This window comes from Hallella mizrahii (genome assembly GCF_009695775.1).
Classification (GTDB): domain Bacteria; phylum Bacteroidota; class Bacteroidia; order Bacteroidales; family Bacteroidaceae; genus Prevotella; species Prevotella mizrahii.
In genome coordinates, this window is sequence record NZ_VUNG01000001.1 from 115,344 (window position 1) to 173,014 (window position 57,671).

A 57,671-nucleotide genomic window follows, 5' to 3' on the forward strand; every position below is an offset into this window, starting at 1 on the left:
TTCATTTCTATTTGTCTTCTTTCGGTTTCAACGAGTCTTGTGCGGCACGCAGTGCGTCAAGTCTTTCCAATACTGGCTTGTTGTCAATGACGCAGACATCACGCAACTTGCCAAAGTCAGTCGACAATTCCACTTGCAGACGGTAGGAAATACCGTCTGGAGAGTTGTAGACATGGAGTATCTTTCCTACGGCAATGCCTGGGGGAAAGACAGAGGAATAGCCACTTGTCTCTACCCATTCATACAGTCGGAAGCGTGCATGGCGCGGCACGTCCTCAACGTAGGCCAACTTGCTGTTGCCTCCATACCAACGCAGATAGCCAAAATAGCCACGCCCTCTGATCTGGCAACTGATGTTTGACTCGGTATTCAACGCCGGGATGACGACGGAATAGTGGGGCGACACTAAATAGACAATACCCACCACACCTGTTCCACAGGCTACGCCCATGTCCTTCTTTACACCGTCGAGACTACCTTTGTCAATGGTAATAAGATTATCGTGGCGGTCGATGGAGTTGCTCACGACTTGAGCAGGGATGAGGTGATAGCCTTTTAATATGTCAAGCTGATTGCGACGTACCCAATTGGAGTCTTTGGTAGCATCGGTAAGCTGCTTTGACAAGGTCTTCACCTGCTGCTCGAGATAGAGGTTGCGCTGGGTGAGCTCTTGGTTGGCTTTGGACATGGAGAGGAAAGACTCTACGTCAGCTTCCCAACTGAGCAGCTTTCCCGCTGCTGCGTTTGCCGTAGAAAACCATACGCTGCCTTGATAGCTGTTGTATTGAAACAACAGTATCAGGCTGAACACTTCCAGAATTAAAAAGACAAACCAGTGATTATGTTTGGCAAGAAATTCTACTAAGTTGCGCATGGATAACTTTTATCTCATCAAGAATGAGAATCTGTTGACGTTCTTAAGGGCAATACCTGCACCTTTGGCCACACTGTGCAGTGGGTCGTCGGCAATATGGAATGGAATGTTGATCTTGTCTTGCAGACGCTTGTCAAGACCGCGCAGCAAAGCACCACCGCCTGTGAGATAGATGCCGTTCTTGACGATGTCGGCATAGAGCTCCGGTGGAGTGGACTCCAAAGCAGAGAGCACTGCATTCTCGATCTTGGCCACCGTCTTGTCAAGACAGTGTGCGATTTCCTGGTAGCAGACGGGAACTTCCATCGGCAGGGCGGTGATACGATTTGGCCCGTGCACGATATAGTCCTCGGGAGCCTCGTCGCCTAAGTCGGTCAGCGCAGAGCCTACATGGATCTTGATACGTTCTGCCATGCGCTCGGAAACCTTTACGTTGTGCTGGCGACTCATGTACTCCTGGATATCGGCCGTAAGGTCGTCACCAGCAATACGGATGGAGTTGTTGCTCACAATGCCGCCGAGAGAGATCACGGCGATCTCGGTAGAGCCACCGCCTATGTCGACAATCATGTTGCCTTCCGGTGCTTCCACGTCGATACCAATGCCGATAGCGGCTGCCATTGGCTCGAAGATCAGGTAGACATCACGTCCGTCGGCATGCTCAGCAGAGTCGCGGACAGCACGAAGCTCCACTTCTGTGGAACCGGAAGGTACGCCGATGACCATGCGCAAAGACGGCGAGAACAGACGGGAGCCTGTGTGTACCATCTTGATCAAGCCACGCATCATCTGCTCGCAAGCTGTGAAGTCAGCGATCACACCGTCACGGAGTGGGCGGATCGTGCGTATGTTGTCGTGTGTTTTTTCGTACATCATCTTAGCCTTCTCACCGACGGCGATCATCTTGTCAGTGCGACGGTCAAGAGCCACTACCGATGGCTCGTCAACAACAATCTTATCATCACTGATGATAATGGTGTTGGCGGTGCCAAGATCCATGGCGATTTCCTGAATGAATGAAAAGAATCCCATTTCTTATTTATTGATTCTTGAATGATTATTTCTTTGCAAACCAGTTATGAATAGCCGTGTCGTAATGGCTGCTCACACCGAAAGCATGCTCTGCAAACATCTTGCGGTCTTCGATATCTGTCTTTGCGCCTTTCTTGTTGAGGATGTCAAGAAGCAACGGATATTCTGCTTTACTGGGCACAATGACCACATCTTTGAAGTTCTTTGCACCGGCACGGATAAGAGAGATGCCGCCGATGTCGATCTTCTCGATGATGTCCTGCTCGGAAGCTCCACTGGCGACAGTCTGCTCAAAAGGATAGAGATCCACAATGACCAGGTCGATGGCAGGTATATCGTATTCCTTCATCTGCTCCTGATCTCCGGTATTATCGCGACGTGCAAGGATGCCACCAAAGATCTTCGGGTGCAATGTCTTGACGCGACCGCCCAAGATAGACGGATATGTAGTCACGTCTTCCACCTTCTGGCATGGATAGCCCAAGCCTTCGATGAACTTTTGAGTACCACCTGTGCTAAGGAATTTCACCCCTTGCTCATGAAGTTTAGCAAGGATATCCTCCAGTCCATCCTTATGGAAAACGGAGATAAGCGCAGTCTTAATTTCTTTTGTTTCAGCCATATTATTCCGTACGTTAAAATATTGGATGTGCAAAGTTACTAATTTTTGAGTAAATCATATGCCTTTTAACGAGAAATTACAATTAGAAAACGTTAAAAGGCTGATGATAGCAAAAGCAAAGTTGGGAGATTTGCCTTGCTCAAGGGGCTGCGACAAATCTCCCGACCGATATGATAATGATAGTCAGATGTATGTCATCTTCATGGCAGAGGATAGCTTTACGCCATCTTTACCTATGCTTTAAAACGTGATCGATCTTTGTCTTGAGGGCCAGATCTATGCGTTCTTAGCGCGTCCGAGCACATCCTTCCATCTTGCGTAAGCGTCGAGATACTCAGATTCATGCTTTTCATCCGGCTCGATGACGGCCAGTTTCTTGAGCGACGCGAATGCCTCCTCCCCGCTCTTATATAAACCGCAGCCGATGCCGGCACCTTTCGCTGCGCCCATACTGCCGTCGGTTTCATAGAGTTCGATGGTTGCGCCACTGGTGGAGGCGAGTGTGTCGCGGAACATTGGGTTGAGGAACATATTGGCGCGCCCGGCGTGGATCTTGTTGATTTTCATGCCCATCTGCCGCATGATCTCCATACCATAGCAGAATGAGAAGACAATACCTTCCTGTGCGGCACGCATGAGATGGGCACGAGTGTGGGTATTGAAGTTCAATCCATGGACAGAGCAACCGATCTCTTTGTTCTCCAAGACACGCTCGGCACCATTGCCGAAAGGAATGATAGAGAGGCCGTCGCTGCCGATGGGCACAGTGTCTGCCATGGCGTTCATGTCCTGATAGCTCATTCCCTCCGGAGCAATATTGCGTCGTACCCATGCATTGAGAATGCCGGTACCATTGATGCAAAGCAAGACGCCGAGGCGAGTCTGCTCTGGTGTATAGTTGACGTGGGCGAAAGTGTTCACTCTTGATTTCTTGTCGTAGCCGATTTCTCCCAATACGCCATAGACGACGCCGGAGGTTCCTGCGGTAGAAGCAATCTCGCCAGGCTGAAGAACATTGAGGCTCAGCGCGTTGTTGGGCTGATCGCCACCACGATAGCTGATTGGCGTGCCGGCCTTCAGACCAAGTTCTTTCGCTGCCGATTCACAGACTTGACTCTGTACGGCAAAGGTCGGGACAATGTCAGGCAGGATGTCGTGAGGGAAGCCAAAGTAATCCATCAGCTTCTCGGAAGGTTTCTTCTCCACGAAGTCCCAAAGGATACCCTCACTCAGTCCGCCGATAGTGGTGTTTGGCTCGCCGCTGAGACGCATGGCGATATAGTCTCCTGGCAACATGATCTTATAGATATGGTCAAAGACTTCCGGTTCGTTTTCCTTCACCCACGCCAGTTTGGCTGCCGTGAAGTTGCCGGGAGAGTTGAGCAGATGCTGGAGGCAGTAATCATTTCCAAGGTCGTTGAAGGCACGTTCTCCATAGGGAACGGCACGGGAGTCGCACCAGATGATGGCATCGCGCAAGGGTTTGAGTTCTTTGTCCACGACCACGAGGCCATGCATCTGATAAGAGATACCGATAGCTTTGATGTCTTCTCCTTTTGCACCTGTCTCAGCCATGATCTTCTGTAAAGCCAGTTTGGCATTGTCCCACCACATCTGTGGGTTTTGTTCTGCCCATCCCGGCTTGACAGCCTTGATAGGAGCTTCGTGTTCAGGGAAGAAGGCTGTGGCAGCCATTGCTCCTGTCTCAGCGTCGACAAGTGATGCTTTCACGCTGCTGGAGCCTACGTCGAATCCTAAAAGATATTGTTTGCTCATGATTCAGGTTGGTTATTAGAGACCGAAGGGTACTTCGGTTTCGTGTTTTTGAGTCGTTTTATATTTGCAAAGGTAATATTTTCGAATCATTTACAAATGTTTTTTTGTCCTTTTAACTTTATAGCAAGAGCAAATGAAACGAATGATGAAGAATTTGATACAATAGCCTATTCCTATTTCTATTTTTACTTATAAAATTTGCAGATGTGGTGGAAATAGCGTACATTTGCACTAACATATACACATTATATTATAATATGAAGGAATTTGTTATTTCTGAGGTAAAGGCTGAGACTGCTGTCTTGGTGGGACTTATCACCCCCCAGCAGGATGAGGCAAAGACCAAGGAATATCTCGACGAACTGGAATTTCTCGCCGACACAGCCGGTGCTGTCACCGTGAAGCGCTTTACGCAGCGTGTGGGTGGACCGAGTGCTGTCAGCTATGTAGGAAAGGGTAAACTCGAGGAAATCAAGCAATATATCCACGAAGAGGAAGAGAACGACCGTGAGATCGGTATGGTCATCTTTGATGATGAGCTCAGTGCCAAGCAGATACGCAATATAGAAAACGAACTGCACGTGAAGATTCTCGACCGTACGTCGTTGATTCTCGACATTTTCGCCATGCGCGCGCAGACCGCCAACGCAAAGACGCAGGTGGAGCTGGCACAATATCGTTATATGCTGCCACGTCTGCAGCGACTGTGGACTCACTTGGAACGTCAGGGCGGTGGCTCCGGTTCCGGTGGTGGAAAAGGCTCAGTGGGACTGCGTGGACCGGGTGAGACCCAGCTCGAGATGGACCGCCGAATTATCCTCAACCGTATGAGCTTGCTGAAAAAGCGGTTGGAAGAGATCGACAAACAAAAGACCACACAGCGCAAAAACCGTGGACGGCTCATCCGTGTGGCTCTTGTGGGCTACACCAACGTCGGTAAGTCTACGATCATGAATTTGTTGGCCAAGAGTGAGGTCTTTGCTGAGAACAAGCTCTTCGCCACTCTCGACACCACTGTGCGAAAAGTTGTCATCGGCAACCTGCCGTTTCTGCTGGCCGACACCGTAGGGTTTATCCGCAAGCTGCCTACCGATTTGGTAGATTCCTTTAAGTCTACGCTCGACGAGGTGCGTGAAGCAGACCTGCTGGTTCACGTCGTTGACATCTCTCATCCCGACTTTGAGGAGCAGATAGAAGTGGTCAACCAGACGCTCAAGGAACTGGGATGCTCAGACAAGCCCACGATCATCGTGTTTAACAAGATCGACAATTACCACTGGGTAGAAAAAGATCCTGATGACCTTACCCCACCGACAAAGGAAAACCGCACACTCGACGATCTGAAGAAGACGTGGATGGCACGCTTAGGTGACGATTGTCTGTTTATCTCAGCACGTGAGAAGCAAAACATCGACGAGATGCGCAACGTGCTTTATAAGCGTGTGCGTGAGCTGCATGTGCAGAAATATCCTTATAACGACTTTCTCTATCCTGAGATGAGTGACGATTGATGGCATGTGTATCAGTCGTAGAATGGAAGGAAGAAGGATGGAAGATGAATCAACATTAAACGATCAACGAACATGAGAACACTGTCAGATACAGAGATCACGATCCTTGAAGACCAAGGCTGCTGGGCTGAAGACTGGAGCAACATACAGGTCGACGAAGACTTCCAGCCTACGTTTCTGCGCCGTGTGATGTTCTATGGCAAGATTACGTTAGGCGTCTTCGAGACCAGCATCGAAGTGTCGAAGGATTTCTATAAACATACGGGCATCTTCAATGCCACATTGCGCAATGTCGCTATCGGCGACAACTGTCTGATAGAGAATGTAGGAAACTACATCAACAACTACACCATTGGCGATGGCTGCTACATCTCTAATATCAGTACTCTCGAAACAACCGAGGGTGCCACTTATGGCGAAGGCAATCTCATCTCCGTGCTCAACGAGGTCGGCGAGGGTAATGTGCTGCTCTTTGACCGCCTCAATAGTCAGGCAGCTGCCTTCATGGTGAAGCATGCCCACGACAAAGAACTGAAGGACAGCCTGCGGCGGATGATACGCGAATACATCAGAGTGACATTGCCCGACCATGGTATTTTAGGCAATCGTGTGAAGATCATTAACACCAAGGAGATCACCAATACCATTATCGGTGACGACTGTGAGGTTAACGGTGCCTCCCGGCTGAGCGACTGTACGATTATCTCCACGCCACAGGCCAACGTATATATTGGTACAGGCGTCATCTGTGAGAACTCCATCATCAACTATGGCTCCAGCATTATCAACTCTGTGAAGATGCAGGACTGCTTTGTTGGTGAGGCTTGTCAGCTGAGCAATGGCTTCACGGCTTCGGCAAGCGTATTTTTTGCCAACTGCTATATGAGCAACGGCGAGGCCTGCGCAGCCTTCTGTGGTCCTTTTACCGCCAGCCACCATAAGAGCAGCCTGCTCATCGGCGCACAGTTTAGTTTCTACAATGCCGGTTCGGCTACCAACTTCTCCAACCATGCTTACAAGATGGGACCGATGCACTGGGGTATTTTGGAACGTGGCACAAAGACAGCGAGTGGCGCTTATCTGCTCATGCCTGCTACCATTGGTGCCTTCAGCGTCTGCTTTGGCAAGCTCATGCATCATCCCGATACACGCAACCTTCCCTTCTCCTACCTCATTGCTTACGGCGACACGATGTATCTCTCGCCCGGCCGCAACATCACCACAGTAGGACTCTATCGCGACATCCGCAAGTGGCCCAAGCGCGACATGCGCCCTGCCGGCGCTCAGCTGAGCATTGTCAACTTCGACTGGCTCTCGCCGTTCACCGTGCAGGAAATCGTCAAAGGCAAAAAGATTCTTGAAGACCTGCGCCACGCTTCCGGTGAGGATGTGTCGAGCTATAACTTCCATGAATATGTCATCAAAAGCACCTCTCTGCAAAAAGGAATCAAATACTATGATGTAGCACTGCGCATCTATATGGGTGCCGTCATCAAGCGGAGACTCAAGGTAGACCCCACCCTCTCTGCCCCGACGACCGACACAGGGCTTGGTGACTGGGTCGACTTGTCGGGACTGCTGTTACCAGAATCGGAGGAACAGCGGCTTGCCGACGATATCAAGCAAGGCGTATTGGACACTGTGGACAAGGTCAACGAGCGTTTCCACGACATTCACACTCACTATCGCGACTATCAGTGGGTCTGGACCTACCGTTTGATACTCGACTATTACGGACTTGCCACCTTGACCTTAGAGGACGCGGCACGCATCCACGACGACTATGTTCAAGCCCGGCGTGCTTGGATCAATGAAATAAGAAAAGACGCCGAGAAAGAGTTCCGTATGGGTGACGTCGAGCAGTGTGTGCTTGACAACTTCTTGAGCAGTCTCGACAAAGAGACCGACTTTGAAGAACAGTAGCCTAATCGCCGTTTTCAAGATCTCCGGCAAAAGAGAAAACTAATCAGAATAATCAATATTTTGAGTAAAACAAATACTATGATGAATTGTAAAACTATCATGCTCTCGGCTCTCTCGCTGCTTGCCACAGCCACGTGGGCACAGAGCTATCACTACGAGACCGTGAAGGGCGATCCGATGCAGACACGCATCTATACGCTCCCCAACGGTCTAAAAGTGTACACCAGCGTGAACAAGGAAAAGCCACGGCTGCAGACCTACATCGCCGTGCGCACCGGTTCACGCAACGATCCGAAGGAGACTACCGGCCTGGCTCACTATCTCGAGCATCTGATGTTTAAGGGCACGACCCACTTCGGCACATCAAATCTCGCTGCCGAGCAGCCACTTCTCGACTCCATCGAGAACCGGTTTGAGCAATACCGCCACATTACCGATCCCGTAGCACGGAAGCGTTGGTACGAGAAAATTGATTCGCTCTCGCAACTCGCTGCCAAGTACAACATCCCCAACGAGTACGATAAAATGATGGCATCCATCGGTTCTGAGGGCAGCAACGCTTACACGAGCAACGATGTCACCTGTTATCAGGAGGACATCCCCAACAACGAGATCGATACCTGGGCAAAGATTCAGGCAGACCGCTTCCAAAACATGGTCATCCGTGGCTTCCACACGGAGCTGGAAGCTGTGTATGAAGAATACAACATTGGCCTTTCCAGCGACGGCAACAAGGAGTGGACAGCACTCGGAAAGAAGCTCTACCCTACTCATCCTTATGGTACACAGACTACCATCGGTACGCAGGAGCACCTGAAAAATCCGAGTATCGTCAACATCAAAAACTATTTCCATCGCTACTACGTGCCCAACAACGTAGCTATCTGCCTGGCAGGTGACTTCGATCCCAACAAGGCCGTGGCCACCATCGACAAGTATTTCGGCTCCTGGAAACCAAGCACGACGCTTTCACGACCCGAGTATGCGCCTGTCGCAGACCTGAAGCAGCACGTCGACACCACTGTTGTCGGACAGGAAGCTGAGAACGTGATACTCGGCTGGAAGTTTGACAAAGCCGCTTCTGACCAGTCCGACACGCTGAGCTTCATCTCTGATCTCCTTTCCAACGGCAAGGCCGGACTCATGGATGTCGACCTCAACCAACCGATGAAGGTGATGAGTGCCGGTACCGGCGTGGAAGGCTTGGCCGACTACACCACGTTCATCGCTGAGGGAGAGCCCAAGCAGGGACAGAAGCTCGAAGAGGTGCGTGACCTCATGCTTGCCGAGATAGAGAAACTCAAACGTGGAGAGTTTGACGAGAACCTGATGAAGGCTGTCCTTGCCAACAAGAAACTTAACATGCTGCGCGGCCTGAGCAGTAACCGCAACCGCACCGAGATGATGAAGGATGCCTTCATCAATGGCGAGAGCTGGCAGCATGTCGTGGGGCAGCTCGACCGTATGTCGAAGATCACCAAAGAGCAGATCGTGGACTTCGCCCGCCGTCACTTCCTCGACAACTATGTCTGTGTCTACAAGCGTCTCGGCAACGACACGACGATCCACAAGATTGAGAAGCCGCACATCACGCCGATACCCACGAACAACGACAAGCATAGTGACTTCCTCACCGCCGTTGTCAATAGCAAGCCGGAGCCTATCCAGCCACAGTTCATCGACTTCAACAAGGATCTCGCTAAGGGTAAGATGAAGAACGGTGCCGAGGTACTCTACAAGCAGAACGCCACTGACGACCTCTTCGACCTCTCGCTCGTCTTCCCTGTAGGCCGTGAGAACAGCAAGCAGTTGCAGGTTGCGGCTGACTATCTCGACTATGTCGGCACTGCCACCCGCTCGGCCAATGACATCAAGAAAGCCTTCTATCAGTTAGCTTGCGACTACAGCGTGAGTGTCAGCGATGACGAGACACGTGTGTCGCTGAGCGGACTCAACGAGAACATGCCCGCTGCACTGAAGCTCATGGGTGACTATATCAACCATGCCAAAGCCGATGCGGAGAGCTACAACAAGTTTGTCGGTCTGACGCTGAAGTCCCGCAACGATGCCAAGGGCAACCAGCGTGTCTGCTTCTCGGCCCTGAGACAGTATGGCGAATATGGCCCTTACAACGGCTTCCGCAACAAGATGAGTGCTGATGAACTCCATAAGGCCAATCCTCAGCAACTGCTCGCTCAACTGAAAAATCTGGGTAAGTACACCTTATTATATTATGGTGCCACACCGATGAAGCAGTTGGAGGCTACCGTGGCAAAGAGCTATCCTTGCACGATGAAGACCACTTTGCCTGCAGCCCGCCGCTATACGCGCACGACTACAACGCAGAACGAGGTGTGGATAGCACCTTATGACGCGAAGAACATCTACATGACGCAGTATCTCAACGAGAACAAGCAGTGGACACCCGAGCAGGCTCCTGTCAATGCGCTCTTCGGCGAGTACTTCGGCGGAGGCATGAATGCCATCGTCTTCCAGGAGTTGCGTGAAGCCCGCGGACTGGCTTACAGTGCCGGTGCATGGCTGACCACACCGGACCGCAAGGGCGACCCGGAGTGCTTCAACACCTATATCATCACACAGAACGACAAGATGACGGACTGCATCAAGGAGTTCAACCAGTTGCTCAACAACATGCCGGAACGTCAAGCTGGCCTCGACCTTGCCAAGCAAAGCCTGATGAAGAGCATCGCCACGGCCCGAACCACCAAGTTCTCTGTGCTCAATGCTTATCTTACCGCACGCAAACGTGGCCTCAACTACGACATCAACCGTGTCATCTACGACAAGTTGCCGTCGCTGACCATGGCAGACCTGGTGAAGTTCGCCAAGGAGAACATCTCCGGCAAACCCTATCGCTACATCATCCTCGGCGATGAGAAAGAGCTCGACATGAACACACTGCAGAAGATAGGACCGGTAAAGCGATTAACCAAAGAAGAAATATTCGGATTCTAAATAATGTATAATGTATAGTGTATAAATAGAAATGAATAAATAAATGCTTGGGGGGTAGATAAGCCTTTCGCTGTTTGCATAAGGCTTTTCCCCCCATTGAAATGTGGCGTAAGTTCTATAGCCTTATCAATATAAAAGTAGAGATCTTATGACAGAATATAATGCCATATTGGAGAAAAGTAAACGATTTGCAGTGCGAATAGTGAAGCTTTACCGGTATTTGGATAAGACGAAGGTTCCAAGAGCGCTCTCTGATCAGATCTTAAGAAGTGGTACGAGTATAGGCGCGAATGCGGCAGAAGCTCATTTGGCACCGTCATCTACAGATTTCTACTGTAAGTTGGGGATATCTTTGAAGGAAGCAAAGGAAACAGAATATTGGTTGTACGTCTTGCATGGAGCCGATTTTATTGACGGCCGATCATACGAGAGTATCAATGATGACTGCGTGGAGATTCTCAAAATTCTTACGGCTATTCTTAAGAACCGACCAAATCGCACAGGCAAGGGTTAGTAGCTTGTTCACCGCAAATCATTTATTTATTATTTATACACTATACTTTATACATTATACATTATCCATTATACATTGCTCATTATACATTATACATTATACATTAACATCTATAGATTATGGCAAAACCAGTAGATTTCAAGTACGCTCCCATGTTTCAGATGGGTGAGGACGATACCGAGTATCGCCTGCTCACCAAAGAGGGAGTGAGTACATCAACTTTTGAGGGCAAAGAGATTCTGAAGGTCACACCCGAGGCTCTGACCCTGTTGGCCCAGCAGGCCTTCCACGACGTGGAGTTCTGCCTGCGTCGCAAACACAACGAGCAAGTAGCTGCCATCCTCAGCGATCCTGAGGCTTCTGATAACGACCGCTATGTGGCTCTGACGCTTCTGCGCAATGCCGAGACAGCAGCCAAGGGCGTTCTGCCTTTCTGCCAGGATACCGGTACAGCGATCATCCACGGCGAGAAGGGACAGCAGGTTTGGGCCGACTTCGATGAGGAAGAGGCACTGTCACGCGGTGTGTACAACACGTATACTCAGGACAATCTGCGCTACTCTCAGAATGCGCCCCTGACCATGTACGACGAGGTGAACACCAAGTGCAACCTGCCCGCACAGATCGACATCGAGGCTACCAAGGGTGCTGAGTACCGCTTTGTGATGGTTGCCAAAGGCGGTGGCTCTGCCAACAAGACCTATTTCTACCCGATGACCAAGGCTACGATTCAGAACGAGGGCACACTGCTGCCGTTCCTCGTGGAGAAGATGAAGAGTCTCGGCACAGCCGCTTGTCCTCCTTACCACATCTGTTTCGTCATCGGCGGCACATCGGCTGAGAAGAACCTGCTGACCGTGAAGCTCGGCTCTATCCACTATCTCGACAACCTGCCAACGACGGGCGACGAGACCGGCCGCGCCTTCCGCGACCTCGACCTCGAGGCCAAGCTGCTCGAAGAAGCTCATAAGATTGGCTTCGGCGCACAGTTCGGTGGTAAGTACTTCGCCCACGACGTGCGTGTGATCCGTCTGCCCCGTCACGGTGCCAGCTGCCCGATCGGTCTCGGCGTGAGCTGCTCTGCCGACCGCAACATCAAGGCAAAGATCAACAAGGACGGTATCTGGTTGGAGAAGATGGACACCAATCCTGGCAACCTCATTCCTGCTGAATTGCAGCAGCCGGGCGACAATGGCGGCATTGCCATCAACCTCGACGAGGGCATGGACAAGGCGCGTGCCATTCTGACAAAGTATCCTGTCTCTACCCGTGTAAGCCTCACCGGCACCATCATCGTGGCTCGCGACATCGCTCACGCCAAGCTGAAAGCCCGTCTCGACAAGGGCGAGGAGCTGCCCGAGTACTTCAAGAACCATCCTGTACTCTACGCTGGTCCAGCCAAGACTCCGGAAGGCTATCCTTGCGGTTCCATGGGTCCGACAACGTCCAACCGTATGGATCCGTATGTCGACGAGTTCCAGGCTCACGGTGGTTCCATGATCATGATTGGCAAGGGCAACCGCACGCAGGTCGTCACCGACGCCTGCAAGAAACACGGTGGCTTCTATCTGGGCACCATCGGCGGCGTGGCTGCTGTGCTGTCTCAGGATGCCATCAAGAGCATCGAGTGCGTGGAGTATCCTGAACTCGGCATGGAGGCTATCTGGAAGATCACTGTCAAGGACTTCCCCGCCTTCATTCTCGTGGATGACAAGGGCCACGACTTCTTCAAGGAGTTGAAACCCTGGACTTGCGGTGCTTGCAAATAACAGAATCTAAGCTGTTAAAAATAATAAGTCCGGAAGTGGCAATTGCTGCTTCCGGACTTTTTTCGTTGTTAATGATCACAAACTTAGTGTTCCAGCTTTTTTAATGATGTCTTGTCTATTTCACCTTTGCGCTGAGCGGCAGTCGGCTGGTGAGCGCTGATGTTGAGGCAGTGGGACGCAGGCGCAGGTCAAAGGTCGTCGACTTCTCGCCGGAGTATGACATCCAGCGGAGCGTCAGTTTCACCTTGTCGCCGTGGACTCTCTTCAGCTCATTGAGGTTGAAAGCGATGAGCGCGTCACCCCAAGTGCCGTAGGTGTCGCCTTTGGCATCCTGACGAAGTACCAGATCGAAGGGATCGTCGGGGTTGGTACCTGTGACCAAATTGATGTAGTGCACCCGGCCACTGTTGCCCCAGCGCGTGCGGAAACGGAGTGTCAGATAGCCATCCTCAGCTACGGTCACCCAGTCTCTGACGATTTCTATCGGGTCGTTGCCATAGGTCTTATCGTCGTCGTTGCCTGTCGTGACTACCGGCAGTTTTGTGCGGATGCTGTCGATCCAAACGATGTTCACGCGGTTGTCGGCGTTCGTTGTGGAGTTGGCTTTATAGCAGTTGATGAGCGCACGCACCTCTTTGTTGCCAAAGGGCGATTGCTGCATGTTGGCCGGCGTGAGCGTCGTGGAGTCGTCCAGCTGCATGGTGAACGAGCCGTCGGCGGCCGGACGCACAGTCACGAGGGCGTTGGGGAGGTAGCTGGGATAATAATAGTTGTCATCGTCGTCGTTGCATGATTGGAGAGTGACGAGCCCGGCCAACAGTCCAAGGGCCAGGATTGCTTTCTTGAAATAGTGTTTCATGATCGTTTTCCTTTCTTGATATTCACTCGTAAAATAAAGGGAGAAAGGAAAACTTGCTTGCGTTTTACATTTTTTTGCTACCTTTGCAATTCATCAACAACAGCTATTCATCAAAGCGAACCGCATTATGGGAAAAGTCATAGACAGGGAGAAGCGTACGATTGCGTTTATGATCCGGCTCTATTGCCGTCATCGTCTTCATCAGCAGGAGCCTTCCGAGGAATACCGTGCGCTGACCGACTATTGTCAGCACCGCTTGGATCATTGCCGATGGCAGGACGAGAAGCCGGCGTGCAAGCGTTGTCCCTGTCACTGCTATGCGCCCGAGCAGCGTGAGCGCGTGCGGCAGATCATGCGGTGGACGGGTCCTCGTATGATTCTCTATGCGCCGTTGGAGGTGCTCCGCCATCTGCTCAACAAAGGATAAACGCAGTACAGAGGTTTACTTGGCGTCGTAGGTGCGGTAGACCATGTAGTCGCCGTCGGCCCGAAAGCTGACCTCACTGCCAGTGCATTCGTTGAGCGTGCCCTGCCACCATTCTTTGTAGGCATAGCTCTGCCAGCGCAGTCCGGTGCTTTCCAGCTTTGTGCAGGAGAAGTTGAAGATGCTCATCTGCTGACGCATAAAGGTGCTGAACACCATATTGCCGTTGGCGGGCGTGAACCAACCGTAGTCGGTGTACATCTCCGGCAGGATGGCGAAGTCGCGCAGGTAGCGCATCATCAGTGCGATGTTGCCGAGAGTGTGGTCCTCGCGCTTGCCGGTGGCCCCCAGATAAGCCAGCCGTGGCTGTTGCTTCTCACCGTTTTCCTTTGTTGATGCTTTTATCAGACCGATGGCAAAGCGTGTTGCCTTGGTCAGGTCGTTGTCCTCCTGTTCGCTGACTGCATGGAAGATGTCGGCATACTGCGCCTTGAGTCCGGCTGGCAGGCTGTCGCCGTCGCCCACACCAAAGAGTTTTCCTTCCGCTCTCAGTCTTTCTATTTCTTGTGGCTGGTGCTTGAAGAGTGTGAGCAGCGCGCCGTCGCAGCAGATTAGCCGCTGTGCCTGATGCAGAATACCCAATGGTATTTGATGAGTAGGAAAATCGCCGTCGGCAAGGATGACGGCAGAGAAATCATTCATGTTAGATCCTTTTCGTTGACATGCTTAATTACAACTTATAGCAGCTTTCTTCCATTTGAAGTATCCGGCCACGGCGATGGCGACATAGAGAGCGTAGAGGCCGGCGGTGAAGGGCAGCCCTTTGTAGACATAGAGGGCGGAGAGCTCAGCGTCGATGACAATCCACAGCAACCACTGCTCCACGTATTTGCGGGCGAGCCACCACAGTCCGATGAAGCTCAGCGCGTTGCCGAAAGAGTCGAGCACGGGCACGGTGGAGTTGGTGAAGCGGATGAGAATCCAGTAGACCAGTGCCCAGGCAGCGAGAAAGAGCAGCATAGAGGGAATAAGCAGACTGCGCTTGACGTGCGTGATGGGCATGTCGCCCTCGTGCGCTTGTCCGCGTTTCTTGCCCAACTTCCATACGAGCAGACCGTAGACGGCAGCTAAGGCGTAGTAGACCTGCATGCCGAAGTCGGCATAGAGTCCGGCGTCGAAATACACAAACATATAGACCACCGGCATGATGATGCCGGTGATCCATAGCCATATCGAGGCCTTGTACTCCTGATAGATATATACAAGGCCGATGATCGTTCCAAATAAATCCAGCATTAGAAGTTGATGCTCAGATGTGCCATCCAGTTAAACGGAGCCGAGGGCGCGAAGCCTGCCTCATAGAGGTCGTTGGTGCAGTAAGCCTCGACATTGCCTTTGCTGTCCTTGCGGAACGAGGGAGCTGCCCAGCCGTTGTTGTCATACTTGGCGTTGAAGATGTTGTAGAGCGTCACGCCGAGGGTGATATCCTTCAGTCCGAAGCAGGGCAGGGCAAAGTGATAGCTCAGGTTCACGTTGGTATTGAAGTGTGCTTTGAGGAACATATCCACGTTCCGGTCGAAGCTGCCGTCCTTATTGTAGTTCTTATAACTGTCGAAGTCGGTGTTGGTCAGATACTGTTTGCCGATGTACTGGCTCTGGATGCCGGCGTTGAAACCTTTATAATTGAACGTGAAGATGTTGTTGAAGATGAAGTCGGGCGAGAAGGCAGTGTGGGTGTCACCGAGGCTGACTGCCGATCCGTCTTTGAGTGTCACCGTCCAGTCCTTGCAGATGTTGCGTGAGAGCGTGGCGTTGGCATCCCAGCGGAACCAGTCGACAGGCTTCCAGGCAGCCTCCAGCTCCACGCCTTCGCGATAAGATTTACCGCTGTTATCGTTGCTGGCTTTCATCTCACCAATCTCATCGAGCTCACCGGTGAGCACATACTGATGGTTGTAGTACATGTAGTAGAGGTTCACGCCGGCGGAGAATGCGGGACTCTCGTAGCGGTAGCCCAACTCCCAGTCCTGGAGCTTCTCGGCCTTCAGATGGTTGACGTAGTTGTTCTGATAGTCGTTGCGTGTGGGCTCCTTATGGCTGATGGCGTAGCTGGCATAGAGGCGGTTGTGGCTGTCGAGCTGATAGTTGATACCAAACTTCGGGTTGAAGAAGTCGAAGTCGTCGTGTGCCCAGTAGCCCTTCGTACGGTCCTCGTCGATGTAATAGTCGCGGGGATCCTGCATGCGGTAGCCCACGTGGCGATACTGCAAGTCTATGTAAGCGTTGAGACCGGGGAGGAAGGTCCACGACTCTTTCGTATAGAGATTGAAGTCGGACTTCCATGCGCGGTTGCGGTAATATTCGTATCCGGGATAGAACGTGTTGACCTTGTCCTTTGTCCACAGCACCTCACCCCAGTGGTCGCCGATATATTTGTTCCATCCGCCGCCGAGGGTAGCCTTATAGTTCGACTTGTTGTCGTAGTTGATACTTGCCACCACGCCGTAGAGGTTATTCTCCATGAGCTTCTTACGGGTCAGGTCGCTCTTGAACTTTGTGTCGGACAGTCCGTAGTCCCGGTAGTCCTTGTTCGACTTGTACTCGTTGTAGTAGCCATAGCCGTAGGTGTAGTGCAGTGTGACGTTTGAAGACCAGTTCTGTCCATACAGCTGGTTCCAGATGGCCTGATAGTTCATCTGATGATAGTTGTCGGTCTGATCCTTATAATAATGTACATTCCCCTTGTCGTCGTAGTACTCGCCGCAGGAGTTGTAGCGTCTGCCGTAGAGGCTCTGCTCATATTTCGAGGCATAGTTCCACGCGTGGTAGGTCTGTTCGGTACCGTTGAAGGTCAGCAACTTCACCATGGTGTTGTCGGAGAAATAGCCGCCCTGGAGGAAATAGGAGTTGAGTTTTGTCGAGGCACGGTCGAGATAACCTTTCGATCCGATGTTCGACAGTCGTCCCTGCAATCCCCAGTGGTCATGGAGCAGACCGGTGCCGAAGCGCAGCGTCTCCTTGTGGCTATAATACGAACCGGCACTGGCATCGAGGCCGATATAAGGCTGCGTGCCAATATTTTCCGTCTGCATATTCAGCGTAGCACCGAAGGCACCTGCACCATTTGTCGAAGTACCGGCACCGCGCTGCAGCTGCATGCTCTGTACCGAAGAGGCGAGATCGCCCATGTTGACGAAATAGACCTGCGAGCTCTCCGCGTCGTTGACGGGCACGCCGTTGGCAGTGATGTTGATACGGCTCGGATCAATGCCACGCACGCGGATGGAGGTGTAGCCAATACCGTTGCCGGCATCGGATGTCGTGGTGACGGAGGGCGTCAGTGAGAGGATATACGGGATATCCTGCCCGAAGTTCACTTGTTTGATTTGTTTCTGAGTGAGCGTAGAGAAGGCCATAGGTGTCTTCTTGCCGGCGCGGGTGGAAGTCACCTGTACGCCTTGAAGCTCATACGTGCGGATGGAGTCTACCGGCTCGTTGTCGGCAGCCCAAGAAGCAGTGGCGGCACAAGACAGTGCGACCATCATCAATAAGTGTTTATCCATGACTGTTTAAAAAATAAATTAGATGTTTTCTTTTTACCATAAGCACAATATCTATTAAAGAGGTGAAAAGAAAATCTCGTCCCTGCGTCGGCATTGTCCGTATCAGGTTCAACGGGTATGATCTCAGCGAGGGCAAACGCCCAGGCACCCCAATAATGTGTTGTGTGTGTGACAGCTTTGACTGCTTGACACACTGCAAAGTTACAAAGAAATCCGATAACGAGGAAGCTTTTGCAAAAAAATGTTGCAAGAACGTTAAGAGTCCTACTTTTTGATGACCGCATCGATTGTTGAATAAACTGACATTTTAGAGGCCTTATTTTGCCGTTCTTTGCTAGCAAAAGGTCTCTTGCCCGATTTCGTGCAATTTTTGAGCATTTTCTTAAATCGCTGATTAACAGACAGATAAGTTTTAGACCGTTTTCAGGCTCTTGTCAAAGTACCTTTTTGATGAAAAATTCTCTAGAGAATTTTTCATCATCTCGGTTGTTTCATCTCATAAAACCACCTTTTTGTGTCACTAAAATCAGTATTTTTACTTAGTCATCCCACTGTTTTGTTGATTTCACGCTACTATTTCCCTGTTTCCAGCTCACTTCTTTCTCAAAAAGCCCTCACTGTGCTCTCTAGATTGAAACTTTTCGAGGACATGATTTTGTCAGCGATTTTCTTACCGTAAAGACTTGGATACATGATTCACGGATGCGCTTCTTTCAATCAGAATGGAAGAAATCTCCCATTGGGAATGGAAGAAATTATGTTCTCTTCTTGACCCTGCCTTGCTTTCAGAGTTGGAGGAAGGTATCTTCGCACAGCTTCCTTGCAATGGTCTTCTCCATATGATTTTCGAAAATAATAAATAGAAACGCTGAAATATATTTGCGATTCCGAATAATTATCCTTAACTTTGCTAACATAACTAAAAACTTAAGAAAAATCGTAGCTATGAGGTTTAGGCTTATCTTGGAAGTTGATCGTGCACAAGGAGACTTGCTTCCCCTCAGCTACCAGTATGAGCAGTCGGCTGTAATCTATAAGATACTCAGCAGGAGCGACCGGGATTATTCCTCCTGGCTGCACGACAATGGTTTCAAATTGGAGCGTGGCAAGCGTTTCAAACTCTTCTGCTATTCCCGACTGATCCCCGACAAGTATCGCATAGTGCCCAAGGCGGGGTGCATGAATCTCATCGGCAATCGAGCTGAGTGGGCCATCAGCTTCCTGCCGGAGAAGAGCACTACCCTATTCGTGCAAGGTCTCTTTGCTGACCAGCACTTCACCCTTGGCAACAAAGATTATCGGGTAGACTTCCATGTAGCCAATGTAGAGCTGTTGCCTTCTGTCCCGCTTGAGCCTACCATGGAGTGGGAGGCGCAGTCGCCCGTCTGTGTCAAGGAGCATGCTGGTGGCCGTACCATCTTCCTCTCGCCAGAAGCACCTAACTATGCAGAGGCAATTCTCCGAGGTCTTCTTTCTCGCTATGAATCGCTCCACGGTCACCCCTATAACGGCGACACCGCTGGCTTCCAGTTCGAGTTGTTGAGCCCGCGCCCCAAGTCCGCCCTCATCACTATTAAGGCCGGTACTCCGCAACAAACCCGCATCCGCGGCTATCGCTATCGCTTCCGACTGACGGCACCGGCAGAGCTGATGCATATAGCCAGCGAGGGAGGTATAGGCGAGGAATGCTCACAGGGATTCGGGTATATAGAACCTTTAAAATAAAACGAATATGATCAAAGAAATCATAAATTTCACACGAGACCTTTTAGCGGATATTCCTGATATTAGGCATTGGAATGCTAAACCTGATAAGGGTTTGCATGTCTTTATCAATATAGACGAAAACGGTCGGTGGGTTAATAAGGAACTAAAAGAGGGGGTAGACTATACCTACTATGATGGAGAAAACGATGAGATAAAATTGTGGGATGATTGTATCCGTTATCAAGAAGCCACGACATATATCTCTATGAATAAAGTAAAGAAGTTTGACCCTAAACAGAAAATACATTCCTGCTCACCATTCGCAATTGCATATAACTTTAAATTCAACGAAGCCGATAAAAACACTCTGAATATCCCCGTTCTAAAGAAGGCCGAAAAACCAAGTATAGATGATATTCAAAAAAATGAAGCACTCATTCGTGAAAAAAAATATGAGGTCGTTTATAGCCGGTTGAACGATTACAAAAAGAATAGTATAGCTGTTTATGGCTTAAATTTTAAAGAAGCATCAAGTGAATTGTTTCCAGAGCCTTCGTATAAATATAAGAGTCAGATAAATGGCTTCTTCAGAATATTCCCTGAAGTGATGACTGCAATAAAGAATATAGAGGAATACAACTCGCTTAAAGATAAGGATTATCTCCATATCTATTTGCGCAGTATCCCTATAGAAGAGCAGGAAAAGCAATACCGTCATTATTTAGAACAAGAGATATTCAGTGGTGATGTACTCTCAAATAAGGCATATGGAACTGCTGGATTTTTCACAGCATATAGCCAAAAGAAAATTTTTATGAGACATCAGACAGGGTGTCAGATAGGAGGTGTGAGTCTGCGCGTTTCTACTGAAGACGCCATGCTTTTATTTGAATTCATGAAATTACTCCATCACAAATGCTTTCCTAATCCACTTCCAATTGTTGTGGATCAAAAAGAAATTAATAAAGCTATAGCCAAGATATATAATGAAAGCGGGGAGAAAATGTCTACAAGGCAAATTCTTACTCAGCTCTTCCAAAAGAAAAATATAAAATATCTTTCTGATTTTTACTTATTAAATTTAAAGAATACAATGTCGGGATATGTAATCAACGACTTTGACTTTGTATCCCTTTTTAGATTTGGATTAGTCCCAACTATCCGCATATTCAATCTTATGGAAGCAGGTTACTATGTCAATGATAAGATGAATAAAGATCCAGACATACAGATTCAAACGATTTTCGACTTTGAAAAGATCGCTGTCAGAACTATATTCAACAACTCACTCGTACGTATCAAAGATGACACTTATGTAACTCACTATTTTGACGATTTAGATCCTAAATATGTTCCAGGTGGAAATATGATGGTAGATCTCATATACAAATACCGTATGTGTATCTACGAGTATATTTACAAGTCTAAGACAGGTGGCATCACTCGCAATATGATTGATGACATGCTGCTCACATCCATAAAAACGAACATCCTTAACGACAAAATTAAGGGACGCACAGAATGGAACAACCCGATAAAGACAAAGCTGAACTTGTGGTTCAGTCTCTATGATTTCTTCTCTAACAATAAAGAAAATGCAATGACATCAAGAATCAAAGAACTTAAAACGAAGCTCTACGAAGTCTCTTTAGGCGAGGCTGACTTAGAAACTCAGGAAGAATTTGCCTTTGCAGCAGGTCAATTAATATCCTATCTTATAGATAGAAGTGCTGCAAGCAACAAGACTTATGCTCTTTTGGAACCTTATCTACAGAAGAGTAAGATCTCTATGCTTCAGACATCATTGTCTCAGTCCATAGCTACCTATAAGCATGATATACGTGTGGTACATAAGGGGCGATTTGAAAACATAGCCGCACAAGCGCTTACCTTCGCACCAGATGGAGAAATGAAGCCATTGCTAAGATACCTTCTGGCAGGTTGCTTCTCTCCATGTGTCATCTATGAAAAGAAAGAACAGACAACAGGAAACAAAGAATAAAAATAACAAAAATGGCAGAATTTAAGAATCGTGTTTTTGGCTGCGCTATTATAAAAGCCATCAACTCCAACTACAATGCAGACTTCTCCGGCCAACCCCGTACGTTACCTAGCGGTGTCGTTTACGCCACCGACAAGGCTTTCAAGTATACGGTAAAGAATTATCTGAAGGATGTTTATCCAGAGGAACATATCTTCTATTTCAAGTCTCTGAATGAAAGCCTGAACCCTAGATCATTGGATGAGCGGTATAAACTCATCTTCGGTGAATATCCAAAGGCTAAAGGAAAAAAGGACAACATTGTCAAAACGGAGGTTGCAAAAAATCTTCTCTCTTGTCTTGACGTGCGCTGCTTTGGCGCCACATTTGCGGGTGCAACGAATATCTCTGTCCATGGACCAGTTCAGGTAAATCACGGAGTAAATATCTGGAAGGAGAACAACATTTATACTGAGCAGATCATATCTCCTTTCAGTAATAAGGCAGATGATGCCGATGCGGAAAAAGGAAATACGACTATTGGCCGCCAATCCAAATTGGAGGAGGGGCATTATCTGCATCATTTCTCCATTAATCCAGGCAACTTGTCGGAGCTCGCTTACATTATTGGGGAAGAGGCCAGAACACTGAATACCGATGATATCAACAAGTTGAAGGAAGGACTGCGCCGGGGAGCTACATGGTATGATTCAGCTTCCAAAGCCGGATGCGAGAATGAGATGTTAGTATGGGTTCAGCTGAAGGAAGATTCCAAGAAGGTATTCCCGAGCTTTGCTACATTGATACATCTTATGGATGAAAAGAAAGAAGGAAAGTATGTATATGACTTCGCATCCTTAAAGTCCTTATTGGAAGAAAATGCTGCAGATATAGAAAAGGTAGAAATTTATTTGGATAAATCTGCCTGTGATATCATCAACCTTCCCCAAAATGTAAATTTAACGCAATACGACATTTAAAATATGGATTCAGATCAAAAACTTATATCTTTTGATTTGAAGGCAGAAATGGGTTTCTTTAAGAAGCCGGATATCAATGATGGTATCTATCTGACTTATAATATGCTGCATAAACCGGCATTGCTAGGTATTTTAGGTGCCATCATTGGTTTGAAAGGTTATGAAAAGGAAGGGATCATGCCGGAGTATTATAGCCGTTTGGAACATCTAAAAATAGCGATTCAACCATTGGATAGTGACAAGGGAAACTTCCAGAAGGGAACCATCAGCTATAATAATACCACTGGCTTTGCCAGTACCGAAGCAGGAGGAAACCTTATTATAACTGAGCAGGTATTGCTTCACCCAGCTTTCCGGTGCTTTCTGCGTTTAAATCTAGAGAACGAGACAGAGAAAAAGCTATATGATCATCTTTGGAGTTATCAGTCAGAATACATCCCCTATATGGGGAAAAATGAGTTTGGAGCCTGGTGGAATAACACTAAGATATATTCCGATGTAAATCCTTTTGGCTTTGACAGAGTTTATAGTATAGCATCCCTCTTCATGAAGAACGAGGCTGTCAGCCAATATGTGGCCAAGTCACTTTCGCTGGTTGGCATGGGACATGAGGAACCTGTATTTCTGTATTTTGAACGACTGCCGATAGGTTTTGATACTACTTTGCATCAGTACAAATATGGAGACTTCGTATATTCTAATGCTACCTTTAAAGCTGATATGAAACTGGAAGGGATAGGCGAATTTTATGATATTGGCAATGATACTATAATACAATTGCGATGAACAATTATTGCGAAGATTATTTCAGAAAGCTTATACCGGATTCCGACAGATATTATGCCCATCTGTCGGACCAGAAGAATACATGCCCTGAACTTCTTCCGGAACATCTTACGTTGACAGTATTGTATGCGAAAAAGATAGTAAAACAAAAAGGTCTTGACGAGGTTATCAGTCATCTCATAAAAGAACTAGCAGGTAGTAATGTAGATAATAGAAAGAATCTGCTCATTCATGAAATGTTTTGGGAAGCAATCGCATTTCATGACTTGGGTAAGCTAAATGCGGAATTCCAGCATTCTAAAATGCATAACTATCAAAATCTGTTGAAAGTCAGACATCATTTTGGCTCTGAGCATTCTATTATTAGTGCTTATCTGTATCTATCCATCACATTTCATAAAATTTTGGAAGGTCACTTTAATGATGAGGATGTGCTGTATCTATGTAATATAGCCCTATACATGAGTTATCCTATTATTCGTCATCACAGTGCCCGATTAGGTAAGTGCCAGGACGATGAGATATGGTGCAATGAAAAACTATTTGATTTGAAACCATACCTTTCTCTAATCAATCTGTCCATATCAGAAGATGAGACTAATTTCTTTCATAGGAATTTTTTGTCAAATGCCAATTTTAATGCGTTGTTTGACTGGTATGATAGTGACTGTGGCGTAATCCGAGATTATGGATTTCCTCTTTATGCTCTTGTGCGTTTATGCTATTCTCTGTTAACAGCATCGGATTATTTGGCTACGGCTCACTATATGAATGCTTGGAAAGATACTGATATAAACGTCGGTATAATCCAGGATGCCTTGCGAAATAAGATTACCATGCAAGCCAGACAGAGTAAGGAATATAATGAGCAGGTATTTCAACTTCTTGAATGCGGAGATTTTGTTCCAGATAAACTTCTGGAGAAGAGTAATGACAATCTCAATAAGCTGCGAACGAATCTTGCATATGATGCCCTTGTCAAAGTAAGAGAGAATCCTAGTAAGTACTTGTACTATTTAGAAGCCCCAACTGGAAGTGGAAAAACTAATGTGTCAATGCTTGTATTATCACAACTTCTGTCTTGTGACCATAGTTTAAACAATGTATTCTATGTTTTCCCTTTCACCACGCTGATAGACCAGACTTTACAATCTCTACAAACAACGTTGAACTTACAAAATGAAGAGATCGCTGCCATCCACTCTAAGTCCCCGATAAATGAAAATCATGATGATAATCAGTATCTGAACTATTTGGACCAACTGTTTCTTAATTTCCCGGTGACATTGCTCTCCCATGTCAAGTTCTTCAATATCCTTACGACCAACGAAAAGGAGGACAACTATCTGCTTCATAGAATCGCTAACTCCATTATTATTATGGATGAACTGCAATCTTATCCACCTGCTATGTGGGATAAGATGATGTTCTTTATATCACGCTATGCTACCTATTTCAATATCCGTTTCATACTGATGTCGGCTACATTGCCCAAGATTGGCAATTTGTTAGTGCATAATCAAGAAGACTTCGTGTATCTCGTTGACAACAAAAAGAAATATTTTTGCAACCCTAATTTCTGTGGACGGGTAAAATTCGATTATACGCTATTGTCATGGGAACAGCCGGATGAAGATACTAAGGATAATTATCTAAATGAGTTGTATGATGTCGTGGAAAACAAATCTGGAGATTATGCACGATGCAATACTATCAACAGAGATAGCGTTTTCACGATTATTGAATTTATAGGCAAACGGACTGCTAGCAGATTTCTATCTATTGCTAATCAGAGCAATGAATTTTTCGATAGCATTCTGCTGCTTTCCGGAACAATATTAGAACCACGCCGAAAGCAAATTATTCAAGCATTAAAGTCAAATGATTATCGTAGAAAAAAAATATTGCTTGTCACAACACAAGTCATAGAGGCTGGAGTTGATATTGACATGGATCTCGGGTTTAAAGACTGCTCGCTTATTGACAGTGAGGAACAGCTTGCAGGCCGTATTAACAGAAATGTCAGAAAGAATAATTGCAAGCTCTATCTTTTCAATTGTGATGCAGAGAAGAACTTATATGGAAAAGATGAACGGTATGCAGTAATGGCAAAGAACAAGGACAATTCTGTCTATGAAGAAATACTGAGGGATAAGGATTTCGATAGATTGTATAATATTATCATCCGTGATATCCAAAAACAGCGTAGTTCTCACTTTCAGCAGAATATCAATGATCTGTATGATGATATCAGATGCCTAAATTTTCCGAGAGTTGCAGATTCAATAAAATTGATTGATCAGCCAAGTGTTACTGTGTTTGTACCCTTAGCTATTAAAGCTGATTTGCTTGGAGATGTATATAGTATAGCAATATCATTTGGACTGAATGACGAGGATATAGTAGAAGGAGAGCGTGTGTGGGAATTTTATAAGAATAGGCTTATAAATCAAGAAAAGGATTTTATAACCAATAGAATCCAACTGAAACAGCTTCTTACTTTGATGAGCCAATTCTCTTTCTCTATTTTTCCAAAAGGTAAGGATTTCGAATCGTTGAGGACATTTGGCTATGAACAGTACGGCTTTTTTTATTTGGAGAATTATGAATCTGTGTATTCTTTTGAGAATGGTATTGATACCAACGTTCTGACGGAATCTAATTTCTTTTAAAGATGAAGATAACAGGTACCCTTATCAATTACTATTTTGTTTGTCACAGAGAACTTTGGCTCTTTGCCAACGGCATCAACATGGAGCAGGAATCCGACTTGGTCTATGAAGGAAAGCTCATCCATGAGGAGAGCTATCCGGAGCGGTCATCAAAATACGAGGAGGTAGCCATCGACGGCATCAAGGTGGACTATTACGATGCCAAAAATCATGTGATCCATGAAATCAAGAAATCAAACAAGGTGGACAGGGCACATGAATGGCAACTGAAATACTATATGTATATCTTCGAGCAACATGGCGTGACAGACGTTCGTGGCATTCTGGAGTACCCAGAAATGCGGAAGACCAAGGAGGTGATGCTTTCGGATGTCGACAGAGAGGAGATCTGCTTGATGATCGGCGAGATAGAGTCCATCATTCAGAAGGACGAATGTCCGCCACGGGTGAAGAAGGGACTCTGTCGCAACTGCAGTTATTTCGATTTTTGCTATTCCGAGGAACCTGATGAGGCTTCCGGAGGACTCTGACGACAAGGTTTCTTCGGCGCGATAATAATATTAGGAGGTGATAAAGATGAAGAGAAGTTTCTATCTGTTTAATCCGGGCATCATGGAGCGTAAGGACAATACGCTCAAGTATACACCTGTGAAAATTGACGACGACGGAACGGAACATCCCCAACCGCCACGCTATATCCCAGTGGAGGATGTGGCGGAGATGTATGTCTTCGGGAGTCTGAGAGCCAACAGTGCTCTCTACAACTTCTTGGGACAAAAAGACATTCCTGTACATTTCTTCGACTATTATGAAAATTATACCGGGAGTTTCATGCCGCGTGACGGACTACTCTCCGGACGAGCACTGCTTGCTCAGGCTAAGGTCTATCAGAATAAGAAGAAGCGTACCCTGCTGGCGGCCAAGTTTATCCAGGGGGCAGCTTGGAACATGGTGATGAACCTCAACTACTATCACCGGCGAGGCAAGGACTTGGGCTCAACCATCGACGGCATCAAAGCATTGGCCAAGACTCTATCATCGGCCGCTGACGTGGAAGAGGTAATGGGCATTGAGGGAAATATCCGCAAACTGTATTATGATGCCTTTGATGTCATCCTTGACGATTACAAGATGGGCGCGCGTACCAAGCAACCACCGCAGAACGAGGTCAACGCGCTCATCTCTTTCGGCAATATGATGTGCTATACGGAGACGCTCCGGGCTATCCATCAGACGCAACTCAATCCTACTATCTCCTTTCTGCACACGCCAGGCGAGCGCCGCTATTCGCTCTGTCTTGACATCTCTGAGATCTTCAAGCCCATCATCGTTGACAGGGTCATCTTCAAGGTACTCAACAAACATGCGCTGGGTCCACAGCACTTTGACCGCAAGCTCAATTCGTGCTTGCTCAATCAGAAGGGCAAGCTCATCTATGTCAAGGCTATGGAAGACCGGTACAACGAGACCTTCCGTCATCGCTCTCTCGGCCGCAACGTGAGTTACAAGCATCTCATCAAATTGGAGTGCTATAAGCTGTTAAAAGACATCCTTGGCATTGAAGAGTACAAGCCCTTTAAGATGTACTGGTAGAGAAGCTATATATAATAATGTGTAGAGACTATAAAAAAGGAGAAGCTCATGTATGTGATATTGGTATATGATGTAGCCCAGATGCGGGTAGGAAAGATGCTGAAACTGTGCAGAAAGTATCTCTGCTGGATACAGAACTCGGTATTTGAAGGTGAGTTGTCAGAAGCCAAACTGCGGGAACTAAAATCGCAAATCGGTAGCATCATTGACGCAGATACCGACAGCGTGATAATATTTACGAATAAGATGAGTTATAATATGGACAAAGAGATCCTTGGTAAGGAACGGATGTCGACAGATAACTTCTTATAAAAGTTGTCGATGTCTACCATAGTCCGAGAATTAAGGCTCAAGAACCTTATTCTTTTGCTCTTTGACATATTGAAACAGTATTAGATAAAGGTGTTGTCGTACCCCCAGTATTTTTATATTATTCCACATCGACATATTTTTCCCGATATTTTTCGTATCTTTGCATTCGGAAACCCGAGAAAATAGGGGCTTCAGCCTCATATGTCGATGTGGGTCTTAATCGAACCTTTATGGAATTGAAATACGCTCTCAATCGTACCAAAAGCATTGGTGTTCCAGTCTTAATCGAACCTTTATGGAATTGAAATAGGAGTTGGCACTGCCTACCACGGACATGGAGATCGTCTTAATCGAACCTTTATGGAATTGAAATGAAGGCAAAGGATGCTTCTGAGCAGCCGGAAGAAGTCTTAATCGAACCTTTATGGAATTGAAATTTTCCCGAAGTATGCGCGCTGGATAAGTTGAAGAGTCTTAATCGAACCTTTATGGAATTGAAATATGTTTGGCCGAAGATGGAACATACGCTCCATGGCGTCTTAATCGAACCTTTATGGAATTGAAATGGATTGGTGAGATCGACAACAGCGTCCGTGCCAATGTCTTAATCGAACCTTTATGGAATTGAAATGAACAAAGGCTTTAACCTGACGTATGACGGCACCGTCTTAATCGAACCTTTATGGAATTGAAATTGTGTGATGTCGATGTTTCGGGTACCGTTCAGTTTGTCTTAATCGAACCTTTATGGAATTGAAATGGTAATGCCCGCTCTGTCCGGACAGGTGGACCCAGTCTTAATCGAACCTTTATGGAATTGAAATAAGATGGGGAAATCGGTAAGGTTGATGTGGATGAGTCTTAATCGAACCTTTATGGAATTGAAATTATCTACCGCTTGCAGGACAATGGAGCGAACTTCAAGGTCTTAATCGAACCTTTATGGAATTGAAATTTCCTGACACGAATAGCGATGGCACGTCGGCCAATGTCTTAATCGAACCTTTATGGAATTGAAATGCTATCTGCATACATGGCATTTCTCTGTGAAAGGTGTCTTAATCGAACCTTTATGGAATTGAAATTCCCTTGCGAGGCTATCGCCGCTCCTGCCGACGATAAGGTCTTAATCGAACCTTTATGGAATTGAAATGTGGAAGCGTTGATGTCATCATTAGTCCGCTTGGGTCTTAATCGAACCTTTATGGAATTGAAATGTTTTAACTCGTTTTCGTTGTCGCGCCAGTCGATGTCTTAATCGAACCTTTATGGAATTGAAATGTGGAACAAAATACAATGGCATGGGATTAGGCCTTGTCTTAATCGAACCTTTATGGAATTGAAATAACAATACAATTAAATAAACAAATAAAACATATTGTCTTAATCGAACCTTTATGGAATTGAAATGAATTTGCAGATGATAACGGGCGGTAAGTGGGAAGTCTTAATCGAACCTTTATGGAATTGAAATTAATAAAGACGTTATCGGTGGCACAGCCGAGGTTGTCTTAATCGAACCTTTATGGAATTGAAATGACGTAACGAGTTACGATTTTACGAGCAGTTACCCCACGTCTTAATCGAACCTTTATGGAATTGAAATGGTGGGGACAGATTTATAACTTTTCAAGAATTAGGTCTTAATCGAACCTTTATGGAATTGAAATAGTTTCTAAAAATGGAGAATGTATTATCCATGTGGTCTTAATCGAACCTTTATGGAATTGAAATTTAAAGAACACATAGCAGAAAATAACGGGCGAGTGTCTTAATCGAACCTTTATGGAATTGAAATATCGCAAGCTCGAAGCCAAAGGTCTTGGTACCGTCCGTCTTAATCGAACCTTTATGGAATTGAAATTGACAAAGGGAGAGATGGACGCTATCGAGAGCATGTCTTAATCGAACCTTTATGGAATTGAAATTTGGATAATATTTTGGAGAAAAAAGCCGATTATAAGTCTTAATCGAACCTTTATGGAATTGAAATATCTAACGAAGTCGGGGAAATAGTGCGAAATTATTGTCTTAATCGAACCTTTATGGAATTGAAATTTAACAACACGCTTGCAAAACTGCAAAGTATGTTGTCTTAATCGAACCTTTATGGAATTGAAATTCGTCGAGGTTGTCGAGAAACTCCCGCTGTGCCTGTCTTAATCGAACCTTTATGGAATTGAAATTCCCTTGCTGGCTTCCAAATAGATTTCCGTGTAGGTCTTAATCGAACCTTTATGGAATTGAAATGCGCATTGAAGTAGGCATTATTATCATTCATTTATAGTCTTAATCGAACCTTTATGGAATTGAAATGGGTTAACCAGAATTTGCGCGTTGAACTGTAGGGGTCTTAATCGAACCTTTATGGAATTGAAATGAGCCCCGCATCACAGAAAAGAGAAAGACTACGCGCCGTCTTAATCGAACCTTTATGGAATTGAAATTCGTTGAGTGCCAGCCCGGTGCCATGCTGGATGCCCCGTCTTAATCGAACCTTTATGGAATTGAAATAGTGGATGAAGGTAGCGTCGAAGTCGTTGCCCTTAGTCTTAATCGAACCTTTATGGAATTGAAATGACGTGACAAGTTATGATTTTACGAGCAGTTACCCAAGTCTTAATCGAACCTTTATGGAATTGAAATGACAAAGAGAAAATCGAAACATTGGAGAAATACAATGTCTTAATCGAACCTTTATGGAATTGAAATAAGTTAAGAGCAGACATTTTTTCCTGCCATTGTCTATGTCTTAATCGAACCTTTATGGAATTGAAATAAAGGCTGATACTCAGGAAGCGAGGGTGGAGACGGGTCTTAATCGAACCTTTATGGAATTGAAATCCGCTAAGCGTAGATGTTGTTTTCACATTCGAACCGTCTTAATCGAACCTTTATGGAATTGAAATAGACCACCAACACTCGCAAATTTAGAAGAGCCATGTCTTAATCGAACCTTTATGGAATTGAAATAGATTACGGTACAAGATTGACTTTATAGGGAGCCGGTCTTAATCGAACCTTTATGGAATTGAAATTACTCACGCACACGGGGCGAGATGGTGCGCAACAGAGTCTTAATCGAACCTTTATGGAATTGAAATACGGAAAAATATGTCTATGTAGCCATACCTAAATCGGGTCTTAATCGAACCTTTATGGAATTGAAATAGGCAAAGTTCGAGCAAGTGAATGGCCGCACTGCGTCTTAATCGAACCTTTATGGAATTGAAATGTTAGTAGCGGATAGGAGCACTTGTAAGCGCAGTGTCTTAATCGAACCTTTATGGAATTGAAATAGGCAAAGCTCGAGCAAGCGGATGGCTGCACTGCCGTCTTAATCGAACCTTTATGGAATTGAAATTCTTTAATTAGCCAGTAGCAGTCGCAAAAATACGTAGTCTTAATCGAACCTTTATGGAATTGAAATTAGAGATAGTCGCCGAGTGCCGAGAGTTCCACAGGTCTTAATCGAACCTTTATGGAATTGAAATACACGTTCTGCGGTTGTGGTTCCATAGTCGTGGAGTCTTAATCGAACCTTTATGGAATTGAAATGCGTTGCGGTCTTCCAAGAGGAAGAACACAACCTGGTCTTAATCGAACCTTTATGGAATTGAAATAATGGTATTGATTGTTTGGGCGCAATACGTGAACGTCTTAATCGAACCTTTATGGAATTGAAATGTTCGTTTGGGATAATAGAGATCATAATACGCTTTGTCTTAATCGAACCTTTATGGAATTGAAATAGGCCTCGTCCATCAGGAGGATGTTCCGCTCCGTCAGTCTTAATCGAACCTTTATGGAATTGAAACACTAAAAAAGGCATTGCCCCCATCTCCGAGGACAACACCTTTTAATGATATACACCACCAATCACGCCAAAAGATAATGAGGGTGGCCTACTCCATTTCTCTGATGAGAGAGTCTGGGATAAGATAAGATAAGCTATTTAATCTACTTCCTCGTCAGCCTCGTAACCGCCCATCTCACGGATGGCGTTCTTGAGCATAGTGTACTGCTCAAAGAGGTTGTTGACAGCTTCCTCGCCCTGAGTGTAGTCGTGCATAGGACTCTTGAGGAAGAAGCTCAGGAAACGCTGAATGCCATAGCGACCGGCACGGTGAGCCAGGTCAGAGAGCAGCGTCAGGTCGAGAAGCAAAGGTGCGGCAAGGATGGAGTCGCGGCAGAGGAAGTTGATCTTGATTTGCATAGGATAGCCCATCCACCCGAAGATATCGAGGTTGTCCCATCCTTCCTTGTTGTCGTTGCGTGGAGGATAATAGTTGATGCGCACCTTATGATAGATGTTGCCATAGAGGTCGGGCTGGTCATCCTTGCGCAAGATGGTCTCAAGGGTAGAGAGCTTGCTGACCTCCTTAGTGTGGAAGTTGGCCGGCTCGTCGAGCACAAGACCGTCGCGGTTGCCGAGAATGTTGGTAGAGAACCAACCGCTGAGTCCGAGGTTACGCACTTTCAGGATTGGAGCAAAACCACTCTTGACAAGCGTCTGCCCGGTCTTAAAGTCCTTACCGGCGATGGGTAGTCTCTTTTCCTCGGCCAATTGCCACATGGCAGGGATGTCGACGGTGGTGTTGGGAGCACCCATGATAAACGGCGCATCCTCTTGCAGGGCTGCGTAGGCATAGCACATCGACGGGGCGATATGCTCCCGGTCGTCGGCTTTCATAGCAGCCACCAACGTGTCGAGCTTACCATGGATGGGCTCGTAGTAAGGAACATAGATCTCCGTGGAAGCAGCCCAGATAACCACGATGCGGGCGCAGTCGTTCTTAGCTTTGAAATCGCGGATGTCCTGACGGATCTGCTCCACCATATCCCAGCGGGTAGCGCAGTCCTTGACATTGTCGCCGTCGAGACGCTTGGCGTAGTTCTTGTCAAAAGCAGCCTTCATCGGCTTGATCAGCTCCAACTCATCACGCACCGGATCGATGTCTTTCTGCTTGAGCACCTCAGCATAGACAGCTGCCTGATAGGCATTCTGTGGATAGACATCCCAACAGCCGAAGACGATGTCATCGAGTTTGGTCAAAGAGACGATGTCACCATAATGGAGGTATTTCTTCTCCTTGCCACGCCCCACACGAATCTTGTCGTATTGTGTCATTGAGCCGATCGGCTTTGCCAGTCCTTTGCGTGCCATCAGCACACCCGTCATAAACGTAGTGGCCACGGCACCGCAGCCTACAACAAGGATACCCAGTCTGCCCTCAGCAGGCTTCACGATTTCTTTTTCCATTTCTTTTTAAAGAAGGTTATTAGCTTTGCAGCGGATTGTTTCAACATTTCAAAATCAGGTCACAAGCAAGCATTGAACCTGTATCTGTCTCTCCCCTTTGACCAAGACGCTGCAATTAAACAAGGCAAAGGAAAGAAAAGAATGTTGCAAATATACAAAGAATTAATAATAATAGCAACAATAATATTCTATTTCAATTCAATTTCTGACATTTACAACACAAAAAGAGATGTTTTAACAGTTTTTGCTACGCTTTATACGCTTTTCATACATCCATGCAGAGAGAAGACAAATAAGCACGAAATAATAAAGCCATACCTGCTTCTGATTGAATGACACGTCATCGACAGCAGCACCGGGTAGAGACGACATCCAACGTAGACCATGATTGAGCAAGAGTGTTGCCGACGACAACAGCCAGGAGAGCAGTTGGGAGACACACACAAGATGAGCCCATTGCAAAGGGAGGGACAGAAAGAAGAAAAACGACAGAAGCAAAAGGGGCATCGACAACAACGATACAAGCAGATTGGCAGGAAGAAAATAAACCGACAGATTGCCAAAGTAATAAACCACCAAAGGAGCTGTACCCAACTGGGCTATCACCGATGTACGCATTGTGGACCATAGCCACGCGACAACTCGATAACGGGGATACCACAGGCTCTCTACCATCGGCTCTATGACGACTAAAGACAAAACCGCCATAAAAGACAACTGGAAAGAGACATCCCAAAGACTGCCAGGATTCACCACAAGCACGATCACCGCCGCTAAGGACAGCGCGCTCAGCGATGCTCCTCTGCGATGAAGCAACAAAGCGATGCTGCCCATCGACAACATGATGGCAGCACGAACGACACTCACCGGCATGCCCACCAGCACGACAAAACACCACAGCGCCAACAACGTCAGCCAATAGCTGACCCAACGGTTGATGCGGAACAAGCCAAAAGTGAGCAACAAAATATTGAAGACGATAGACAGATGAAGACCGGACAACGCCAGGACATGGCTGGTACCCGTTTGGGAATAGACTCGCCGCAATGTCTTGGTAAGGCAACTCTTGTCGCCCAAGGTCATGGCGGCCAGCACGGCGTACTGCTCCCCTTGGATGCCCATACGACGGTATTGCCCCAGCAACTGCTCGCGCCACTTCCCTACTCTCAGCCTCACACGATCTACTCTTCCCAAACGGCGAAGTGGCAATACCACACGATGCCAGTCATAAGGGCTGATCAGCGACTGGACGCAATAGCCTTGAGAGAGCAACCAACGGCGTGAGTCGAAATGGCTGTTGACTGTTGCGCGATAGCCTTCACCGGGGCGTTGCAAGCGTGAGTAGAAAGCAATGCCATCACCAAGAGCCGGTGCAGCAACCGTCTCGCCGGACAGTGTATCACGAAGGAAAGAGAGGCGTGCCTTCATCGGATGACGCAATTGCTGTTCACCAACAGTTACAATCTGCGCGTCGGTTTGGATTACCTTACCATGCAGCTGTGGCATTCCTACAACAATTGCTTCACACGAGACTCTGCCCTCAGGCAAGGGTCTCGTCTGTATGTGTGCTTGACGACATTGAAGAAACGCACCAAACGCTACGGTCGACAGAATCAGACAAATGTCGCACAGCCATTTGTTACAACGATAGCCCACACAGGCAAGAACAAACAGCACACAGAAAATGACCGCCCACAGCTTCAAACCCACAGACATCCCTGCGCCATTGCCCACCATGATTCCCACCATGAGGGCAATGGCAACATAGATCATCGGTTGATGATAGTCGGTTCGTGGCATTTATCTATACTTGCCTCTCGTGCAGCATTCTATCTTACGTATCTTAATAGTCGGCTTAGCAGCCTTTTCCGTCAAGGCTACAAGCGGGACCACCCACATTGGGGTCATACTCCTTCAATCCCACATCCTCGGGCTTGAGTGTTACGGTGCCGTCCTCCAAGACGAAGGCGGGGATGCCAATGTCACCAATTTCCTTGGAATGGTCAAAAGCCGCACTCTTATCGCGCAAGTGCATGAAAGCACTCATATATCTGACGTTTTCGCCAATATCAATCACTTTGAAACGCTTGTCGCCCTTGACCTGCTCGTCTACATAAGCACAGTAGGGGCAGGTGGGCATACCATAAATCTTAATCATAGTTATTGTCCTTTCTTATGTTATGTGCTGCAAATATACGCATTTCTCTTTAAACAAGCAAAGGACTTGCAACTTTATTTTCGTGAGAACATCTTGTCCACGGCAAGCGCGATAGCACCGTCGCCTGTGACGTTGCAGGCTGTGCCGAAACTGTCCATGGCGATGTAGAGTGCAATCATCAGCGCCTGAGCATTGGCGTTGAAGCCAAGAATGCTCGCTAAAGGAGCTAACGCAGCCATGATGGCACCACCGGGCACACCGGGGGCTGCCACCATGACGATGGAAAGCATAAGGATGAAATAGAGGAAAAGGCCGAAGTCATGGGCGCGCCCTGTGAGCAGGCAGATGGTCAGGGCACAGGCCGTGATCTTCATCGCACTGCCACTGAGATGGATGGTGGCACAGAGCGGAACGACAAAACCGGCAATGGCATTGCTCACTCCGTTCTTCAGCGTACGCGCCAGCGTCACGGGAATGGTGGCTGCCGACGAACTCGTGCCTAAAGCCGTGAGATAGGCTGGCAGCATGGTGAGCAACAGACGGAAAGGATTGCGGCGAACGATAGCACCGGCAATACAGTACTGATAGACGAGGATGAAGACATGAAGCACAAGGATGACCAAGATGATCTGGGCAAAGACAAGCATGATCTTACCAGCCTGTCCATTATACGTCATATTGAGAAACACACCAAAGATATACAGCGGCAGGAAAGGAATGATGCCCTTTGCGATGGCCTTGTCAACGACATAGCGGAGATCGTCGAAGAGCCGCTTAGAGGTTTTCAAATCGCCATAGGCAATACCAAGACCGAAGAGAAACGAGAAGACGAGGCCGCTCATCACGTCGACCATCGGTGGAATGGTGATCGTGAAGTAAGGCGTCAGCTCCATGCTCTTGGCGATATGCGGCAGTCCGCCCGTAGTAGCAATCATCGATGGAAAGAGCCACGAACCGGTGCCATAAGCCAGCAGGGCAGCCAACACCGTGTCGGCATAGGCAATGACGACGGTGACAACCAACAGCTTACCCGCCCCTCGCCCGATATCAGCAATGGCAGGAGTGACCAGACCGATGATGATCAGGGGTATCATAAAACCAAGAAACTGGCTGAACAGACTGTTGAACGTGACAAAGACTCTCACGACCGATGACGGAAGGAACAGGCCGAAGACCACGCCCAAGACGATGGCGATGATCACTCGCGGCAACAAACCGATATTCTTTAATGCTTTCACTTGACGAATACTTTCTTAGTATAAAATCTCTCTTAGTGCAAAGTTACGTCAAATATTCCGTTCGTGCAAATCATCGACTCATTATTATATACACCTTATTATATATATAGCACATGCACTTCTGCCCATGGCAAAAAAGCGGAGGCCGTCCCCGCAGTTGATGGGGGACGGCCTCCAAGAGAGAGATTATGGATTTGCGACGATTTGTCCGTCAAAGAGATGTATGATGCGATGGGCCAGCTCGGCATCGTGGGCATTGTGGGTGACCATGACGATGGTGGCTCCGTCCTGGTTGAGTTCCGTGAGCAACTGCATCACCTCGGCACCGTTCTTCGAGTCGAGGTTACCGGTAGGCTCATCGGCGAGGATGAGCTTAGGACCGAAGACCACAGCACGGGCGATGGCCACGCGCTGCTGCTGACCGCCGGAGAGCTGGTGAGGGAAGTGCTTGGCGCGGTGGCTGATGTTCATGCGCTTCATCACCTCCTGCACCTTCTGCTTGCGCTCAGCCTTGGATATGCCGAGATAGGTAAGCGGCAGTTCTATGTTCTCCTCCACGTTGAGTTCGTCAATGAGGTTGAAACTCTGAAACACGAAGCCTATCTGTCCTTTGCGGATAGCCGTGCGCTCGTTCTCGTGGAGCCCCGACACTTCCTTGCCGTCGAGCCAGTACTGTCCCGACGTGGGGTCGTCGAGGAGTCCGAGGATGTTGAGCAGTGTGGACTTGCCACAGCCTGAAGGACCCATGATGGCGACAAACTCGCCGTCTTTCACTTCAAACGATACCTTGTCAAGGGCTATCGTCTCTACTTCTTCCGTGCGGAAGGTCTTGCTTAAATCTTGTACTTTTATCATAACTTCTTTCTTTTTATTATTCGTCTTTAAGGAATAGCACTGGGTTGCTGTTGACTACCTTGCGGGCGGAGAGCAGCATGATGGTGACCACGATGGCGAGTACCACTAAGCCGACAGCTAAGAAGAGCAGGGGCGAGAGCGCAATGCGGTCGGCAAAGAGTTGCAGCCATTTTCCGGAGATGACCCAAGAGAGGATGAGGCCTATGAGGACGGCAGGAACCGAAAGTTTCAGCACGTCGGTCACGAGCATGTGGAAGATGTCGCGGGCCGTGGCACCGTTGACCTTGCGGATAGCAATCTCCTTGCGGCGGCGGTTCACCTCGTCGGTGGTGTAGCCGATAAGTCCCATCAGGGCGATGACCAGCGCAGTGATACCCGTAACGAGCGTTCCCATGCGGAAGCCGTCGGTGCTCTGATACTGATTGACGACAAGGTCAGAGTAAGGCATTACCTTCACGTCGCGGTCGGGCAGTAGTTGCTTCAACTGCTGGCGGGCACGGTCGAGGTTGTCGGGCGTGAGGTCGGTGAACTTCGCAAGGATGTATTGAGCGTTGTTGTTGTCGTGGAAGAGCACGCTCGGACGGAGCTCACGCTCAAGCGAGGAGCCGAGGCTGACATCCTTATACACGCCGCAGATGGTAGAGAAAGGATGCAGGCTGTCGGTGTGCTCCGATACGCAGATGTGTTGTCCGACGACACTGCCCTGCTTGTGCGTGGTCGTGTGGAAGCGCTTCACAAACGACTCGCTGACCATCACCTCGCTCAGGTCGCTGTCGGCAGGCTCGGTGAAGTTGCGGCCCTCGACGACCTTGATGCCCATGAGCTTCAGATAGCCGTCGCCCACACTGTACTGGTCGGCAATGTTGAGGTATTCCGTGTCGTCGCCCGGCAGATAGATATTGTTTCCACTATGCCACCCAATCGGCAACGTGTAGGCTGTTGTCACCTGCTCGATGAAGGGTAGCGAGCGCAGCGACGTCACGGCCTGCTGCATCTGGTTGACAGGTGCTTTGTCCAAGGTGACGACGGCAAGACGGCTGTAGTCGTAGCCCATATCCTCGTGCGTCACCTCGCGGTACTGCTGTTGCACGACGGCAAGCAGGCTGAGCATGACGGTGACGACGAGAAACTCCACCGACAACATGATGAGTTTCCAGCGGCGGCGTGCCTCGTGCACACCACGGAAAGCAGCTGTCACCGGCACCTTATTATATATATAGCCCGGCACAAAACCACCGATGAAGATGATGAGCAGGCAGATGAGGGCGAGAATCCATGAGCCTCGGCTGAACAGCATCGTGCTGACGGGTGCGGAGATATAGCCCTCTATCGTTCCCTTGCAGGCAAAGATAAGGACTGCGGCCAAGAGGATGCCGATGAGCACATGCACCAGCGACTCACTGATCATGATGCTATAGATGGTGCGCCGTTCGCCGCCGAAGCACTTGCGGACAGCCATCTCACGGAAGCGGCTGACCACGTTGCCCATGACGATGAGCAAATAGTTGACCACCGTGGAGACCAGGAGAATGATGGCAAGCAGCGTCATGATCCAGCACATCGTCTTGACCTGCGGATTGGAGATGTAGTCTTCGGTGACCTGGGTGAAAGAATAGTTGAACTTCACGCCAGCTTTCTCAGCCTCGGCATAGTCGCTGTGCTGTGCCATCATCTTACTGACGTTAGGTTTCAGGTAGTCTATCGTAGCACCCTTCTTCAGTCTAATATAAGAAGAGAAGCGGTCGCCACCCACCCAACGGTCTGTGATTTCGAAATCTAAATACTTGTTGATAGTAGGCAGTGATGTAATGACATCGATGCCGTGCAGTTTAGAGTTGTACGGGAAGTCCTCATAGACACCGCCAATGATGAGCTTAAAATCGTAGTCGCGCAGCTCGAACGCTTTGCCCACTACATTGCCACCGATGCGATCAGCCATGGATCGGCTTATCACACAGTTATAAGGGCGACTGAGGCTCTCCTTGAGGTTGCCCTGCACGGTTGCCCGTGGAAAAACGTCGAAGAGACAGCTGTCAGCAGCGTCTACCTCGTCGATCGTGAACGGCCGTCCGTCGACGGTCGTCTTCACATCGCTGAGCATGAACGAATAGCGTGTGGCTGCCTCCACCTGCGGGGATATGGCCTTGATGCCCGGTGCAACGGCTCCCGAGGTGGACGACCACTCGTTGTACTGCCCGTTCTGCACGACATCCTCGTTGATGGCGTAGGTGCGCTCGTGCCCAGGAAACCAGGTGTCGAAGGTCTGCTCGAAATAGACTTCACCAATCAGCACCGCCGACACGGCAAGACCAAAGCCCAAGCAAACAATCTTTGCCAGATTGTGCTGACCGCGTCGTGGCAAATTCTTAATGGCGCTAAAAATTTGATTCATATTGCTATGTTTTGTGTTATTCCTGTTTGATATTGTTCACCGGGTTCTCGTTGCCGGCCTTCCAACTCTGCACGAACACGGCGAGAAGACTGACGGCGAACACCACGGCACCAGCCACGAGAATCCATGGCCACCAGACGGTACGGTAGCTGAACTGCGACATCCAATGCTGCATGAGCCACACCGTCAGCAGGCTGCCGATGACGAAAGCGATGGCGACATACTGCATGAACGTGCGAATGAGACGGCGACGCACCTGCGCGCCTGTGGAGCCGAACACCTTGCGGATGGCTATCTCCTTGGCTCGCTGTCCGATGTAGTAGGTGGCCATGGCCACGAGGCCGAGCAAAGAGATGAGGATGGCCATGAAAGCGAAGAGAGTGACGAGGTGTGAGGTCTGTTGCTCCTGGTGGAACTTGTCCTGGATGATGCGGTCAGCAAACTTCGCGTCGTCGTCGGTCATCACCTTATGGAAAGCTGTATGGTAGACGTCGGCCACTGTATTGAAGGCCGTCTGTGGGTCTCCCTTCACCTTGATGGAGATGGCCCAGGGATAATCCACATGTGGCTGGATATCAATAAACATCGGATGCTGCTCACGCTGGATGTTGTCGATGAGAAACTCGTTCATGCGTCCGCCGTAAACATCAAGACTGTCCGCATAATAGAATGGATTCTTACGCAACAGTTCTTGGGGCCGTATACCCATAATATTTTTTATCTCTGCCTCAGCTTCGTGGTTGATGTAGAAGTGGTGCACCTGTGGTTTACAGCCGCCTTTCAGAGTCAGACCATAGACATTCATAAAGTAGGGGTCTGTAATGAAAAATTGCATCGAGACGGCCTTGCCATTAAAAGCAAATGTGTTGTTGTTGCCGCCGTCCAAGGGCGTGCCCATCGAGGCCGACGCGGCAGCTACGCACGACTCCCGCCGGAGCAGATCCATGAACGTGTGAATGGCGTCGGGATGACCGCTATTGAAAGTCGATATCACAAGGATATTGTCCTTGTTGAAGCCCAACGGTGCGTTGACGAGATGTCGCAACTGTGCCAGCATAATGAGGGCGCAGCCTAACATCGTGATGGTGATGATGTTCTGAAAGACGATGAACACACGGCTGAGCACCATCTTGGTCTGATGTACAAAGGTACCTTTGATAATCTCAATGGGTTTCACGCGCGAGGTGATGAGGCCGGGGATGATGCCCGACAACGTACCGATGACGACGATAAGCAACAGCGAAAGACCAATACAAGCCAGACTAAACAACCGGGAGACCTGCAGCGTGGTGTCAAGCTGATGGCCCATGACCGGTGCGAAAGCCACGGCCAACAACAAAGCCACCATCCAAGCCACAAGGCAGAGCAGCGTGCTCTCGGCCACGAGCTTGGCAAAGACACGGCACCGTGTGGCCCCAAAGAGCTGGCGGGTAGCCATCTCGCGGGCACGACGTCCGGAGATGGCAACGGTGAGGTTGATGTAGTTGGTCACGGCAAAGAGCAGGATGAGGAGCGTGGCTACCATCAGGATGTTAATGAGCGTGGGATTGCCACGACGCGTAACGTCGTTGTTAGTGTCTAACTTGGAGAGGTAGAGATGAGAGAAAGGAGTGGTAAAGACTTCGCATTTCCAACTCTCTTGGAAGTGTGGCCAGAAAGTGCTGATGAACTTAGTCAGTTCATGCGACCTGCCTATGAAGGAATGACCGGGACGCATGAGCAGGAAGACACTGCTCCCCGTGTAATTGATGCTGCCTTTGACGAAGAACTCATCGGTGTTGGCCATATTGTACAACTTGGCCTGAGAGAAGTTCGTCAGCATATCGGTATGACAGAACACGGTATTGTCCAAGTCCTGCATGATGCCGGTCACACGGAAGCGTATGGTGTCGCCGATTGTCACGGTCTGCCCCATGGGATCGGCCGAGCCAAACAGCTTGCGGGCGAAGCTCACGGTGAGCACGGCACTGTTGTCGGCGGTCAGACAACTATTGCGGTCGCCCTTGAGCAACTTGTAGTCAAAGACATGAAAGAAAGTGGTGTCGACACTCAGCAAGGATGCTGACAAGTAATCACCGCCACAACTGACCCAAGTACCGTTATGGCATACGCCACAAGCACTCTCTATCTCTGGATAGTGCTTGCGCAACTGCGTTCCCACATAGTGGTGGATACCCTCACAAGCATCGGTGCCATCAAACGACATGCCCAGCGCTTCTATCCGGTCGGCATTGGCCACCTGCCTGTCTATGCTCTTCTCCTGCCAGGTGTAGAGGCCGATGAGCATCACGAACATCAGCGACACGCTGAGGCCAAAGAAGTTGATAAGGGTGTAGCCCTTGTTACGGGAAAGAAAAACGAAATAGCTCTTCATCATTTTATCTTCAGTTCTTTGTAGTCCTTGTAACTCTCATATCCACTCACGATGACGCGCTCGCCGGGCTCCAGTCCCTCCAACACTTCATAGTACTGCGGGTTCTGTCGTCCGATGCGTATGTTGCGGCGATAGGCTTTATGGCCGGAGGCATCGAGCACGAAGATCCACGAGCCGCCGGTGTTGCTGTAGAACGTACCCTTGGGGATGATGATGGCCTTCTTCGACTCGCCGAGCTGCAGGTCGATGTAGTAGGTCTGCCCCGTGCGAATGTTCTGTGGACGGGCGTCACGGAAAACGAAGTCGATCTTGAAGCGACCGTCGTGCACCTCGGGATAAACCTTGCGTACCTCAAGGCGGTAGGTTCTGCCGTTCTGTGTGAACGTGGCGGCGAGTCCGCTGTGCACACGGTCGATGTAATGCTCATCGACCTGTGCCTCCACCTTGTAGTCGCTAAGGTCGTTGATGACGCCAATCTTTTGTCCCGGCGTAATACTCTGTCCCAACTCCACGTCGAGCAGTCCCACCTCACCGTCGATGGAGGAACGTACGTCGAGCTTGGCCTTACGCTGCCTGACAAGTTCCACGTTGCGCTGCATCGAAGCCAGGTTGTCGCTCATCTGGTTCATCTGTGCACTCCGCATCTGTGCGCTCTTGCTGAGTCGCTGACGGATGAGGCTGTTCTTCTCCACGGCGAGCCGATAGTCTTCCTTGGCCTTGAGATAGTCCTCACGCGAGTTGAGCTGTTCTTTCTGCAAGGCGGTCTGATGGCTCAATGCCCGTTTCTTGGTCTGCACATCCATAGCAAGCTGGGCGGCTTCCGTGCGGTTGTTGAGCTGTTCCTGTTCCATGGAGAGCTGTGTATTGCGCAGCATGTCCTGCTTCTCGGCCAGTTCGCTCTCGGCGTTGAGTATCTCAAGGTCGAGGTTGGAGTTGCTCAGCCTTACGATAACGTCGCCCTTGTGCACCTTTGAACCTTCGTCAACGACCTTCTCTACCACGGTGCCACCTTCTTCAGGAGAGATCTGTACCACTTGGATTGGCACCACATTGCCGTCCACACTGACATAGTCGTTGAACTGTGCGTTCTCGACGGTGGCAATGCTCAGCCCACGTTCGTCGACCTGCAACGATGAGGTGAAGTTGCTCTGAGCCAGCCAGACTAACAGCGCTATGACGATTACGCCTCCACCTATCCACGGCCAATACTTGCGCGGCACGCGGTATTTCTTCTGTTTGATTTCTATATCCATAATATATATGTGTCTAACTCTTAAGTAATAACTCCTAATTCCTAACTCCTAACTCTCCTGTGACATAATAGTTGACGAGTCGTGCCTTCAGTGCCAGCATCATCTCGCTTTGCAACAACAGCAGGCGACTTTGCATCAGAGTCTGCGCCGTGGTGTGCAGGTCATAGACGCTGAGCATGCCTTCCTCGTATTTGCGACTGGAGAGATGATGCGCCAACGAGTCGGAAGCCACCTTGCGCTGCAACTGCTCCACCTCACGGGCGTAGCCACGGTAGTCGAGTACAGCCTGCAACGCATCGTCGTGTTGCTTGCGACGCGCGTCGGCAAGGTCGAGTTGTGCTTCCTGCCAGTCGGTCTTGGCCCGCCGGGCTCTGTTCCACGACGAAGCGTTGAAGATAGGAATAGAGAGCGTCATGTAGACATACTCACCCATGTTGTTGCGGAACTGTGAACCGAAGCCCTCTGCTTTGTAGCCTGCAGTGAGGTTCTTGTAATAGTTGGTAGCCACGCCACCTCCCAAAGATAGTTTAGGAAGCAAGGCGGCCCGTTGTATCTTCCATTCCATGCGTGCGTGCTCCGCCTTCGCCGCTGCTACCGTCACGGCGGGACGCTCAGCGAGGAAGAAGCCGTGGCGCATGAGACTATCACAAGCTGTTCGGCTGGCAGGAAGAGTGGCAGCCGCTTGGACATCCACGGGCAGAGCGCTTACAGCAAGGCTATCGCCGGCCGGGAAGTTCATCGCAGTCTTCAAATCGTTCAGAGCTTTGTCGGCAAGATGACGCTGGTGGAGCAGGTTATACTCGTCCTCAGCAACCTGGCTCTCTACCTGCACCACATCGGGACGGCTCTTCTCTCCCAGCTCAAAGAGACGCTGTGTCTTCACCAACAGTGCCTTGGAGTCGCACCATTTCTCTTCGGCCAGGGCAATGGAGCGACGGGTGTACACAGCGTCGACGTATTTCTCCATGACCGTGATGGCCTTGTCGTCGCGTGCCTGCTGCACAGCCGACTGTGCCGATGCTCTGTCGAGACGGGCCTGACGGAAAGCGTTCCAGATGGCACCGCCGTCGAAAAGCGTCACCGACGCGCCGAGCTGATAGTAGTTGTTGAACGTGGTGACATTATTATAGGTATTGGTCTCCGGGTCAATGTTGCGTCCCCAGCTGTACTGTCCGCTGACTTCCGCCGACACACTGGGCAGAAAATTGAGCAGCGACGTGCGGTAGTCGGCGCGCTTCTGTTCCTGTTCCAGCGTCTGCCGTCTCACCTCGGAGGCGTGCTCTTGGGCGTAGGCAATGCAGCGGTCGAGGGTCCACGACTCCTGTCCTTGGACGCTCAGGCTCACAAAGAAGCCCATGATGAGGATATAATGCTTTGTTTTCATACACCGTAGACAATGCCAATGGCGTGCCAAAAACGTAAGTTCCTGTTTATGAGACTTCTGAAAGATATTGCCTCAAATACCAGTGTACAATTATTGGACACTCGTTGTATAAGAATTAGACACAGTCAATCGCTTACCTCGCCTTCACGCGAGCAATAATGAATAAAAAGTCTCGAAAGAATTTGTTAGTGCAACTAATATTAGTTACTTTTGTAGCAGAAAATAGATACACCATGCACAGGCCTCATCCATCAAACATCATCAAGGGCTATGTCATGCATCAAGTATATAATTATCTAACAGCAAAGGGATATATTAAAAGCAAATAGGAGGAAAGCATTATGGGAACTATGAAATACAAAGGCTACACCGGAAGTGTAGACTATAGTGAAGAAGACAATTGCCTCTATGGAGCTGTATTAGGCATGAGCCACGACGCAATCACCTACGAGGGAAAAGATGTAGACGAACTTCGCAAGGACTTTGAAGGTGCCGTGGATGACTATATCGAAAGTTGTAAGGCACAAGGCAGGGCACCTCGCAAGCCCTATAGCGGCAATTTGAATGTACGGCTAACACCAGAAATCCATAGTAGAATAGCCACCATTGCGCAACAGACCGGTACCACGATAAATAATTATATTCGTCAAACACTGGCGAAAGCTGTAGGAATAACCTTGTAAAAGGCTGCAATAGCATAAAAGCTATAAGCAAGAAGCACCATGAAACACGGCACACTACTTGTCGTCGACGACAACCGTAACATCCTCACCACGGTGAAGATGGTGACCGAGCAGACCTTTGAGCGCATCATCTGCCTGGCCAGTCCCTCAAGCCTCCTCACCCGACTGCGTGAGGACCAACCCGACGTGGTGCTGCTCGACATGAATTTCCACAGCGGTATCAACAACGGTAACGAGGGACTCTACTGGCTCAGGGAAATTAAGAAAGCACGGCCGCAGACCGCCGTCGTGCTCTTCACCGCCTACGCCGATATAGAGTTGGCCGTGACAGGCTTGAAGGATGGAGCCGCCGACTTCATCGTCAAGCCCTTCGACAACCATCAACTCATAGAGAAACTCACCGACGCTTACCAAAAGACGAGGAAGAAGAAACCAACCATTACGGCAGTGTCGGAGATGATATGGGGCACCTCGCCCGCCATGAGACACTTACGCGACATGGTGGAGAAGGTGGCGGGCACAGACGCCAACATTCTCATCACCGGCGAGAACGGCACCGGCAAGGAGGTTCTCGCCAAAGAGATTCACCGACTCTCGAAACGCGCTGGCAAAGCACTGATGCCCATCGACCTAGGAGCCGTCACGGAGACGCTCTTCGAGAGTGAGCTCTTTGGTTATGTCAAAGGGGCCTTTACCGACGCCAAGACCGACAAGCCCGGTAAGTTTGAGCTCGCTGAGGGCGGCACGCTCTTTCTCGACGAGATCGGCAACCTCAGCTATGCGCTACAAGCCAAACTACTCACCGCCCTGCAACGGCGCACTATCGTCAGAGTAGGCGGCAGCAAGCCAATACCCATTGACGTGCGTGTCGTCTGTGCCACGAACCGCAACTTGGAGGAGATGGTGCGACAAGGAGCTTTCCGTGAAGATCTGCTCTACCGCATCAACACCATCCAACTCCACTTGCCACCTCTACGTGAGCGCACGGGCGACATCATGACCTATGCCGGTTCTTTTCTCCACCGCTATGCCCACCTATATAATAAGGAGGGAATGACATTTGCGCCTGATACCCAAGAGAAGATAGAGCACTTGCCATGGTACGGCAACATCCGTGAGCTGCAACATGCAGTGGAGAAGGCCGTCATTCTCTCTGACGGCACGACGATACGTCCCGACGACATTGAAGGTTCGGCTACGACACGCCCTCAACCTACCAACGACATCCAACGACTCGACGACATGGAGCGCGAGATGATTGCCAAAGCCATTACGGAATGCGAGGGAAACCTCTCACATGTCGCCTCACAGTTAGGCATCTCCAGACAGACGCTGTACAATAAGATGAAAAAGTACGGGATATAAAGACTCTCCCTAACCCTCCCTAAAAGGGAGGGAAACAAGAAACCAATTAGGGTTAAACAAGCCACCGAGTATAGAGGGAGACAAAAACATCGGTTATATATGACACACCTTATATATATATGACACAGCCTGAATATTATATTCTGCTTGCCATTGCCGCCATTCTTATCGTAGTGTTGTTGGCAATGATCATCGTGCTGTGGCGACGCAACCGCCGCACAGTGGGCAAGGTGGCCTTCCTGTTCAACGCCATCGACAACGGGGACTATGCCTTCCGCTACTCCGAAGACAGGAAAGGCGACGCAATGGTCAACAGGTCGCTCAATCGCATCAAGGAGATCCTGCAACACGCACGCAATGAACAGATAGAAAAGGAAAAGTACTTTGAGCTCATCCTCGACTCGGTGGACACGGGCGTGCTGGTTGTCGACGAGGAGAGGGGACTGGTGCTGAGAAGCAACAATGCCGCACGCAAATTGTTGGACCGCGAAGCCATCACACACATCAGTCAAGTGAGTGACGCCTTGAAGAAGTTCTCCGTGCGCGAGACTCACACGATCCTGCAACAGCGTCGCGTGCGCATCATCGCCTTCAGCGATATTGACGGTGAGCTGGCCAACCAGGAGATCGACTCGTGGGTACGCCTCATCCGTGTGCTCACCCATGAGATCATGAACACGCTCACGCCCGTCATCTCGCTCAGCGAAGCCCTGTTGCCACAGGCTGAAGGCGAACAACATGAGGGACTGGAGGTGATCCACCAGACCAGCAAGGACCTGATTCGTTTCGTCGAGAACTACCGGCAGTTCACCCATGTGCCCACGCCACAGCCGTCGCCCTTCGACGTGAAGCCCTTCCTGCAACGAATGGTCACGCAAGTCAGGCCGCTTCTTCATCATGATGTGACGATTACGCTCAGCGTAGAGCCCGACGATCTCATGGTCTACGCCGACGAGGGACTCACCGCCCGCGTAGTGAGCAACTTACTGAAAAACGCAGCCGAGGCCACCCGAGAGGGACAGCACATCAGCCTCCACGCCTTCTCCGACATAGATGAGTCGGTCGTCATCGACATCAGTGACGACGGTGAGCCGATACCACCGGACATCGCCACGCATATCTTCATCCCCTTCTTCACCACTAAGGACGAAGGCAGCGGCATAGGACTTTCCATCTCACGACAGATCATGCGGGTAAGCAACGGCTCCATCGCCCTCCTACCCGACCGCCACGACGGACAGACGACGTTCCGGCTGAGGTTTCAATAGCGGCATCACGTCACTGTCATGGCACAATGTTTGTGAAACAGACTTCAGAACATACACATTATTATATATATAGCACAAGATGAAAGTATTACTGATCAATGGTAGCTCTCACAAGGAGGGCAACACCTTCCATGCACTGAGCATGGCAGCAAAGACGTTGGAATCACAGGGTATTGAGACGGAAATCATGCAGATTGGCAACAAGCCTGTGCGCGGTTGCATCGCCTGCGGAGTCTGTAAGCAGAAAGGCAACAACCGCTGTACATTTGACGATGATGTGTGCAACCGTTTCTTGGAGAAAGCAAAAGATGCCGACGGCTTTATCTTTGGCTCACCGACATACTACGGCCAGCCCAACGGCGCACTGCTCGCTGTGGTACAGCGAATGCTCTATGCCGGTGGCGCGCTGATGAGAAACAAGCCCGTAGCTAACGTCGCGGTGTGCCGTCGCGGTGGTGCGTCTGCCGTCTACCAAACGATGAACATGGCGTTTGAGATGATGAACATGCCGATCGTCACGTCGCAGTATTGGAATATGGTCTACGGGCAAAAGCCCGGTGAGGCAGAGCTCGACGAGGAAGGTATGCAGACGATGCGCACGATGGCCAACAACATGGCATGGCTGCTGAAGCGCATCCACCAGGGCGGCGATCCACAATATCCAGAGCGAGAGTCGTGGACACCGATGAACTTCATCAGAACTTCCAAGTAGCATAAAAAAAGGACTGCCAGAGATGGCAGTCCTTTTTTTATGCTTTAATCTTCCATGCTCACAGAGGGAGCATGGAGGAAGAAAATGTCGGAATGGATTAGTCGCAGTTAGCGAGCTTGTGATCAGAGCCGAGCACGTCGGTGATCTTCTCCTTGTACATGTCTGTCATGTAAGCACGAGCAACCTTGCCATACTGACGAGGATCGAAGTACTCAGGATGCAGAGCGAGGGTCTCACGGACACCAGCAGTGTAAGCCAGACGAGAGTCAGAGTCGATGTTGATCTTGCAGACAGCACTCTTGGCAGCCTTACGCAGCTGCTCCTCTGGAATACCAACAGCGTCGGGGAGCTTGCCGCCGTACTTGTTGATAATGTCGACATACTTCTGAGGAACAGAAGAAGAGCCGTGGAGAACGATTGGGAAGCCAGGGAGCTTCTTCTCGATCTCTTCCAGCACGTCGAATGCCAATGGAGGAGGAATCAGACGGCCTGTCTTCGGGTCACGTGTGCACTGCTCGGGCTTGAACTTGTAAGCACCGTGAGAAGTACCGATAGAGATAGCCAGAGAGTCGCAGCCAGAACGCTCGCTGAACTCGATCACCTCCTCAGGACGTGTATAGTGAGACTCCTCAGCAGAAACCTCATCCTCAACACCAGCGAGGACACCCAGCTCTGCCTCAACAGTTACGTCGAACTGATGAGCATAGTCTACGCACTTCTTGGTGAGCTCGATGTTCTCATCGAACGGCTTAGAAGAAGCGTCGATCATGACAGAAGAGAAGCCCATGTCAACGCAGCTCTTTACCAGCTCGAAGCTGTCACCGTGGTCGAGGTGCAGCACGATCTCAGGATGGTTGCAACCCAAAGACTTAGCATACTCCACAGCACCCTCAGCCATGTAGCGGAGGAGGATAGGATTAGCATAGTTGCGGGCACCCTTAGATACCTGAAGGATCACCGGAGAGCGAAGCTCGGAAGAAGCTGTGATGATAGCCTGGAGCTGCTCGAGGTTATTGAAGTTGAATGCTGGAATAGCATAACCGCCATTGACGGCTCTCTTGAACATCTCGCGTGTGTTGACGAGACCAAGATCTTTGTAATTTACTGCCATAATACTTAATAATTATGTTTAGAATGAAATCTTCAATTTATGATAATCACATAGCATTGCGCCCGTAGGCACTTTGCTCTTATCACATGCAAATTTAACAATTTATTTTCTTACCGCAAAATGTCTCTTGATAATAAGTAAAGAAGAAGGTTAAAAAAGTTTATTTAGACCTTTCTTCCTTCCCTTTATCACACCGTTTGTCATTCTAAGTTTACAAATCTCCACCCTCCCACACATGATCTTTTTTCGATGCTGCCATGCCCAGCGTGAGCTTATAGGCCACATGCAGCATGAGGTAGCGGGGAATGGAGTTGGTCCAAGTCTCGGTACGTCCTTGCTCGTTGAGCACGAGCGTAGTGCTGTTGAGGTTGCCAAGGATGTCATAGGCGTCAAGCATAAACGTGAGGCGATCGTGCATCAACTTCTTCGAGAGGCGTGCATTCCACACGAGTTCACTACGGTTCATCTGCTCATCATTGTATCCCATACGCCTGTAGTCGGTGATGTCTGTCGACAGTTTAAGTCCCCACGGCATCGTGACGTTGGTACCCAAACGCAGGTTGCAGTCCCACGCATCGACCGCCTGAAAGTCGCGTCGCCGGCTGTTGGCGTTGTGATAGGCGACACGGCACTCGGCGAAGGCATTCAGCCGGGTGTCGAGTTGATAGTTGAGTTGCAGTTGATCGTTCACTTCCCAGCTGCGCACCTTGCTCCGCTGGTTGTCCACGCCTTCCACCGTGGTGAGGTCAACGCTATTGTTGAAGTTGGCGAAGAGGTCATTCTGTAGTCTCCATCTCGTAGCCTTGTCGAGCGGCGTAGAGAAACCCGTACCCGCCGAGACACTCCAGTTGCCGTTGACATTGGTTTGCTGCGTAGTGGTCACTCCGGTCTGCTTGTCATAGACGACAGCAGAGGCGAGGGCATTATGAGTAGTGTGGAATCCCAACGAGAAGTTCATCATCCGCTGCGTTGACAGTCGGAAGAGTGCAGCGCTGAGGTTGACGTTGTGGCTGCGCGCCTTTTTCAGATTAGGGTTACCGAGCGTCACGTTGAGCGGATTGGCATCGTCGCGGATGTCGAGAAGCGTGGAGAGTTCCGGCACTCTCTGCGATGTGGAGTAAGAGCATTCGACATAGCGTGTACCTGTGGAGTCGTTGAACTGGTATCTCAAGTCGACCGTAGGATTAAAGAACATGGTGTGGCGCTCCTTCTCATAGTCCTTATTGCGGAAGTAACCCAAGTGCTCGCGCTTCCACTCCAACGGCAGGCGTGCCGAGAGCGAGAGCTGTGGCTTTGCCGTACCATCGCCATGGGAGAAGTAGAGCGAAGTCTCCGCCGTCTGCTGTGTCGTATGCATAGTGCTGCGATAGCTATTGCTGTTGTCAAGGGCGGCAAGCAGGGCCTGACGCTCCGAGGGCAACATGCCCAAGGTATAGTCCTGCTCGCGATAGCCTTCCACCTGGTCGATGCGGTAGAGATTGTAGCGCGTGTTGTCGTAGCTCTGACGAATACTATATGATGGACGCAGGTAGAGGCTGTTCAGTCCCACGGTATCGTCGACGAGCAAACAGGCATAGAGTGCCGAGGCCTCCATATTGAGATGGCGGTCCGGCGTTTGGGAATACTGATAGCGATGATCTTGCCGGTCCTCCGTACCGAGGTAGTCGATGCTGTTCATGGCAAAGAGGTCGTTGGTAGTCTTGCCATAATCAAAGCTACCATTAAATGAGAGTTCGTCAGTACCGTTGTTGCCAAGGCGCAAGCGGTCGTAAAGGCTGAGCGAAGCATTGTAGGAGTTGCCGTGAAATTGGTTGTCGTTTTTCACCCTGTTGATGGCGTGCTTCAAGAGTCGTGCGCCGGCATCAGGCATAAACAGACTGTCGAGGATGGCGTCGCCGTCCGGCTTGCTGCCAAACAATCCCGAACGTCTGTCGCCATCGCCGTGGTTGCGGCTATAAGCCCCTGAGAGCGTACCACCAAGCATCTGATGCGTAGGTGTCAGCCCGAAGGAAGCATCCGCCGACCACTGCCTACTGACATTGTGCGTGGCATTACGGTCGAGCCGATAGGTATCGCCGCCAGAGAGAAAGGTCTGCGCCGTGGTGCGCGTGCGTGTGTCGTTGTCGTCCGAGGCATAGCCGAGCGAGGTAGTGAAGAAGTTGTCCTCTGTCTTTCCGTCGCGCCGGTATTCCACGCCTAAGTTTCTGACCGAAGTCAATCCGCCGCCCGCGTCAGGTGCTGAGCTGATGCTTCCGCTCTCTCCCGGCACCGAGGTGTCGCCGACATTGTTTGCTGATCCTGTCAGTGTGAGCCGCTCCTTCGGCGTATAGTACATCGAGAACAGACGTGCGGCATAGCGGTTGTTCGTGCCGCCCGCGACATCGGCGTTGGCCAGGAGCCCATGCTTATATTCGCGTTTCAGCGTCACGTCGAGTACATAGCTCTTGTCGCCCATGTCGCGCCCCATGAGCCGGCTTTCCTGTCCTTGCTTATCGTAGGCCTTGACCTTGTCGACGGTGAAGGCGGGCAGGTTCTCCAATGCTTTCTTCATGTCGCCTTTGAAGAAGTCACGGCCGTCGATGAGCAGTGAGCTTACAGCCCTTCCGTTGACTTTGATGACGCCATTGTCCAGTGTGGTACCGGGCATCTGACGGATGAGGGCGTCGAGCATTGAGCCCTCGCTGAGGTTGAGTGCGGAAGCATCGTAGACGAGGGTATCGCCACGCATCACCATCTTGATTTTCGTAGCCTTCACGACGACTTCGCTGAGCGTATGCACGTCGGGCTGCAAAGCGATGTCGTCGATCTGCTGTTCATTGACACGGTTGGCCATGCGCACGGTGACGCGCCGGTAAGCGGTTTTGTAGCCAAGACTGGAGCAGCGCAGCAGATAGGTGGAGTCGTTGTCGACATCAAACTGATAGACAAAGACTTTCCAGCCGAAGATCTGCCGTTCTGTCGTGGTCGTGGACTTGATGACCGAGGAGTCACGGGGATTGAGCAACTCCACGACAGCGCCCGCCAAGTCCTCATGTGTCTTGCCGTCCACTACCCTGCCGACGATGTGGCGGGCAGCAGCGGAAAGGAAGGAGAGGGAGAAGAGAAAAAGAAAGAGCAGGCGACGCATGGAGCAATGATGAATGATAAATGATGAGTGATGACGGGGAGCACACAGAGAGCGGGAAGAGACTGCGGAAAGAGCCTGAGGGACGGCCACAACGCCGTCACACCGAACCGAGCTGTGCTCATACCCGAGCTATGGAAGAAGCCTCACCAAACAGCCAACCAGCAGACAAGGCCAAAAGCCAATCTAAGCGAAGCAAAGCACCGCTTGTCTTCCGCCCTTTTTGACCCCTTGAAGCATTTCACTCCCCTCTCCTTGGGAGAGGGGTACGGGGGTGAGGCCGGGTACGGGGGTGAGGCTATTCTTTCTTCCTCGTCAGCTCCGAGGCAAACAGCAACACGACGAAATAGCCGATGAACGGAATGATAAACGGCATGCTCATCATTTGGGTGGAGTCTGCAATGATACCCATCAGCAGGAAGCCACAACCACCGATCGGCGTCATCATCAGCAGCGACGAGGCACTCTTCGTCAGATTGCCCAAGCCGCGTAGTGCCAGAGAGAAGATAGTGGGGAACATGATGGCCTCAAAGACATAGTTGCATACCAACGCCACCATAGAGATCATGCCGAGGTTGAGCATCACCAGTCCGATGCACACCACACTGCCAATGGCACAGTAGAAGAGCATACGCTCGGCAGGAACTTTCCGCATGATCCAACTGCCCACAAAGCGACCAATCATGAAGAAGGCCAGCGCCACAGTGAGCACGATGGAAGCTGTATTGTCGCTCATCCATCCCTTTGCTGTCACATAATTGATGAAATAGCTGTTGATAGAGATCTCCGCCACCTCATAGGCCAAAAGCGAAAAGAGTCCAAAGACAAACATCGGATGATGGCGGAACAGCTTGTTGATGCGCGTACCCTGCGAGCGGTCTTCCTCGGTCTCCTGGTGCTTGATTTCCGGAAGGTTCACGCGTGAGAACACCACGGCGATCAGCAGCACCACAATACCCAACACAGTATAGGGGATGACAATGTTGCCGCCACGGTCAGTGCCATTGAAGAGAAACTGACCAATGAGGAAGGTAGCACTCAGCGATCCAAGTCCATTGAACGACTGGCTGAGATTGAGGCGGCTTGTTGCCGTCTGCGGGTCACCAAGTTCCGTGACATACGGATTGGCAGAAGTCTCAAGAAAGACAAGGCCGCAACCAATGATAAACAGGGCACCGAGATAGGCATAGAACGTACCGGCCTCAGCACCGGGAATGAAGAGCAGGGCTCCGATGCCAAAGAGCAGCAGTCCGAAGACCACACCCAGGCGATAACCACGCCGGTTGATAAACCAGCCGGCGGGTATGGCCATGATGAAGTAGCCGAGATAAGTCGTCACCTGAATGAGCGATGACTGGGTGATGGAGATGTCAAGCGCATTTTGGAAATGCTTGTTGAGCACATCGAGGATGGCACGCGCAAAGCCCCAAAGAAAGAAAAGGGAAGTGACGAGGATAAAGGGCAAAAGATAGCTGCGGCTGGTCAGAGCCGCACGACCTTTGTCCGTAGTCTCTTCAACTCGGGATGTCTGTGTTTCTTCTGATTGATTGTTATTCATTACGATTTTTTGAAGATGGTGTTCCGACATGCAGATGTAAATGACTCATGCACTATTAATAATAAGGTGCAGGCATCAGTCAAAACCCATAAACATAAATATAATAATGTGTATCAGGCAATGGGCAAAGTCTCTGCTCGGAGCACTCCCCTGCCCATAGCTTCGTTTCGGATTTATTTTTTCTTACTCGGATCGATGACCTTCCAGACGCCGGCCGACAATGCACCGCCAACCATCGGAGCTACGATAAAGATCCAAAGATTGGTCAGAGCCGTACCGCCTTGAAACAGTGCCGGGCCAATGGAGCGGGCAGGGTTGACAGAGGTACCGGTATAGCGGATGCAGGCCAAATGAACAAGAACCAAGGACAAGCCAATGGCCAGACCGGCGAAGTTGTTGGTGGCACCATTGGTCTTTGCCGTAGCACCCAATACCACCAGCACAAACACAAAGGTGAAGAACATCTCAGCCAGGAAACCGCCAAACACCGTCACCTTCGTTCCAGCCCCATCCAGAGCTTGCAAGTCATTGGCACCGGTGCCGATGAGTCCTGCTGCCGACGTGATAGCATAGAGAACTGCTGCGCCAATGATACCACCGATGACCTGGAACAGCATATACATGCCGGCATCCTTGCTGCTCATGCGTCCACTAAGCCATACCCCCAACGTGATAGCCGGATTGATGTGGCATCCTGAAATGCCGCCGATCGTATAAGCCATTGACACCACAGCCAAACCAAAAGCCAATGCCGTGCCCACCACGGCAGCCTGATTGTTGACTGGATCACAGCCCAAAGACACGGCCGCACCGCAGCCCATCAGTACCAGCACCATCGTGCCTACCATTTCTGCTAAATACTTTTTCATAATCTCAAATATTATAAGAAACGTTTTCGCGCTGACTTAATAAACGCAAAGTTACGGAAATTATTATAAAAAAGCAAAGAACACAAAGATTTTCTGTCAATGGGAAAGGACATGCCACACGACGTATTACACAAGTTCATATGCCCTCACTATTACAAACAATCCTTTGTTAGCGCAAACAATGATTTTGTAAAGTCAAGATGTCATTTTTTTCGTTATTCTCTTTGTAGTTTAATGACAAAACACTATCTTTGCAATAGATTAATCCCTACAATGCAATCTTATAAAAATAACATATAATATATACAACACCTATTAACTATGAGTGAAAAAACGAGCGAGAAGAGAGTTTACCTCTTTGGAAACGGCAAGGCTGAAGGCCGTGCCGACATGCGCAACCTTCTGGGCGGCAAAGGTGCCAACCTAGCCGAGATGAATTTGATCGGTGTGCCCGTGCCACCGGGATTCACCATCACCACTGATGTCTGCAACGAATATTTCGAGAAAGGCAAAGCCGACGTTGTTGCCTTGCTCAAGGACGATGTTGTCAATGGCGTGAAACACGTTGAGGAACTCATGGGACTGAAGTTCGGTGACGCCAAGAATCCACTTCTTGTCAGTGTACGCTCCGGTGCGCGTGCCTCCATGCCTGGCATGATGGACACCATCCTCAACCTCGGTCTCAACGATGAAGTCGTCAAGGGACTGGCTGCCAAGACCGGCAACGAGCGCTTCGCCTACGACAGCTACCGACGCTTCGTACAGATGTACGGCGACGTGGTCCTCGGCATGAAGCCTGTCAACAAGGAAGACATCGACCCCTTCGAGGCCATCATTCAGAAAGTAAAGGCTCAGCGTGGCATCCGTCTCGACAATGAGATGAACACCGACGAGCTCAAGAGCCTCGTCGTCCTCTTCAAGGACTATATCAAGGAGCGCACCGGGCGCGACTTCCCCTCCGACCCGATGGAGCAGCTCTGGGGTGCCATCTGCGCAGTCTTCGACTCTTGGATGAACGACCGAGCTATTCTCTACCGCAAGATGGAAGGCATCCCACAGGAGTGGGGAACGGCTGTCACCGTCATGGCCATGGTCTTCGGCAACATGGGCAACACCTCTGCCACAGGTGTATGCTTCAGCCGCGACGCTGCCACGGGCGAGAACCGCTTCAACGGTGAGTACCTTGTCAACGCACAGGGTGAGGACGTCGTCGCCGGCATACGCACACCACAGCAGATCACCAAGGAAGGTTCGCTCCGCTGGGCTAAGCAGCAGGGCATCGACGAGGCTACGCGCGCCAGTAAATATCCTTCCATGGAAGAGTCTATGCCCAACATCTACGCTCAGCTCAACGACCTGCAGGACAAGCTCGAGAAGCACTACAACGACATGCAGGACATGGAGTTCACCGTGCAGGAAGGTAAACTATGGTTCCTCCAGACCCGCAACGGCAAACGCACAGGTACAGCCATGGTGAAGATTGCCATGGATCTGCTACGCGAGGGGCTCATCGACGAGAAGACAGCCCTGCAGCGCTGTGAGCCCAACAAGCTCGACGAACTGCTCCACCCCGTCTTCGATAAGGAAGCCAAAGCTCAGGCCCGTGTACTCACACGCGGACTGCCCGCCTCGCCAGGTGCTGCCTGCGGCCAGATCGTATTCTTTGCTGATGATGCTGAGAAATGGCACGCCGATGGCCATCAGGTAGTCATGGTGCGCATCGAGACTTCGCCTGAGGACCTCGCCGGCATGAGCGCAGCAGAGGGCATCCTGACGGCTCGCGGTGGTATGACATCGCACGCTGCTGTGGTGGCCCGCGGCATGGGCAAGTGCTGTGTCAGTGGTGCTGGTGCCATCAATGTCGACTATAAAGCCCGCACCGTGGAAATCGACGGCACGGTGCTCCATGAGGGTGACTACATATCGCTCAACGGTTCTACCGGTGAGGTGTACTTTGGTGAGGTGAAGACACGTCCTGCCGAGGTCACAGGCGACTTCGCAGAGCTGATGAAGCTTTGCAACAAATACACCCGCCTCGTCGTCCGCACCAATGCTGACACGCCGCATGACGCTGAGGTGGCCCGCAACTTCGGTGCCGTGGGTATCGGTCTGTGCCGTACAGAACACATGTTCTTCGAGAACGAGAAAATCAAGGCCATGCGCGAGATGATCCTCGCTGACAGCAAGGAG

Annotated in this window: 41 protein-coding genes, 1 CRISPR repeat array and 1 riboswitch (2 of these 43 cut by a window edge); of the genes, 19 read left to right on the forward strand and 22 right to left on the reverse strand. The window is 49.5% G+C overall.

What is annotated here, in order from left to right; genetic code table 11:
• From mreD to FYJ73_RS00475, 5 genes are all read right to left on the reverse strand, one after another.
• A protein-coding gene (gene mreD, locus FYJ73_RS00455; protein ID WP_154532498.1) for a rod shape-determining protein MreD crosses the window boundary here: on the reverse strand, positions 1-5 show its start. The gene continues 499 nt to the left of window position 1, outside the view; the window shows 5 of its 504 coding nt (coding positions 1-5); the start codon lies at positions 3-5; its stop codon lies beyond the left edge, outside the window.
• Positions 6-7: 2 nt separating this feature from the next.
• Positions 8-874 (reverse strand): rod shape-determining protein MreC, encoded by an 867-nt coding sequence (gene mreC, locus FYJ73_RS00460; protein WP_154532500.1) that lies wholly within the window; start codon positions 872-874, stop codon positions 8-10.
• A 9-nt stretch (positions 875-883) separates the two neighbouring features.
• Positions 884-1,906, reverse strand: coding sequence for a rod shape-determining protein (locus FYJ73_RS00465; RefSeq protein ID WP_154532502.1), 1,023 nt, complete (start codon positions 1,904-1,906; stop codon positions 884-886).
• A 25-nt stretch (positions 1,907-1,931) separates the two neighbouring features.
• A complete protein-coding gene (locus tag FYJ73_RS00470; RefSeq protein WP_154532504.1) occupies positions 1,932-2,528 on the reverse strand; it encodes an IMP cyclohydrolase in 597 nt (198 codons plus the stop codon).
• Between the two features lie 276 nt (positions 2,529-2,804).
• Positions 2,805-4,304 carry a xylulokinase gene (locus FYJ73_RS00475; RefSeq protein WP_154532507.1) on the reverse strand — a complete coding sequence of 500 codons (1,500 nt, stop codon included), beginning with the start codon at positions 4,302-4,304 and terminating at the stop codon, positions 2,805-2,807.
• 257 nt (positions 4,305-4,561) lie between these two features.
• On the opposite strand from FYJ73_RS00475, the gene hflX reads away from it, so the two are divergent.
• From hflX to FYJ73_RS00500, 5 genes are all read left to right on the forward strand, one after another.
• On the forward strand, positions 4,562-5,815 hold the full coding sequence (hflX, locus tag FYJ73_RS00480; protein ID WP_154532509.1) for a GTPase HflX: 1,254 nt from the start codon (positions 4,562-4,564) through the stop codon (positions 5,813-5,815).
• Positions 5,816-5,887: 72 nt separating this feature from the next.
• Positions 5,888-7,738 carry a DUF4954 family protein gene (locus tag FYJ73_RS00485; RefSeq protein ID WP_154532511.1) on the forward strand — a complete coding sequence of 617 codons (1,851 nt, stop codon included), beginning with the start codon at positions 5,888-5,890 and terminating at the stop codon, positions 7,736-7,738.
• Positions 7,739-7,819: 81 nt separating this feature from the next.
• Positions 7,820-10,714: a M16 family metallopeptidase gene (locus FYJ73_RS00490; protein ID WP_419471117.1), complete on the forward strand. Its 2,895-nt coding sequence runs from the start codon at positions 7,820-7,822 to the stop codon at positions 10,712-10,714.
• A gap of 148 nt (positions 10,715-10,862) precedes the next feature.
• Positions 10,863-11,228: a four helix bundle protein gene (locus FYJ73_RS00495; RefSeq protein ID WP_154532515.1), complete on the forward strand. Its 366-nt coding sequence runs from the start codon at positions 10,863-10,865 to the stop codon at positions 11,226-11,228.
• 119 nt (positions 11,229-11,347) lie between these two features.
• A complete protein-coding gene (locus FYJ73_RS00500) occupies positions 11,348-12,997 on the forward strand; it encodes a fumarate hydratase (RefSeq protein ID WP_154532517.1) in 1,650 nt (549 codons plus the stop codon).
• A 115-nt stretch (positions 12,998-13,112) separates the two neighbouring features.
• Here the strand turns inward: FYJ73_RS00500 and FYJ73_RS00505 are convergent, their stop codons facing one another.
• On the reverse strand, positions 13,113-13,856 hold the full coding sequence (locus tag FYJ73_RS00505; RefSeq protein ID WP_154532519.1) for a NigD1/NigD2 family lipoprotein: 744 nt from the start codon (positions 13,854-13,856) through the stop codon (positions 13,113-13,115).
• Positions 13,857-13,983: 127 nt separating this feature from the next.
• Between FYJ73_RS00505 and FYJ73_RS00510 the strand changes: the two genes are divergently transcribed.
• Positions 13,984-14,283: a nitrous oxide-stimulated promoter family protein gene (locus FYJ73_RS00510; RefSeq protein WP_154532521.1), complete on the forward strand. Its 300-nt coding sequence runs from the start codon at positions 13,984-13,986 to the stop codon at positions 14,281-14,283.
• A gap of 15 nt (positions 14,284-14,298) precedes the next feature.
• Here FYJ73_RS00510 and FYJ73_RS00515 read toward each other — a convergent pair whose 3' ends face one another.
• Genes FYJ73_RS00515 through FYJ73_RS00525 form a run of 3 tightly spaced genes read right to left on the reverse strand, consistent with a single transcriptional unit; the run spans position 14,299 to position 17,843 of the window.
• Positions 14,299-14,982 carry a thiamine diphosphokinase gene (locus FYJ73_RS00515; RefSeq protein ID WP_154532523.1) on the reverse strand — a complete coding sequence of 228 codons (684 nt, stop codon included), beginning with the start codon at positions 14,980-14,982 and terminating at the stop codon, positions 14,299-14,301.
• 24 nt (positions 14,983-15,006) lie between these two features.
• Positions 15,007-15,576 (reverse strand): nicotinamide riboside transporter PnuC, encoded by a 570-nt coding sequence (gene pnuC, locus FYJ73_RS00520; RefSeq protein WP_154532525.1) that lies wholly within the window; start codon positions 15,574-15,576, stop codon positions 15,007-15,009.
• Positions 15,576-17,843, reverse strand: a complete 2,268-nt coding sequence (locus FYJ73_RS00525; protein WP_154532527.1) for a TonB-dependent receptor — start codon at positions 17,841-17,843, stop codon at positions 15,576-15,578. Before FYJ73_RS00525 ends, pnuC begins: the two co-directional genes overlap by 1 nt.
• A gap of 61 nt (positions 17,844-17,904) precedes the next feature.
• A riboswitch (TPP riboswitch) is annotated at positions 17,905-18,005 on the reverse strand.
• 783 nt (positions 18,006-18,788) lie between these two features.
• Here FYJ73_RS00525 and cas6 point away from each other — a divergent pair.
• The 8 genes from cas6 to cas2 are packed head-to-tail and all read left to right on the forward strand — an operon-like array spanning position 18,789 to position 27,874.
• Positions 18,789-19,568: a CRISPR-associated endoribonuclease Cas6 gene (gene cas6 / locus FYJ73_RS00530; RefSeq protein WP_154532529.1), complete on the forward strand. Its 780-nt coding sequence runs from the start codon at positions 18,789-18,791 to the stop codon at positions 19,566-19,568.
• Positions 19,569-19,575: 7 nt separating this feature from the next.
• Complete coding sequence (locus tag FYJ73_RS00535; RefSeq protein WP_154532531.1) at positions 19,576-21,552, forward strand: hypothetical protein; 1,977 nt, start codon at positions 19,576-19,578, stop codon at positions 21,550-21,552.
• An 11-nt stretch (positions 21,553-21,563) separates the two neighbouring features.
• The gene (locus tag FYJ73_RS00540) at positions 21,564-22,511 is read left to right on the forward strand and encodes a type I CRISPR-associated protein Cas7 (RefSeq protein WP_154532533.1); all 948 of its coding nucleotides are present in this window, start codon (positions 21,564-21,566) and stop codon (positions 22,509-22,511) included.
• 3 nt (positions 22,512-22,514) lie between these two features.
• The gene (gene cas5b / locus FYJ73_RS00545; RefSeq protein WP_154532535.1) at positions 22,515-23,297 is read left to right on the forward strand and encodes a type I-B CRISPR-associated protein Cas5b; all 783 of its coding nucleotides are present in this window, start codon (positions 22,515-22,517) and stop codon (positions 23,295-23,297) included.
• Positions 23,294-25,969, forward strand: coding sequence for a CRISPR-associated helicase Cas3' (cas3, locus tag FYJ73_RS00550; protein WP_154532537.1), 2,676 nt, complete (start codon positions 23,294-23,296; stop codon positions 25,967-25,969). The genes cas5b and cas3 overlap by 4 nt, the downstream gene beginning before the upstream one ends.
• Before the next feature lie 2 nt (positions 25,970-25,971).
• Entirely contained in the window at positions 25,972-26,499 is a 528-nt protein-coding gene (gene cas4 / locus FYJ73_RS00555; protein WP_154532539.1) for a CRISPR-associated protein Cas4, read from the forward strand.
• 46 nt (positions 26,500-26,545) lie between these two features.
• Positions 26,546-27,562, forward strand: coding sequence for a type I-B CRISPR-associated endonuclease Cas1b (gene cas1b / locus FYJ73_RS00560; RefSeq protein WP_154532541.1), 1,017 nt, complete (start codon positions 26,546-26,548; stop codon positions 27,560-27,562).
• Positions 27,563-27,610: 48 nt separating this feature from the next.
• Positions 27,611-27,874, forward strand: coding sequence for a CRISPR-associated endonuclease Cas2 (cas2, locus tag FYJ73_RS00565; RefSeq protein ID WP_154532543.1), 264 nt, complete (start codon positions 27,611-27,613; stop codon positions 27,872-27,874).
• Between the two features lie 213 nt (positions 27,875-28,087).
• Positions 28,088-31,692: a CRISPR direct-repeat array (repeat unit 30 nt; unit sequence GTCTTAATCGAACCTTTATGGAATTGAAAT).
• Between the two features lie 137 nt (positions 31,693-31,829).
• On the opposite strand, the gene FYJ73_RS00570 is transcribed toward cas2, so the two are convergent.
• The 9 genes from FYJ73_RS00570 to FYJ73_RS00610 all read right to left on the reverse strand — a co-directional run bounded on the left by FYJ73_RS00570 (position 31,830) and on the right by FYJ73_RS00610 (position 44,791).
• Positions 31,830-33,137 (reverse strand): inositol-3-phosphate synthase, encoded by a 1,308-nt coding sequence (locus tag FYJ73_RS00570; RefSeq protein ID WP_154532545.1) that lies wholly within the window; start codon positions 33,135-33,137, stop codon positions 31,830-31,832.
• A 234-nt stretch (positions 33,138-33,371) separates the two neighbouring features.
• Complete coding sequence (locus tag FYJ73_RS00575) at positions 33,372-34,937, reverse strand: ComEC/Rec2 family competence protein (RefSeq protein ID WP_154532547.1); 1,566 nt, start codon at positions 34,935-34,937, stop codon at positions 33,372-33,374.
• 55 nt (positions 34,938-34,992) lie between these two features.
• Complete coding sequence (locus FYJ73_RS00580) at positions 34,993-35,295, reverse strand: thioredoxin fold domain-containing protein (protein ID WP_154532549.1); 303 nt, start codon at positions 35,293-35,295, stop codon at positions 34,993-34,995.
• Between the two features lie 74 nt (positions 35,296-35,369).
• Complete coding sequence (locus FYJ73_RS00585) at positions 35,370-36,533, reverse strand: dicarboxylate/amino acid:cation symporter (RefSeq protein WP_336509559.1); 1,164 nt, start codon at positions 36,531-36,533, stop codon at positions 35,370-35,372.
• 186 nt (positions 36,534-36,719) lie between these two features.
• Positions 36,720-37,388: an ABC transporter ATP-binding protein gene (locus FYJ73_RS00590; protein WP_154532551.1), complete on the reverse strand. Its 669-nt coding sequence runs from the start codon at positions 37,386-37,388 to the stop codon at positions 36,720-36,722.
• Between the two features lie 16 nt (positions 37,389-37,404).
• Entirely contained in the window at positions 37,405-39,780 is a 2,376-nt protein-coding gene (locus tag FYJ73_RS00595; RefSeq protein WP_154532553.1) for an ABC transporter permease, read from the reverse strand.
• Between the two features lie 16 nt (positions 39,781-39,796).
• The gene (locus FYJ73_RS00600) at positions 39,797-42,157 is read right to left on the reverse strand and encodes an ABC transporter permease (protein ID WP_154532555.1); all 2,361 of its coding nucleotides are present in this window, start codon (positions 42,155-42,157) and stop codon (positions 39,797-39,799) included.
• Positions 42,154-43,407, reverse strand: a complete 1,254-nt coding sequence (locus FYJ73_RS00605; protein WP_154532557.1) for an efflux RND transporter periplasmic adaptor subunit — start codon at positions 43,405-43,407, stop codon at positions 42,154-42,156. The genes FYJ73_RS00600 and FYJ73_RS00605 overlap by 4 nt, the downstream gene beginning before the upstream one ends.
• A gap of 34 nt (positions 43,408-43,441) precedes the next feature.
• Positions 43,442-44,791, reverse strand: coding sequence for a TolC family protein (locus FYJ73_RS00610; protein ID WP_154532559.1), 1,350 nt, complete (start codon positions 44,789-44,791; stop codon positions 43,442-43,444).
• A 341-nt stretch (positions 44,792-45,132) separates the two neighbouring features.
• On the opposite strand from FYJ73_RS00610, the gene FYJ73_RS00615 reads away from it, so the two are divergent.
• The 4 genes from FYJ73_RS00615 to FYJ73_RS00630 all read left to right on the forward strand — a co-directional run bounded on the left by FYJ73_RS00615 (position 45,133) and on the right by FYJ73_RS00630 (position 48,819).
• The gene (locus FYJ73_RS00615) at positions 45,133-45,474 is read left to right on the forward strand and encodes a type II toxin-antitoxin system HicB family antitoxin (protein WP_154532561.1); all 342 of its coding nucleotides are present in this window, start codon (positions 45,133-45,135) and stop codon (positions 45,472-45,474) included.
• A 39-nt stretch (positions 45,475-45,513) separates the two neighbouring features.
• Positions 45,514-46,839 carry a sigma-54-dependent transcriptional regulator gene (locus FYJ73_RS00620; protein WP_154532563.1) on the forward strand — a complete coding sequence of 442 codons (1,326 nt, stop codon included), beginning with the start codon at positions 45,514-45,516 and terminating at the stop codon, positions 46,837-46,839.
• A 119-nt stretch (positions 46,840-46,958) separates the two neighbouring features.
• Entirely contained in the window at positions 46,959-48,107 is a 1,149-nt protein-coding gene (locus FYJ73_RS00625) for a sensor histidine kinase (RefSeq protein ID WP_154532566.1), read from the forward strand.
• Positions 48,108-48,186: 79 nt separating this feature from the next.
• On the forward strand, positions 48,187-48,819 hold the full coding sequence (locus FYJ73_RS00630; RefSeq protein WP_154532568.1) for a flavodoxin family protein: 633 nt from the start codon (positions 48,187-48,189) through the stop codon (positions 48,817-48,819).
• Between the two features lie 97 nt (positions 48,820-48,916).
• Here FYJ73_RS00630 and FYJ73_RS00635 read toward each other — a convergent pair whose 3' ends face one another.
• The 4 genes from FYJ73_RS00635 to FYJ73_RS00650 all read right to left on the reverse strand — a co-directional run bounded on the left by FYJ73_RS00635 (position 48,917) and on the right by FYJ73_RS00650 (position 55,481).
• A complete protein-coding gene (locus FYJ73_RS00635) occupies positions 48,917-49,930 on the reverse strand; it encodes a class II fructose-bisphosphate aldolase (protein ID WP_154532570.1) in 1,014 nt (337 codons plus the stop codon).
• Between the two features lie 211 nt (positions 49,931-50,141).
• Positions 50,142-53,057, reverse strand: coding sequence for an outer membrane beta-barrel protein (locus FYJ73_RS00640; protein ID WP_154532572.1), 2,916 nt, complete (start codon positions 53,055-53,057; stop codon positions 50,142-50,144).
• A gap of 295 nt (positions 53,058-53,352) precedes the next feature.
• Complete coding sequence (locus FYJ73_RS00645) at positions 53,353-54,612, reverse strand: sugar MFS transporter (RefSeq protein WP_154532574.1); 1,260 nt, start codon at positions 54,610-54,612, stop codon at positions 53,353-53,355.
• A gap of 173 nt (positions 54,613-54,785) precedes the next feature.
• Entirely contained in the window at positions 54,786-55,481 is a 696-nt protein-coding gene (locus FYJ73_RS00650; protein WP_154532576.1) for an MIP family channel protein, read from the reverse strand.
• Between the two features lie 321 nt (positions 55,482-55,802).
• Here FYJ73_RS00650 and ppdK point away from each other — a divergent pair, with 321 nt between their 5' ends.
• Positions 55,803-57,671, forward strand: the 5' portion of a protein-coding gene (gene ppdK / locus FYJ73_RS00655; protein WP_154532578.1) for a pyruvate, phosphate dikinase. The gene runs 867 nt beyond the window's last position; 1,869 of the gene's 2,736 nt are visible here — the first part of the coding sequence; the start codon lies at positions 55,803-55,805; its stop codon lies beyond the right edge, outside the window.

What these genes read in the sequence shown, in the direction of transcription:
- mreC (WP_154532500.1), bottom strand. Translation starts at nt 874, where the DNA reads ATGCGCAACTTAGTAGAATTTCTTGCCAAACATAATCACTGGTTTGTC.
- FYJ73_RS00465 (WP_154532502.1), bottom strand. Translation starts at nt 1,906, where the DNA reads ATGGGATTCTTTTCATTCATTCAGGAAATCGCCATGGATCTTGGCACC.
- FYJ73_RS00470 (WP_154532504.1), bottom strand. Translation starts at nt 2,528, where the DNA reads ATGGCTGAAACAAAAGAAATTAAGACTGCGCTTATCTCCGTTTTCCAT.
- FYJ73_RS00475 (WP_154532507.1), bottom strand. Translation starts at nt 4,304, where the DNA reads ATGAGCAAACAATATCTTTTAGGATTCGACGTAGGCTCCAGCAGCGTG.
- hflX (WP_154532509.1), top strand. Translation starts at nt 4,562, where the DNA reads ATGAAGGAATTTGTTATTTCTGAGGTAAAGGCTGAGACTGCTGTCTTG.
- FYJ73_RS00485 (WP_154532511.1), top strand. Translation starts at nt 5,888, where the DNA reads ATGAGAACACTGTCAGATACAGAGATCACGATCCTTGAAGACCAAGGC.
- FYJ73_RS00490 (WP_419471117.1), top strand. Translation starts at nt 7,820, where the DNA reads ATGAATTGTAAAACTATCATGCTCTCGGCTCTCTCGCTGCTTGCCACA.
- FYJ73_RS00495 (WP_154532515.1), top strand. Translation starts at nt 10,863, where the DNA reads ATGACAGAATATAATGCCATATTGGAGAAAAGTAAACGATTTGCAGTG.
- FYJ73_RS00500 (WP_154532517.1), top strand. Translation starts at nt 11,348, where the DNA reads ATGGCAAAACCAGTAGATTTCAAGTACGCTCCCATGTTTCAGATGGGT.
- FYJ73_RS00505 (WP_154532519.1), bottom strand. Translation starts at nt 13,856, where the DNA reads ATGAAACACTATTTCAAGAAAGCAATCCTGGCCCTTGGACTGTTGGCC.
- FYJ73_RS00510 (WP_154532521.1), top strand. Translation starts at nt 13,984, where the DNA reads ATGGGAAAAGTCATAGACAGGGAGAAGCGTACGATTGCGTTTATGATC.
- FYJ73_RS00515 (WP_154532523.1), bottom strand. Translation starts at nt 14,982, where the DNA reads ATGAATGATTTCTCTGCCGTCATCCTTGCCGACGGCGATTTTCCTACT.
- pnuC (WP_154532525.1), bottom strand. Translation starts at nt 15,576, where the DNA reads ATGCTGGATTTATTTGGAACGATCATCGGCCTTGTATATATCTATCAG.
- FYJ73_RS00525 (WP_154532527.1), bottom strand. Translation starts at nt 17,843, where the DNA reads ATGGATAAACACTTATTGATGATGGTCGCACTGTCTTGTGCCGCCACT.
- cas6 (WP_154532529.1), top strand. Translation starts at nt 18,789, where the DNA reads ATGAGGTTTAGGCTTATCTTGGAAGTTGATCGTGCACAAGGAGACTTG.
- FYJ73_RS00535 (WP_154532531.1), top strand. Translation starts at nt 19,576, where the DNA reads ATGATCAAAGAAATCATAAATTTCACACGAGACCTTTTAGCGGATATT.
- FYJ73_RS00540 (WP_154532533.1), top strand. Translation starts at nt 21,564, where the DNA reads ATGGCAGAATTTAAGAATCGTGTTTTTGGCTGCGCTATTATAAAAGCC.
- cas5b (WP_154532535.1), top strand. Translation starts at nt 22,515, where the DNA reads ATGGATTCAGATCAAAAACTTATATCTTTTGATTTGAAGGCAGAAATG.
- cas3 (WP_154532537.1), top strand. Translation starts at nt 23,294, where the DNA reads ATGAACAATTATTGCGAAGATTATTTCAGAAAGCTTATACCGGATTCC.
- cas4 (WP_154532539.1), top strand. Translation starts at nt 25,972, where the DNA reads ATGAAGATAACAGGTACCCTTATCAATTACTATTTTGTTTGTCACAGA.
- cas1b (WP_154532541.1), top strand. Translation starts at nt 26,546, where the DNA reads ATGAAGAGAAGTTTCTATCTGTTTAATCCGGGCATCATGGAGCGTAAG.
- cas2 (WP_154532543.1), top strand. Translation starts at nt 27,611, where the DNA reads ATGTATGTGATATTGGTATATGATGTAGCCCAGATGCGGGTAGGAAAG.
- FYJ73_RS00570 (WP_154532545.1), bottom strand. Translation starts at nt 33,137, where the DNA reads ATGGAAAAAGAAATCGTGAAGCCTGCTGAGGGCAGACTGGGTATCCTT.
- FYJ73_RS00575 (WP_154532547.1), bottom strand. Translation starts at nt 34,937, where the DNA reads ATGCCACGAACCGACTATCATCAACCGATGATCTATGTTGCCATTGCC.
- FYJ73_RS00580 (WP_154532549.1), bottom strand. Translation starts at nt 35,295, where the DNA reads ATGATTAAGATTTATGGTATGCCCACCTGCCCCTACTGTGCTTATGTA.
- FYJ73_RS00590 (WP_154532551.1), bottom strand. Translation starts at nt 37,388, where the DNA reads ATGATAAAAGTACAAGATTTAAGCAAGACCTTCCGCACGGAAGAAGTA.
- FYJ73_RS00595 (WP_154532553.1), bottom strand. Translation starts at nt 39,780, where the DNA reads ATGAATCAAATTTTTAGCGCCATTAAGAATTTGCCACGACGCGGTCAG.
- FYJ73_RS00600 (WP_154532555.1), bottom strand. Translation starts at nt 42,157, where the DNA reads ATGATGAAGAGCTATTTCGTTTTTCTTTCCCGTAACAAGGGCTACACC.
- FYJ73_RS00605 (WP_154532557.1), bottom strand. Translation starts at nt 43,407, where the DNA reads ATGGATATAGAAATCAAACAGAAGAAATACCGCGTGCCGCGCAAGTAT.
- FYJ73_RS00610 (WP_154532559.1), bottom strand. Translation starts at nt 44,791, where the DNA reads ATGAAAACAAAGCATTATATCCTCATCATGGGCTTCTTTGTGAGCCTG.
- FYJ73_RS00615 (WP_154532561.1), top strand. Translation starts at nt 45,133, where the DNA reads ATGGGAACTATGAAATACAAAGGCTACACCGGAAGTGTAGACTATAGT.
- FYJ73_RS00620 (WP_154532563.1), top strand. Translation starts at nt 45,514, where the DNA reads ATGAAACACGGCACACTACTTGTCGTCGACGACAACCGTAACATCCTC.
- FYJ73_RS00625 (WP_154532566.1), top strand. Translation starts at nt 46,959, where the DNA reads ATGACACAGCCTGAATATTATATTCTGCTTGCCATTGCCGCCATTCTT.
- FYJ73_RS00630 (WP_154532568.1), top strand. Translation starts at nt 48,187, where the DNA reads ATGAAAGTATTACTGATCAATGGTAGCTCTCACAAGGAGGGCAACACC.
- FYJ73_RS00635 (WP_154532570.1), bottom strand. Translation starts at nt 49,930, where the DNA reads ATGGCAGTAAATTACAAAGATCTTGGTCTCGTCAACACACGCGAGATG.
- FYJ73_RS00640 (WP_154532572.1), bottom strand. Translation starts at nt 53,057, where the DNA reads ATGCGTCGCCTGCTCTTTCTTTTTCTCTTCTCCCTCTCCTTCCTTTCC.
- FYJ73_RS00645 (WP_154532574.1), bottom strand. Translation starts at nt 54,612, where the DNA reads ATGAATAACAATCAATCAGAAGAAACACAGACATCCCGAGTTGAAGAG.
- FYJ73_RS00650 (WP_154532576.1), bottom strand. Translation starts at nt 55,481, where the DNA reads ATGAAAAAGTATTTAGCAGAAATGGTAGGCACGATGGTGCTGGTACTG.